Origin of the sequence: uncultured Roseobacter sp. (genome assembly GCF_947495275.1) — a bacterium.
Lineage (GTDB): Bacteria > Pseudomonadota > Alphaproteobacteria > Rhodobacterales > Rhodobacteraceae > Roseobacter.
This window is the reverse complement of sequence record NZ_CANLYL010000002.1, coordinates 288358-346028: the sequence shown is the minus strand read 5'-3', so window position 1 is coordinate 346028 and position 57671 is coordinate 288358. Positions and strand designations below refer to the sequence as shown.

At 58.8% G+C, this 57671-nt stretch carries 54 protein-coding genes and 2 riboswitches (2 of these 56 only partly in view); of the genes, 37 read left to right on the top strand and 17 right to left on the bottom strand.

Annotation, left to right across the window (positions count from 1 at the left end):
- The 8 genes from Q0802_RS04925 to Q0802_RS04890 form a co-directional block, all read left to right on the top strand.
- Positions 1–18, top strand: the final stretch of a protein-coding gene (locus tag Q0802_RS04925; RefSeq protein WP_298914423.1) for an IclR family transcriptional regulator. It extends 741 nt beyond the left edge of the window; 18 of the gene's 759 nt are visible here — the last part of the coding sequence; the start codon falls outside the window, past its left edge; it ends in the stop codon at positions 16–18.
- A gap of 84 nt (positions 19–102) precedes the next feature.
- A complete protein-coding gene (locus Q0802_RS04920; RefSeq protein WP_298914420.1) occupies positions 103–1503 on the top strand; it encodes a selenium-binding protein SBP56-related protein in 1401 nt (466 codons plus the stop codon).
- A gap of 3 nt (positions 1504–1506) precedes the next feature.
- The gene (locus tag Q0802_RS04915; RefSeq protein ID WP_298914417.1) at positions 1507–2175 is read left to right on the top strand and encodes a hypothetical protein; all 669 of its coding nucleotides are present in this window, start codon (positions 1507–1509) and stop codon (positions 2173–2175) included.
- Between the two features lie 243 nt (positions 2176–2418).
- Positions 2419–3321 (top strand): metal ABC transporter substrate-binding protein, encoded by a 903-nt coding sequence (locus Q0802_RS04910; RefSeq protein WP_298914414.1) that lies wholly within the window; start codon positions 2419–2421, stop codon positions 3319–3321.
- A gap of 78 nt (positions 3322–3399) precedes the next feature.
- Positions 3400–4299: a manganese/iron ABC transporter ATP-binding protein gene (locus tag Q0802_RS04905; RefSeq protein WP_298914410.1), complete on the top strand. Its 900-nt coding sequence runs from the start codon at positions 3400–3402 to the stop codon at positions 4297–4299.
- The gene (locus tag Q0802_RS04900) at positions 4296–5180 is read left to right on the top strand and encodes a metal ABC transporter permease (protein WP_298914409.1); all 885 of its coding nucleotides are present in this window, start codon (positions 4296–4298) and stop codon (positions 5178–5180) included. Before Q0802_RS04905 ends, Q0802_RS04900 begins: the two co-directional genes overlap by 4 nt.
- A 5-nt stretch (positions 5181–5185) precedes the next feature.
- Positions 5186–6037, top strand: coding sequence for a metal ABC transporter permease (locus tag Q0802_RS04895; protein ID WP_298915276.1), 852 nt, complete (start codon positions 5186–5188; stop codon positions 6035–6037).
- Between the two features lie 84 nt (positions 6038–6121).
- Complete coding sequence (locus Q0802_RS04890; protein WP_298914406.1) at positions 6122–7303, top strand: phytanoyl-CoA dioxygenase family protein; 1182 nt, start codon at positions 6122–6124, stop codon at positions 7301–7303.
- 34 nt (positions 7304–7337) lie between these two features.
- On the opposite strand, the gene Q0802_RS04885 is transcribed toward Q0802_RS04890, so the two are convergent.
- The 3 genes from Q0802_RS04885 to Q0802_RS04875 all read right to left on the bottom strand — a co-directional run bounded on the left by Q0802_RS04885 (position 7338) and on the right by Q0802_RS04875 (position 10262).
- Positions 7338–8117 (bottom strand): ATP-binding cassette domain-containing protein, encoded by a 780-nt coding sequence (locus tag Q0802_RS04885; RefSeq protein WP_298914403.1) that lies wholly within the window; start codon positions 8115–8117, stop codon positions 7338–7340.
- A gap of 1 nt (position 8118) precedes the next feature.
- The gene (locus Q0802_RS04880; RefSeq protein ID WP_298914400.1) at positions 8119–9231 is read right to left on the bottom strand and encodes an ABC transporter permease; all 1113 of its coding nucleotides are present in this window, start codon (positions 9229–9231) and stop codon (positions 8119–8121) included.
- A gap of 80 nt (positions 9232–9311) precedes the next feature.
- Complete coding sequence (locus tag Q0802_RS04875) at positions 9312–10262, bottom strand: sugar ABC transporter substrate-binding protein (protein WP_298915273.1); 951 nt, start codon at positions 10260–10262, stop codon at positions 9312–9314.
- A gap of 187 nt (positions 10263–10449) precedes the next feature.
- On the opposite strand from Q0802_RS04875, the gene Q0802_RS04870 reads away from it, so the two are divergent.
- Positions 10450–11448 (top strand): LacI family DNA-binding transcriptional regulator, encoded by a 999-nt coding sequence (locus Q0802_RS04870; RefSeq protein ID WP_298914397.1) that lies wholly within the window; start codon positions 10450–10452, stop codon positions 11446–11448.
- Here the strand turns inward: Q0802_RS04870 and Q0802_RS04865 are convergent, their stop codons facing one another.
- The 3 genes from Q0802_RS04865 to Q0802_RS04855 are packed head-to-tail and all read right to left on the bottom strand — an operon-like array spanning position 11449 to position 14637.
- Positions 11449–12606 (bottom strand): Gfo/Idh/MocA family oxidoreductase, encoded by a 1158-nt coding sequence (locus Q0802_RS04865; protein ID WP_298914394.1) that lies wholly within the window; start codon positions 12604–12606, stop codon positions 11449–11451.
- Positions 12607–12618: 12 nt separating this feature from the next.
- A complete protein-coding gene (locus Q0802_RS04860) occupies positions 12619–13512 on the bottom strand; it encodes a TIM barrel protein (protein WP_298914391.1) in 894 nt (297 codons plus the stop codon).
- A gap of 21 nt (positions 13513–13533) precedes the next feature.
- On the bottom strand, positions 13534–14637 hold the full coding sequence (locus tag Q0802_RS04855) for a Gfo/Idh/MocA family oxidoreductase (RefSeq protein ID WP_298914388.1): 1104 nt from the start codon (positions 14635–14637) through the stop codon (positions 13534–13536).
- A gap of 122 nt (positions 14638–14759) precedes the next feature.
- On the opposite strand from Q0802_RS04855, the gene iolD reads away from it, so the two are divergent.
- The 7 genes from iolD to Q0802_RS04820 all read left to right on the top strand — a co-directional run bounded on the left by iolD (position 14760) and on the right by Q0802_RS04820 (position 22369).
- On the top strand, positions 14760–16619 hold the full coding sequence (gene iolD / locus Q0802_RS04850; RefSeq protein ID WP_298914385.1) for a 3D-(3,5/4)-trihydroxycyclohexane-1,2-dione acylhydrolase (decyclizing): 1860 nt from the start codon (positions 14760–14762) through the stop codon (positions 16617–16619).
- Positions 16619–17593 (top strand): 5-dehydro-2-deoxygluconokinase, encoded by a 975-nt coding sequence (gene iolC, locus Q0802_RS04845; protein WP_298914383.1) that lies wholly within the window; start codon positions 16619–16621, stop codon positions 17591–17593. The genes iolD and iolC overlap by 1 nt, the downstream gene beginning before the upstream one ends.
- A 14-nt stretch (positions 17594–17607) precedes the next feature.
- Entirely contained in the window at positions 17608–18450 is an 843-nt protein-coding gene (locus tag Q0802_RS04840) for a 5-deoxy-glucuronate isomerase (RefSeq protein WP_298914380.1), read from the top strand.
- A gap of 131 nt (positions 18451–18581) precedes the next feature.
- Positions 18582–19421: a class II fructose-bisphosphate aldolase gene (locus tag Q0802_RS04835; protein WP_298914377.1), complete on the top strand. Its 840-nt coding sequence runs from the start codon at positions 18582–18584 to the stop codon at positions 19419–19421.
- Complete coding sequence (gene iolG / locus Q0802_RS04830; protein ID WP_298914374.1) at positions 19415–20404, top strand: inositol 2-dehydrogenase; 990 nt, start codon at positions 19415–19417, stop codon at positions 20402–20404. Before Q0802_RS04835 ends, iolG begins: the two co-directional genes overlap by 7 nt.
- Before the next feature lie 202 nt (positions 20405–20606).
- Positions 20607–21509 (top strand): NAD(P)-dependent oxidoreductase, encoded by a 903-nt coding sequence (locus tag Q0802_RS04825; RefSeq protein WP_298914372.1) that lies wholly within the window; start codon positions 20607–20609, stop codon positions 21507–21509.
- Complete coding sequence (locus tag Q0802_RS04820) at positions 21506–22369, top strand: sugar phosphate isomerase/epimerase family protein (protein ID WP_298914369.1); 864 nt, start codon at positions 21506–21508, stop codon at positions 22367–22369. Before Q0802_RS04825 ends, Q0802_RS04820 begins: the two co-directional genes overlap by 4 nt.
- Before the next feature lie 70 nt (positions 22370–22439).
- Here the strand turns inward: Q0802_RS04820 and Q0802_RS04815 are convergent, their stop codons facing one another.
- The 6 genes from Q0802_RS04815 to Q0802_RS04790 all read right to left on the bottom strand — a co-directional run bounded on the left by Q0802_RS04815 (position 22440) and on the right by Q0802_RS04790 (position 25939).
- Positions 22440–23090: a DUF2461 domain-containing protein gene (locus tag Q0802_RS04815; RefSeq protein WP_298914366.1), complete on the bottom strand. Its 651-nt coding sequence runs from the start codon at positions 23088–23090 to the stop codon at positions 22440–22442.
- A 10-nt stretch (positions 23091–23100) separates the two neighbouring features.
- On the bottom strand, positions 23101–23445 hold the full coding sequence (locus tag Q0802_RS04810; RefSeq protein WP_298914364.1) for a TfoX/Sxy family protein: 345 nt from the start codon (positions 23443–23445) through the stop codon (positions 23101–23103).
- Positions 23445–23843: an MAPEG family protein gene (locus Q0802_RS04805; protein ID WP_298914361.1), complete on the bottom strand. Its 399-nt coding sequence runs from the start codon at positions 23841–23843 to the stop codon at positions 23445–23447. The genes Q0802_RS04810 and Q0802_RS04805 overlap by 1 nt, the downstream gene beginning before the upstream one ends.
- A gap of 26 nt (positions 23844–23869) precedes the next feature.
- On the bottom strand, positions 23870–24256 hold the full coding sequence (locus Q0802_RS04800; RefSeq protein ID WP_298914359.1) for a VOC family protein: 387 nt from the start codon (positions 24254–24256) through the stop codon (positions 23870–23872).
- Positions 24257–24327: 71 nt separating this feature from the next.
- Positions 24328–25563, bottom strand: a complete 1236-nt coding sequence (locus Q0802_RS04795; protein ID WP_298914356.1) for an RNA polymerase sigma factor — start codon at positions 25561–25563, stop codon at positions 24328–24330.
- Position 25564: 1 nt separating this feature from the next.
- A complete protein-coding gene (locus tag Q0802_RS04790) occupies positions 25565–25939 on the bottom strand; it encodes a YciI family protein (RefSeq protein WP_298914353.1) in 375 nt (124 codons plus the stop codon).
- Between the two features lie 164 nt (positions 25940–26103).
- A riboswitch (cobalamin riboswitch) is annotated at positions 26104–26311 on the top strand.
- 94 nt (positions 26312–26405) lie between these two features.
- Here Q0802_RS04790 and Q0802_RS04785 point away from each other — a divergent pair.
- From Q0802_RS04785 to cobJ, 7 genes are read left to right on the top strand one after another with little or no spacing between them, the layout of a single operon-like run.
- Complete coding sequence (locus Q0802_RS04785) at positions 26406–26795, top strand: DUF1636 domain-containing protein (protein ID WP_298914350.1); 390 nt, start codon at positions 26406–26408, stop codon at positions 26793–26795.
- Positions 26788–27846 carry a cobalamin biosynthesis protein CobW gene (gene cobW, locus Q0802_RS04780; RefSeq protein ID WP_298914347.1) on the top strand — a complete coding sequence of 353 codons (1059 nt, stop codon included), beginning with the start codon at positions 26788–26790 and terminating at the stop codon, positions 27844–27846. Before Q0802_RS04785 ends, cobW begins: the two co-directional genes overlap by 8 nt.
- A 6-nt stretch (positions 27847–27852) precedes the next feature.
- The gene (gene cobN, locus Q0802_RS04775) at positions 27853–31143 is read left to right on the top strand and encodes a cobaltochelatase subunit CobN (protein WP_298914344.1); all 3291 of its coding nucleotides are present in this window, start codon (positions 27853–27855) and stop codon (positions 31141–31143) included.
- Positions 31140–32276, top strand: a complete 1137-nt coding sequence (gene cobG / locus Q0802_RS04770) for a precorrin-3B synthase (protein ID WP_298914343.1) — start codon at positions 31140–31142, stop codon at positions 32274–32276. Before cobN ends, cobG begins: the two co-directional genes overlap by 4 nt.
- Complete coding sequence (locus tag Q0802_RS04765; RefSeq protein ID WP_298914340.1) at positions 32273–32902, top strand: precorrin-8X methylmutase; 630 nt, start codon at positions 32273–32275, stop codon at positions 32900–32902. Before cobG ends, Q0802_RS04765 begins: the two co-directional genes overlap by 4 nt.
- The gene (locus Q0802_RS04760; RefSeq protein ID WP_298914337.1) at positions 32899–33627 is read left to right on the top strand and encodes a precorrin-2 C(20)-methyltransferase; all 729 of its coding nucleotides are present in this window, start codon (positions 32899–32901) and stop codon (positions 33625–33627) included. Before Q0802_RS04765 ends, Q0802_RS04760 begins: the two co-directional genes overlap by 4 nt.
- The gene (cobJ, locus tag Q0802_RS04755) at positions 33624–34376 is read left to right on the top strand and encodes a precorrin-3B C(17)-methyltransferase (protein ID WP_298914334.1); all 753 of its coding nucleotides are present in this window, start codon (positions 33624–33626) and stop codon (positions 34374–34376) included. The genes Q0802_RS04760 and cobJ overlap by 4 nt, the downstream gene beginning before the upstream one ends.
- Here the strand turns inward: cobJ and Q0802_RS04750 are convergent.
- A complete protein-coding gene (locus Q0802_RS04750; protein ID WP_298914331.1) occupies positions 34349–35104 on the bottom strand; it encodes a cobalt-precorrin-6A reductase in 756 nt (251 codons plus the stop codon). The genes cobJ and Q0802_RS04750 overlap by 28 nt on opposite strands.
- Here Q0802_RS04750 and cbiT point away from each other — a divergent pair.
- The 9 genes from cbiT to Q0802_RS04705 all read left to right on the top strand — a co-directional run bounded on the left by cbiT (position 35103) and on the right by Q0802_RS04705 (position 45975).
- Complete coding sequence (gene cbiT / locus Q0802_RS04745) at positions 35103–36302, top strand: precorrin-6Y C5,15-methyltransferase (decarboxylating) subunit CbiT (protein ID WP_298914329.1); 1200 nt, start codon at positions 35103–35105, stop codon at positions 36300–36302. The genes Q0802_RS04750 and cbiT overlap by 2 nt on opposite strands.
- Positions 36299–36667, top strand: coding sequence for a cobalamin biosynthesis protein (locus Q0802_RS04740; RefSeq protein ID WP_298914325.1), 369 nt, complete (start codon positions 36299–36301; stop codon positions 36665–36667). Before cbiT ends, Q0802_RS04740 begins: the two co-directional genes overlap by 4 nt.
- Positions 36664–37458, top strand: coding sequence for a precorrin-4 C(11)-methyltransferase (gene cobM, locus Q0802_RS04735; RefSeq protein ID WP_298914322.1), 795 nt, complete (start codon positions 36664–36666; stop codon positions 37456–37458). The genes Q0802_RS04740 and cobM overlap by 4 nt, the downstream gene beginning before the upstream one ends.
- The gene (locus tag Q0802_RS04730) at positions 37451–38770 is read left to right on the top strand and encodes a cobyrinate a,c-diamide synthase (RefSeq protein WP_298914319.1); all 1320 of its coding nucleotides are present in this window, start codon (positions 37451–37453) and stop codon (positions 38768–38770) included. Before cobM ends, Q0802_RS04730 begins: the two co-directional genes overlap by 8 nt.
- Positions 38767–39486, top strand: a complete 720-nt coding sequence (gene cobA / locus Q0802_RS04725) for a uroporphyrinogen-III C-methyltransferase (protein WP_298914317.1) — start codon at positions 38767–38769, stop codon at positions 39484–39486. The genes Q0802_RS04730 and cobA overlap by 4 nt, the downstream gene beginning before the upstream one ends.
- Before the next feature lie 35 nt (positions 39487–39521).
- Positions 39522–39703: riboswitch (cobalamin riboswitch) on the top strand.
- Between the two features lie 56 nt (positions 39704–39759).
- Complete coding sequence (locus tag Q0802_RS04720) at positions 39760–40437, top strand: energy-coupling factor ABC transporter permease (RefSeq protein ID WP_298914315.1); 678 nt, start codon at positions 39760–39762, stop codon at positions 40435–40437.
- A gap of 65 nt (positions 40438–40502) precedes the next feature.
- Entirely contained in the window at positions 40503–41243 is a 741-nt protein-coding gene (cobF, locus tag Q0802_RS04715) for a precorrin-6A synthase (deacetylating) (RefSeq protein ID WP_298914313.1), read from the top strand.
- 202 nt (positions 41244–41445) lie between these two features.
- Positions 41446–43938, top strand: coding sequence for an EAL domain-containing protein (locus Q0802_RS04710; RefSeq protein ID WP_298914310.1), 2493 nt, complete (start codon positions 41446–41448; stop codon positions 43936–43938).
- 393 nt (positions 43939–44331) lie between these two features.
- Positions 44332–45975: a sulfatase-like hydrolase/transferase gene (locus tag Q0802_RS04705; protein WP_298915269.1), complete on the top strand. Its 1644-nt coding sequence runs from the start codon at positions 44332–44334 to the stop codon at positions 45973–45975.
- 42 nt (positions 45976–46017) lie between these two features.
- Here Q0802_RS04705 and pobA read toward each other — a convergent pair whose 3' ends face one another.
- A complete protein-coding gene (pobA, locus tag Q0802_RS04700; RefSeq protein WP_298914306.1) occupies positions 46018–47187 on the bottom strand; it encodes a 4-hydroxybenzoate 3-monooxygenase in 1170 nt (389 codons plus the stop codon).
- Positions 47188–47306: 119 nt separating this feature from the next.
- Between pobA and pcaC the strand changes: the two genes are divergently transcribed.
- Genes pcaC through pcaG form a run of 3 tightly spaced genes read left to right on the top strand, consistent with a single transcriptional unit; the run spans position 47307 to position 49066 of the window.
- Positions 47307–47717 (top strand): 4-carboxymuconolactone decarboxylase, encoded by a 411-nt coding sequence (gene pcaC / locus Q0802_RS04695; RefSeq protein ID WP_298914303.1) that lies wholly within the window; start codon positions 47307–47309, stop codon positions 47715–47717.
- Positions 47714–48442 carry a protocatechuate 3,4-dioxygenase subunit beta gene (gene pcaH, locus Q0802_RS04690; RefSeq protein ID WP_298914298.1) on the top strand — a complete coding sequence of 243 codons (729 nt, stop codon included), beginning with the start codon at positions 47714–47716 and terminating at the stop codon, positions 48440–48442. The genes pcaC and pcaH overlap by 4 nt, the downstream gene beginning before the upstream one ends.
- 3 nt (positions 48443–48445) lie before the next feature.
- Positions 48446–49066, top strand: a complete 621-nt coding sequence (pcaG, locus tag Q0802_RS04685; protein ID WP_298914294.1) for a protocatechuate 3,4-dioxygenase subunit alpha — start codon at positions 48446–48448, stop codon at positions 49064–49066.
- A gap of 51 nt (positions 49067–49117) precedes the next feature.
- On the opposite strand, the gene Q0802_RS04680 is transcribed toward pcaG, so the two are convergent.
- The 3 genes from Q0802_RS04680 to Q0802_RS04670 all read right to left on the bottom strand — a co-directional run bounded on the left by Q0802_RS04680 (position 49118) and on the right by Q0802_RS04670 (position 53484).
- Positions 49118–50425, bottom strand: a complete 1308-nt coding sequence (locus Q0802_RS04680) for an HlyD family type I secretion periplasmic adaptor subunit (RefSeq protein WP_298914291.1) — start codon at positions 50423–50425, stop codon at positions 49118–49120.
- Complete coding sequence (locus tag Q0802_RS04675) at positions 50425–52155, bottom strand: type I secretion system permease/ATPase (RefSeq protein ID WP_298914289.1); 1731 nt, start codon at positions 52153–52155, stop codon at positions 50425–50427. The genes Q0802_RS04680 and Q0802_RS04675 overlap by 1 nt, the downstream gene beginning before the upstream one ends.
- A gap of 93 nt (positions 52156–52248) precedes the next feature.
- A complete protein-coding gene (locus Q0802_RS04670; protein WP_298914287.1) occupies positions 52249–53484 on the bottom strand; it encodes a CAP domain-containing protein in 1236 nt (411 codons plus the stop codon).
- A gap of 652 nt (positions 53485–54136) precedes the next feature.
- Between Q0802_RS04670 and Q0802_RS04665 the strand changes: the two genes are divergently transcribed.
- Entirely contained in the window at positions 54137–55114 is a 978-nt protein-coding gene (locus tag Q0802_RS04665; RefSeq protein WP_298914286.1) for a LysR family transcriptional regulator, read from the top strand.
- Between the two features lie 449 nt (positions 55115–55563).
- Positions 55564–57671 carry the 5' portion of a CHRD domain-containing protein gene (locus Q0802_RS04660; protein WP_298914285.1) on the top strand. The gene runs 1090 nt beyond the window's last position, so only the first 2108 of its 3198 coding nucleotides appear in the window; its start codon is at positions 55564–55566; its stop codon lies off the right edge, out of view.

The window sequence follows — 57671 nt, the reverse complement described above, 5'->3', positions numbered from 1 at the left end:
AATGTCGCGGAGGTGTAACCCCATTCACAATTTCAGGCTCATCTGGGCTCAATAAAAAAAGACCGCAAAAGCGGATGACATTTTCCACAAGGGAGGAAAGAAATGAACTTACGACCTGATCCGACATTTCACGCATCGCCAAAGCTTGCGATGCAGGCACCTGTCGAAAACTATGCCTTCACGGTCATGCTCAGCCCCGATGGCTCGCAGTCTGACGGTATCGCGGTCATCGACCTCAAACCCGATTCTGAAACTTACGGCCAGATCGTTCACCAGGTTATCGTGCCCAACAAAGGCGACGAATTTCACCACTTTGGGTGGAATGCCTGTTCCTCTTCGCTGTCCCCGCTATCCGGTCACGCGTTTCTGGAAAGGCGCTACCTGATTGTGCCCGGCATCAGATCTTCGCGCATCTATGTGATTGATGTCAAAGAACCGCTGAAAGCGCACATCCACAAGACGATCGAACCCGAAGAACTGTTTGCTAAGACCGGCTATTCGCGCCCGCATACGATCCATTGTGGCCCCGAAGGCATCTATGTGTCTTGCCTGGGTGGCGGGGGCGCGGATGGCACCGACGGCCCACCAGGCATTTTCATCATGGATTGCGAGACCTTCGACATCATCGGTCGCTACGAGATGGATCGCGGTAAGCAGGACAAGCACTATGATTTCTGGTGGAACCTGCCGCAGGACTACATGGTCAGTTCAGAATGGGGCCTGCCGCCACAGTTCGAAAATGGTATCGTGCCGGAGGATCTACTCTCCAATAAATACGGCCATTCCATCCATTTCTGGGATCTGCGGGCGCGCAAGAATATCCAGACCATGGATTTTGGCGAAAACTACCAGATGGCGCTGGAAATCAGGCCCGCTCACGACCCAACCAAATCCTATGGGTTCTGCGGCGTGGTGGTGGATACCACCAACCTGCAAGGGGCCATTTTCACCTGGTGGCGGGATGAAAACGGGACATGGCAATCGAAAAAGACCATCACCATCGACCCGCGCCCCGAAAAGCCGGAAAACCTGCCCCCGCTCCTGCAAGGGTTTGAGGCTGTTCCCCCGCTGGTCACTGACATCGACCTCAGCCTTGATGACAAATACCTCTATGTGGCTTGCTGGGGCCTCGGCGAGATGCATCAATATGATGTCAGCGATCCGATGAATCCGGTGCTTGCGGGCAAGGTCGAAGTGGGCGGCATCGCGCGCGGCACCAAACACCCCAACGGAAAGGATTTTGCTTACGGTCCCCAGATGGTTGAGATCAGCCGGGACGGCAAGCGGGTCTACTGGACCAACTCGCTCTATTCCACCTGGGATGATCAATTCTACCCGAATGACGCAGGCGGGCAGATGGTCATGGCGCGGGTTGGCGAGAATGGTGGGTTTGAGCTCGACAAGGATTTCTACATCGATTTCCCGGAAGGGCTCCGGTCGCATCAGATCCGTCTGGAAGGCGGCGATTGCTCCACCGACAGTTTCTGCTACCCGTCGGTCTAGCAGGTGTCTGACCTGAACACCGTGGCGGCCCTTTGGTGGGCCGTCATTTTTTCGGGCCTCTATCACGGGCTCAATCCCGGTATGGGATGGCCGTTGGCCGTTTCCGCGGCCCTGATGGAGCGCAGGCATCAGGCCCTTCCCAAGGCCTTTGCCCTGCTGGCCACGGGCCACTTTCTGGCGATGATCGGTATACTGCTGCCATTCTCACTCATGTTTTTTCTGGTCGAACTTGAGCTCGAAATCCGTGTTGGCGCGGGGTTGATCGTCGTTGCGATGGGCATTTACTTGCTGATCAACCGGCGTCACCCCAAGTATCTTGCGCGCATCCACCCCGCCCGCCTGACGCTCTGGTCATTTCTGGCCGCAATGGCGCATGGCGCGGGCTTGATGCTGGTGCCCATCTTTTTGGGTATCTGTGCAATCGGGGCCGAAGAAACTGGCCATCTTGCGGCTCAGGCCTTGATGGGAGCCAATGTGATGACCGCCTTTAATGTCGCCGCGGTTCATACACTTTCCATGACCGTTGCAGGCAGTGTGATCGCAACCATCATCTACTTTTGGCTGGGTTTGAAATTCCTGTCGAAAACCTGGTTCAACCTCGATCTGGTTTGGGCGCTTAGTCTTATCGCGGTCGGTCTGTTCGGTCTCTACTCAGCATATTTTGGTCATTGAAAGGCCCCTAAGAGGGCGAAACGCCAAAGCCGTGGGCCTGATCATGTGCAGGTCAATCGCTGCTCCACGCGTCTGACTTTCAAGATCATACAATCCTCAAAGAGGTTGGATTTCTATCAAAACCGGCTCCTGAAAACGCATTTCACGGAAATTTTAATTGCGAATAATTCGCAATTACATTGACAGTTGCGAGTGATTTGCATTTACAGAGATAAGCCGAACCATTCCTTGAGGGAGTTCCCTATGTTGCCGAAACTGATGCAGGCCATGTCCGCAACGGTTGTCACCATGTTGCTTGCGACACATGCCATGGCAGATGGCAAGATGAAGGTGGTGACGACCTTCACTGTTCTGGCTGATATGGCGGCCAATGTTGCCGGTGACGCAGCAGAAGTCGTTTCAATCACAAAACCCGGTGCCGAGATCCATGGCTATGAACCGACGCCCCAAGACATCGTTCGGGCCTATGATGCCGATCTCATTTTGTGGAATGGCATGAACCTTGAACTCTGGTTTGAACAATTTCTGACCAATCTGAAGGATGTTCCGGCGGCAACGCTGACAGAGGGGATTGATCCAATCCCGATCGCCAAAGGAAGTTATGAGGGAAAACCGAACCCACACGCATGGATGGGGCTTGATAACGCCCTGATCTATATTGATAATATCGTCTCCGCATTCATTGCCCAGGACCCAAAAAACGAGGCCATCTATGTTGCGAACGCCGCGCGCTACAAGGAAGAACTGCGCGCGACAATTGAACCTTTGCGCGCATCTATCGCCGCCATTCCAGCTGACAAACGCTGGCTGGTAACCTGCGAAGGCGCCTTCAGCTACCTCGCACGTGATTTCGGCATGAACGAGCTATACCTTTGGCCGATGAATGCCGATCAGGTTGGCACGCCGCAGCAGGTCCGTGCCGTTATTGATGGCGTCCGGGAAAACGAAATCCCGGTGGTCTTTTGTGAAAGCACGGTAAACACAGCGCCTGCCGAACAGGTCGCGCGCGAAACAGGTGTGGCATACGGGGGGGTCCTCTACGTCGATTCCCTGAGCGAAGCAGGCGGAGAGGTGCCAACCTATCTTGACCTCTTGCGCGTTACATCAAGCACCATAGCGACAGGGCTGTCATTGGCCACGAACTGATGCGTTGCAGGTTTCGCCAAGCGGCCTGGTTGGGTGGGACAAAAACGGGAGACCCCTCTCCCAAATGAGGACGAAAAGATGCGCGATGATCATATAGTGCCTGAAAGCGCGCCGCCGGAAAAGCAGTCCGGCGAGGGCCTGAAAGCGCGAGATGTCACGGTCACATATCGCAATGGCCACACCGCTTTGTGGAATGCCAGTTTCGAAATCCCGCGCGGCACGGTTACGGCGCTGGTGGGCGTGAACGGAGCCGGAAAATCCACCCTCTTCAAGGCGATCATGGGCTTTGTTCCGGCCTCTCGCGGAGAGATCAGCATTCTCGGTCACCAAGTGCGGGACGCCCTGAGCCAAAACCTCGTTGCCTATGTGCCCCAATCCGAAGAGGTCGACTGGGCGTTTCCGGTGCTCGTGGAAGACGTTGTGATGATGGGCCGCTATGGTCATATGGGTTTCCTGCGCCGGCCCAAACCGGCCGATCACGCCGCGGTCGATCAGGCCCTGGCGCGGGTCAACATGCAGGATTTCCGCCATCGTCAGATTGGCGAGCTATCGGGTGGTCAGCGCAAACGGGTGTTTCTGGCGCGGGCTCTGGCGCAGGACGGTCAGGTGATCTTGCTGGATGAACCTTTTACCGGTGTCGACGTGAAAACCGAAGAACAGATTGTGGCCCTCCTGCGTGAACTTCGCGCTGAGGGCCGCGTCATGCTGGTCTCCACCCATAACCTGGGGTCCGTGCCCGAATTCTGCGACCGGACTGTTCTGGTCAAGGGTACGGTTCTGAGCTACGGCCCCACCGAAACCACCTTCACCCGAGAAAACCTCGAAGCCGCCTTTGGTGGCGTGCTGCGTCATTTCACCCTCGGCGGCGATACGCTGCACGACGACGAGGACGCCCGCGAAGTCACAATCTTCACCGATGACGAGCGGCCCTTCGTGCAATATGGCGACAAGACCCAGCGCACGGATCAGCAATCATGATCGGCACGTTGCTTGAACCCTTCGCCTATGGATACATGACCAATGCCATGTGGGTCTCTGCCCTTGTAGGTGGGGTCTGTGCCTTTCTGTCCTCATACCTGATGCTCAAGGGCTGGTCGCTGATCGGCGATGCCCTGTCCCATTCGGTGGTTCCCGGTGTGGCCGGTGCCTATATCCTTGGCCTGCCCTTCGCGCTTGGGGCTTTCATCGCGGGCGGGCTAGCCGCCGGCGCGATGTTGTTTCTGTCCGAACGCTCCGGCCTCAAGGTCGATGTGATCATCGGGCTGATCTTCACATCTTTTTTCGGACTGGGCCTCTTCATCATCTCGATCAACCCCACTTCCGTATCCATCCAGACCATCACCATGGGCAACATTCTGGCGATCACACCTGAGGACACGCTGCAACTGGCGATCATCGGATTTGTGTCCCTCGCGATCCTCTTTGCCAAGTGGAGAGACCTGATGGTCACATTCTTTGATGAGAGCCACGCACGCACCATCGGGTTGCGCCCGCGCCTGTTGAAAGCGATCTTCTTTATCCTGCTGTCAGCGTCAGTTGTCGCCGCCATGCAAACCGTGGGCGCGTTTCTTGTGATCGCCATGGTCGTCACGCCCGGTGCGACGGCCTATTTGCTCTGTGACCGGTTCCCCAGGCTGATCGTTACATCCGTGATCATCGGTTCGGTCACCAGCTTTGCCGGTGCCTACATCAGTTACTTCCTTGACGGCGCCACCGGCGGCATCATCGTCACCCTGCAAACGCTCATCTTCCTTTTGGCCTTTGTATTTGCGCCCAAACACGGGCTGCTTGCCGCACGACACCGGGCCAAAAGCGCGCTCCGACCGGGGCCAGATGCGTCGACTCAGGAGGCCCTGTAATGGACATGGACACCCTTTTGCTGCCCTTCCGCTTTGAGTTCATGCAAAACGCTTTTCTGATCTCGATCATCGTCTCTGTTCCCACGGCACTCCTGTCGTGTTTCCTGGTGATGAAGGGGTGGGCGTTGATGGGCGACGCGGTCAGCCATGCGGTCCTGCCGGGCATTGTTCTGGCTTATATCCTGGGCATCCCCCTGATCATCGGGGCCTTCGCGGCGGGCATGACCTGCGCCATCGCAACGGGGTATCTTTCCAACAACAGCCGGGTAAAACAGGATACTGTCATGGGTGTTGTCTTCTCGGGCATGTTCGGAATCGGGATCGTGCTCTATGTCTCTGTCGAGACCAACGCCCATCTTGATCACATCCTTTTCGGCAACATGCTGGGTGTCGAGGCGCATGAACTCTGGACCGCCGGGATCATTTCAGCGAGCGTTGGGCTGATGCTGGCCTTGAAGTGGAAAGACTGGCTGCTGCACAGTTTCGATCCTGCTCAGGCGCAAGCCTCCGGTCTCTGGGTCACCTGGTTGCACTACGGCCTTCTTGCCGCCCTCTCCCTGACCATTGTTGCGACCTTGTCGGCAGCGGGCCTGATCCTGGCGATCGGATTGCTGATTGCGCCTGGCGCCATCGCCTTCCTGATCGTACGCCAGTTCTCCACGATGCTATGGGTCTCAGTGTTGGTCTGCATGGTCTCGATGCTGCTGGGCACCTATGCCAGCTTCTTTCTCGACAGCGCCCCCGCACCAACCATTGTTCTGATCCTGACCGGGTTGTTTATCCTGGCCTTTTTGCGACGGCAGATGGTGACCCGGCGTATGTCCATGAAGCGGGTCGAGAGCTCTTCGCACAGCTGATCCACCAGGCACCAAAGCCTGCCCAGAAACCGGTTCTGGAATGTCATGCCGGTCCGCGATACCCTGTTTCAGGGAGGCACCGAAATGAAAGATCACACCAACCTGCCAAGCGGCTATTATGCGGCCGATGCATGCGATCTAAGCGCATTCCTCGACGCGCTGGACCGTGAAACGCGCAGCGAGGACGTCGCTTTTGCGGCGGACATTCAGAACAACGTCCCCCTTTATGACGCCTCCCGCATTCGTCCGCAGGTGGAAGACCCGGCGCGCCGCCGCGATCTCATGAGAGAATGGGCCTGGGTGCTGATGTCCGGGCCCGGCGTTGTCGCGTTGAAGGGGGCATATGCGGACACCTCTGTGCTGGACGAGGCGACAGTCGTTTATGAACGGATCATCGCGGAAGAAAAAGCCGCCAAAGGATCGGGGGGCGATCACTTCGCCGCTGCGGGGGCCAATGATCGCGTCTGGAACGCCCAGCAAAAACTCTGTGAGCAGGCACCGGACGTCTATCTTCGGTACTTCGCGAATACGATGATTGACGCGGTGAGCGAAGCGTGGCTGGGTCCGAACTATCAAATGACCGCTCAGGTTAATCTGGTGCATCCGGGCGGCGGTGCCCAACAGGCCCACCGGGACTATCATCTGGGTTTTCAAACCGAAGAAATCAGCGCCAGCTACCCCGCACATGTGCATGCTTTGTCGCCCGTTCTGACATTGCAGGGGGCAATTGCCCATTGTGACATGCCCCTCGAAAGCGGCCCGACCAAGCTGCTGCCGTTCTCCCAGACCTATCTGCCGGGATATGCTGCCTGGCGGCGCAGTGATTTCCGAGACGTGTTCGAAGAACGCTACATCCAACTCCCCCTGTCAAAGGGGGATGTCGTGTTCTTCAACCCTGCGCTTTTCCACGCAGCCGGGGCAAACACCAGCAAGGACATCGGTCGCATGGCCAATCTCCTGCAAGTGTCTTCGGCCTTCGGGCGGGCCATGGAAACTCTTGACCGGAGAGGGATGTGCAAAACGCTCTATCCTTTCGCGGTGCGGGCGCAGCGAACCGGCACCTTGAATAATGCAGAGATGTCGGCGGCTCTGGCGGCGACGGCGGAAGGGTATTCCTTCCCCACGAACCTCGACCGCGACCCACCGATAGGGGGTTTGGCACCCGAGACGCAGAAAGCACTCTTCCTTCGCGCCCTGTCAGAAAATATGTCAGAATCCGACTTTTCGGATCACCTTGATGCGATGGCGGCACGCCAGTCGGCCTGACGCCATCCCGGGGGAGGGTCTGTCTCTTGCGCGGCTAGACCGTCCCGCCAAGGCTCCCTTCCAGAGTGGCCATTTCCTGCCCCCCGGCCATCATGTCCTGCAACTCTTCCGGTGTGATCTCTCCGCGCTCCGCCGTGCCGAGAGTTTTGCCCCTGTTGAGCACGGTAAAGCGGTCCCCCACCGCCATGGCGTGGCGCACGTTATGGGTGATGAACACCACGGCAATCCCCTGCTTGCGCACCTTGTCTATGGTGGCCAGAACATTGGAGGTCTGGCGCACACCGAGGGCCGAGGTCGGCTCATCGAGGATGAGCACCTTGGCACCGAAATGGACCGCACGCGCAATGGCCACGGTCTGCCGCTCACCACCCGATAACGTGCCCACCGCCTGATCGGGCCCGCGCAGGTTGATGCCCATTGTGCGCATCTCCGCCATGGTGACCCTGTTGGCGTAATCATGATCAAAAAAGTTGATGCCCGCGATCTTCTTCAACGGCTCGTTGCCCATGAAGAAATTCCGACTGACCGACATCAGCGGGATCATCGCGAGGTGCTGGTGGACCGTTGCGATACCGGCCGCAATCGCATCCCGCGGGTCGGCGAAATCAAGCGGCTTGCCTTCGAAAACGATCTCGCCCGCGGTTGGCTTGTGGACGCCGGACATGGTCTTGATGAATGTCGATTTTCCAGCACCGTTGTCACCAAGCAGGCAGTGACATTCGCCAGCAAAAATATCCACGGACACACCGGCGAGCGCAATCACGCTGCCGAAGTGCTTTTCGATGTTTTTCATCTGGATGATTGCATCGGCCATATCAGCGTTCCCCCGTGATGATGCGACGAATGTACGTATTCAGGATCACCGCGAAGAGCAGGATCACCCCCAGGAACACCCGGAAAAGCGAGCTTTCCACCCCGGCAAAGAACAGGCCCTGTTGCACCACGCCGAAAATCAAAGCGCCCAGAGCGGCACCGATGACGGAGCCATATCCGCCGGTCAGCAAGGCCCCACCGATCACAACCGCGATGATGGCTTCGAACTCCTTGAGAAGCCCTCGGTCGGCCCCCGCCGATCCGAATTCCATCACCTGACAGACTGCAAAAACCGTGGCGCAGAAAGCCGTGAACATGAACATCATGATCTTGACCTTGTTCACCGGCACCCCGGAATTGCGCGCGGCTTCGGCGTCGCCACCCGAGGCAAATACCCAGTTGCCAAATCTTGTGCGCGTCAGCAGGATATGGCCAAAAACGATCAGAATAATCGCCCAGACGATCAGCATCGGAATACCGTCAACCACCGGTTCACCCGCGCGCGTACCGCGCTCGAAGACACCGATAATGCCCATATCTCCAAGCCATTGAAAGATGGGCTGACCGATCTTGCCGCCAAAGAATGGTGCCAACCAGTCGCCTTCAGCCGCATCGCGAATGCCGCCAATGATGGTTTTACGTTCGATCGTCTGTGGGATGTAGATTGTAAAACCACGCAGGATAAACAGGAACGCCAGCGTCACGATAAAACTGGGCAGTCCGGTTCGGACCACGATCCAGCCGTTCAGCGCGCCCAAGGCGCAACAGATGGCAAAGGTGATGATGATGGCGATCCACATTGGCCAGGCAAGGACGACGCCGAAAACGGCGATCATCATGCCGGCAAAACCGATCATCGATCCAACGCTGAGGTCGAACTCTCCGCAGATCATCAGCAGGCACGCACCCACGGCGATGATCATGAATTGCGCCGATACGATGGTCCAGTTCATCACGCCCTGGCTGTTGAACATCCCGCTGTCAAAAGCAAAAAGCGCAAAAAGCGTAAACACGGCAAAGGTGCCAACGATGCCGCCAAGTTCAGGGCGGATCAGGGCACGGCGAAATGCCGAAATCTCTTTAATCCGTTCGTCTGTCTGCGTGGTCTCTGCCATAACGTGTCCTTCAGCGTGCAGAAGTTGAAAAAAAGGGCGGCCCTCTTCTTGAGAAAGCCGCCCCTGTTACGGTCGTGAGATCAGCGGTATTCGCCGGCGAACTCTTCAACTTTCGTAAGGGCGTCTTTGGTCACAAAGCCGGGTCCGGAGTTGATGTTGTTGCCAGGCAGAACACCATAGCGGTCCCAGTTGGCCAGGATCACAACGGGCATATACGCCTGAAGGAACGGCTGCTGGTCGATACCCCAGTTGATCGTACCATCCTTGATGCCTTTGACGATTTCCTCACCCAGGTCAAAGGTGCCGAAGTGGATCGCACCGGCCATGCCGTTTTCCTTCAGCGCCGCAATCGTCGGGTCGGCGGAAACTGGGCCAAGCGTCAGGATGCCGTCCACACCGGGATTGGCAGACAGATAGGCCAGAACCTTGTTCTTGATTTCCGACGGGTCGGTGCCGCTGTCCATCATGGCATCGCCCAGATCAATCCCCAGGCCATCGGCGTATCCGCGGCAACGCTCACCAACCGTTGGTTGCTGGATCGCATGGTTCACGCACAGAAACTTGGTCACACCCTCGCCTGCCGCTCTTTGCCCGGCCGCAAACCCTGCGTCATACTCTGGCTGACCAACATACATTAGAGCACCGATTTCGCGCGCCTGCTCCGGTGTGCCGGTGTTCATGATGATGACGTCGATCCCCTGATCGACCGCTGCAGTGATTGGCCCTTTGAGAACGTCAAAATCCGCAAGCGTGGTGATGATACCATCCGGCTGGCTGGCTGCTGCCTGCTCGATAATCCGAGCCATATCCGCGATATCACCGGTCGGCGGGTTGCGATACTCAACCTCCGCACCAACCTGTTCACCGGCCAACGCGATGCCGTTCTTGATCGTGTTCCACCAGCTGTCGCTGTCAGGGGCGTGGCTGACCAGAATGTACTTCTCGCCTTCCGCCGACGCTGTCTGCGCGGTCACAAAGGATGCAGCGGCAATCGCGGTCGCGAGCGCCAGTTTCTTCATCATTGACATTATAAATTCCTCCCAAGGATTCACCGTTCTCATGGCAAAAGAGTGGCTTTGGCCACCTCTCCGACTCGACTTAAGCACATGAAGCACTTCTTTGCAACCGGTTGCAAAATATGCGATCATTTTTCATACTGCTCGAAAGTGACACCTGCGATAAAAGATCAGACATCGCGAAAATCTGGACGACAGCCCTATGGCCATCACATTGAAAGAGGTTGCGAAGCGCGCCGGGGTCTCGCGCTCCGCCGTGTCCAGAACGTTCACAGATGGCGCATCGGTTTCCGAGAAAATGCGGCGCAAGGTCGAAAAGGCCGCCCGCGATCTGGGGTACAGTCCAAATGCACTTGCCTCTTCTTTGACAACCGGACGCACCAAACTCATCGGGCTGGTTTCCAACAACTTTCACAACCCGATCTTCCTGCAGGTTTTTGACCTTTTCACCCGGGGATTGCAGGATCGGGGATTGCGCCCCCTGCTGGTCAACCTCTCGGATGAAACCGATCCGGAGGCATCTGTCCGGATGTTGCGTCAGTATTCCGTGGACGGCGTCGTGGTGGCGTCGTCAACCCTGTCACCCGATTTCGCCAAAGCGTTTCGCGATGCGGGCGTGCCGGTCGTGCACAGTTTCGGGCGTTCCACAAGCGCGCCACAGGTCCATGTCGTGGGGATCGACAACGTGGAATGCGGGCGGATGGCCGCACGGACATTGCTAGCGCGCGGCTACAAGGACATCGCCTTTCTGGGCGGGCCTGAATCCGCCACATCCACGCAGGACAGGTACAAGGGGTTCTTTCAGGAGCTTGCCACCGCGCCGGATATAAATCTGTCCCATTCCTTTGCGGAGCAATATTCGTTTGACGCAGGCCGCAAGGAAATGCTGCGCCTGCTCCGCGATCACCCCGCCGAAGCCTATTTCTGCGGTGATGATGTTTTATCCATTGGCGTGCTTTCGGCCATCAAGGACAGCGGGTTGCGGGTCCCGGAAGACATCGGGATCATCGGGTTGAACGACATGGAAATGGCCCGATGGCAGAATATTGATCTCACCACGATCCATCAACCGATCCGTCAGATTGTCACATCCTCAATCGAACTGATGGTGGCCATGCTGGACGAACCCGACCGCTACCCCGAGGGCAGAGTGTTTCCCTGTTCGATCGTTGAGCGGGGCACATTGCGCCCCGCCCCGTAGCTACCGATACATCGGCGGGCGTGCATCGACCCACGCACCATCGCCTTTCCCGCTTTCCGCCACCGCGAAAACGGCAGCCATGGACCGCAACCCGTCGCTTGCACGTGGATAAAGATCAGCGGCAGGATCCATCGCGCGGCCTTCTTTCTCGGCGCGGATCGCTTCGGCCAGATCGGCGTAGATATTCGCGAAAGCCAGCGGCATACCCTCTGCGTGACCCACCGTGACACGGCTCGTACGATCCGCTTCGGGGCTGAGCCCACCCGCGCCGCGTTCGATGACTTCGAGCCGCCCGTTCAGGGGCATCCAGTAAAGCTGGTTGGGGTGTTCCTGCGACCAGCGCAAGCCGCCCTTTTCGCCGAAGACCTGCAATGTCAGCCCGTGCTGGCGACCCAGCGCCACAGATGACGTCCAGAGCCGCCCGACAGCGCCCCCATCAAAGCGCAGGTTGACCATCGCATCGTCTTCCAACACGCGACTGGCAATACAGCTCACCGTATCCGCCGACAGGCGCGTGGCTTCCTGACCGATCACGAAACTGGCCATGTGCAGAGCATGGATGCCGCAATCCGCAAACTGTGCGGACACGCCCGCCTGCGCCGGATCGTAGCGCCAGCGCACACGCGGATTGTCGGCATCCGCGGCATCTGCATGATGCCCATGGGCAAACTCGGCCTTGACCAGACGGATGCCGCCCAGATCGCCCCGCGCCACCATCGCCTTCATGTGACGCACGAGGCTGTAGCCGGAATAGCCGTAGTTCACCGCGCAAATGCGACCGGAACTTTCCGACAGGCGCACGATCTCCTCACCTTCAGCGACCGTCATCGTCATGGGTTTCTCGCAGAGCACGTGAAAACCCGCTTCCAGAAAGGCTTTGGTGATCTCAAAATGTGTCGCATTGGGCGTGGCCACGGTCACCAGATCAACCCGGTCGTCACGCGCCGCCTCACCCGCCAGCATCTCGCGCCAGTCGCCATAGGCGCGATCTGCATCCAGCCCCAATCGCTGACCATAGGCGCGCCCTTGCTCCGCCCGGTGGTCCAGCGCGCCTGCGGCAAATTCAAAAGCCCCGTCGAGGCCCGCCCCAAGACGGTGTGCCGGGCCAATCTGGCTGCCTTCTCCGCCGCCTATCATGCCCCATTTCAGCTTAGCCATGATGTTTGCCCTCTACTTAAAGCCAATGGATTCAAGGTATTCCCGGTTTGCCCGCGCATCCCCGACAGGATCGGGATCAAGCGTGGGGTCGCAGTCCTGCTCAACCGTGCACCAGCCCTCAAAACCGGCGTCCAGCAGTACCTGGCGCACGGCGGGGAAATCCACGTCCCCCTGCCCCAGATTGCAGAAAATACCCTGCCCGCAGGCATCATAAAACCCGGTCCGTTTGGCGATCACATCGGCTTTGACCACAGGATCAATGTCCTTGAAATGCATATAGGAAATGCGCCCTATATGCCGCTTCATGAAGGCCACCGGATCAAAACCCGCATAGGAATGATGCCCGGTGTCAAAGCAGATTTTGAGTATGCGCTCGTCGACCTCATCCAGCAGGCGCTCCAACTCGGGTTCAAAATCCATGAAGCCCGCCGCATGGGCGTGAATGCCCACCGTCAGCCCATAGTCTTCGGCACCCATCTTGGCGATGGTGGCGATCCGGTCGCGGTAGGCCGCCCATTCCGCCGCATCCATCTGTTCGGCTTCCTGCGCCCGCCCGGCCGTGGGCGCGCGGCGCTCTGAAATGGAATCGATCAGCACCAGATGCTGCGCCCCATGGGCCGACAGCGCCTTGCAGGTGCGCACCGACCCGTCCAGCACATCCTCCCAGGCATCCGGGTCATGAAAGGGCCGGAACACCACGCCGCCGATCAGTTCCAGATCATGCGCGGCCAGCGCCTCCCCCAGCACGGTGGGCTCTTCCGGCATGAAGCCGACTGGGCCAAGCTCAATGCCCTTGTAACCCGCCTCGGCGCAGTCCTTCAGGACGGATTGCCAGGTGGGATTGCGGGCATCGTCCGCAAATTCCACGCCCCATGAACAGGGGGCGTTACCAATACGAAGTGTCATGGGTTTTTGCCTTTCCCAAACTCAGAATTCAGAGATGTCTTTCCAGTTTTTATCGCGCGAGGACGCCATGGCCGCCGCGATCACGCGATTCACCTCCATCCCGTCTTCAAAAGCGGGCCAGATGTTCTGGCCGGTCTCGATGGCGCGCAGAAAATCCCGCGCCTCAATGATGATCTGGTCCTGATAACCGGTGCCATGCCCCGGCCCCTGACAAAAGGGCTCGTAGTCCGGATGCGCAGGCCCTGTGAGAATTTTTGCGAACCCGCGCGTGGCGTCATCACCGTCCATCTTGTAAAGCCAAAGCGCATTCTGATCTTCCTGATCAAAACGGATCGCGCCTTTTGTTCCCGTGATTTCATAGGCATAGCCCATCTTTCGCCCCGTCGCGATGCGGCTGAAATACATCTGCCCCATGGCCCCGTTGGCAAAGCGGCACATCATCTGCGCATGATCATCATTGGTCACAGTCCCGCCCGGACGCGCGGAATGAACGGTTTCCACCTCCGCGATCAGCTTCTCAATTGGCCCCAGCAGTGCCAGTGCCGCGTTGATCATATGCGGCGCAAGATCACCCATGGTCCCGTTGGCATCCCCTTGCGTGCGCCAGGACACAGGGCTCTCCGGATCGGCATAGAAATCTTCGGTATGCTCGCCGCGAAACCAGGTGATATCCCCGATCTCGCCTTGCGCGATCAATTGACGCGCAAACTGGCTCGCCGGTGTCCGGATATAGTTGAAGCCCACCATGTTGGGCACGCCCGCACGCTCCGCCGCCGCGACCATCGCACGGCTGTCTGCCAGCGACGCGCCCAGCGGCTTTTCGCATAACACCGGCTTGCCCAACGCAAAGGCTGCCTCGGCGATCTCGCGGTGCAAGTCCTGCGGTGTTGCGATGACAATGGCCTCAACGCCTGCGTCATTCACCAGCACGCGCCAGTCATCTGTCGCCCGCGCAAACCCGTAAGCTTTGCGGTATTTCTCCGCAGATTCAGGCGTGCTGGCGCAGATCATCTCCAGCCTGGGCCGGAGCTTCGCGTCAAAGACAGCACCCACGGCGGACATGGCGACAGAATGCGCCTTGCCCATGTAGCCACCCCCAAGAATGCCAATGCCAATCTCTGCCACGTCCCGCCACCTTTGCGAATTTCCGTTTGCAACCGGTTGCAAAATTAGTATCGTGGGATTCTGAACTGCGCAAGACGCGAAATGAGCAACCGCTTTAAAATCGCAAAAGGACGGCCACCCATATGACCCAGAAACTGACCACGGCTCAGGCCATTATCAAATGGCTCGACAACCAGTTCATCATGGTGGACGGGGAAGAGATGCGCGTTTGCGGCGGCGGTTTTGGCATCTTCGGACACGGCAATGTCACCTGCCTGGGGGAAGCGCTTTATGGCGTTCGCGACACGCTGCCACTCTATCGCGGGCAGAACGAGCAGAGCATGGGGTTCGCCGCTGCGGGCTATGCCAAACAATGGCTGCGCCAGCGGTTCATGTTCTGCACCGCCTCCGCCGGGCCGGGCACCTCAAATCTGGTGACTTCGGCGGCCCTGGCGCACGCCAACCGGCTCCCCATGCTGCTGCTCTGCGGCGACACTTATGTGACCCGCCTGCCCGATCCAGTCTTGCAGCAGATGGAAAATTTCAACGACCCCACCTTTGGCGTGAACGACGCGTTCAAACCGGTCAGCCGCTATTGGGACCGCATCACCCACCCTGCCCAGATCATCCAGTCGCTGCCCGCCGCCCTCGCGACGCTGCTCGATCCGGGCGATTGCGGGCCTGCCTTCATCGGCTTGCCGCAGGATGTTCAGGGCTGGACCTACGACTACCCGGAGGCGTTTTTTGAAAAGCGTGTGCACCGCATTCGCCGCCAGACGCCCGACGCAGAGGAAATAGCCGATGCCGCCGCCTTGCTGGCAAGCGCGAAACGCCCGATGATCATTGCGGGCGGTGGCGTGCAATACAGTCGCGCGGTGCGTGAGCTGACCGAATTTGCCGAAGCCCGCCAGATACCGGTGGTCGAAACCATTGCCGGGCGCGCCAATCTGCTGGCAGATCACCCGCTGAACATCGGGCCCATCGGCGTGACCGGCTCGGACAGTGCCAATGCCATCGCCGAAGAGGCGGATGTCATCCTGGCCGTCGGCACGCGGCTTCAGGATTTCACCACCGGGTCGTGGACGGCATTCTCGCAGGACGCGCAGTTCGTTTCGATCAATGCGGCACGCCATGACGCGGGCAAACATCGCGCGCTGCCGGTTGTCGGGGACGCCAAACTGGGCCTTGCCGCCTTGGGCGCGTCGCTGGGCACCTATCGCAGCCCCGAAAGCTGGACCAAAAGGGCCCGCGATGAACGCGCCAAATGGGACGCCTATGTCGCCGAAAACATATCCTTTGGTGACAACCGGCCGAATTCCTACGCGCAGGCCATCGGCGTGGTAAATGCGCTTTGCCACAAACGCGACCGCGTGGTGGCAGCCGCAGGCGGCCTGCCTGCGGAGGTGACTGCGAACTGGCGCACGCTGGATTGCGGCACGGTGGACGTCGAGTTTGGCTTTTCCTGCATGGGCTATGAAATCTCTGGCGCCTGGGGCGCGCGGATCGCCCAATCGGAGCGCGAGTCGGACAGGGACACCATCGTCTTTATCGGTGATGGCTCCTATCTGATGATGAATTCGGACATCTATTCATCGGTTCTGACAGGCAAGAAACTGATCATCCTGGTGCTCGACAATGGTGGTTTTGCTGTCATCAACAAGCTGCAAAACAACACCGGCAATGAAAGCTTCAACAACCTGATCGCGGATTGTCCCACCGTGCCGACCCCCTTCGCTGTGGATTTTGAGGCCCATGCCGCCGCCATGGGCGCGCAGGCCGAAACCGTTGCCAACCCGTCCGAACTGGGCGAAGCTTTCAAGCGCGCACAGGCGTCCGACAAAACCTGCGTGATTGTCATGAAAGTCGATGCCTATGAGGGCTGGACGACAGAGGGCCATACCTGGTGGGAATGCGGCACACCGCATATTTCCACGTCCCAAAAGGTGCATGCAGCACATGTCGCGTGGGAAAATGGCCGCGCACGTCAGCGAAAGGGCGTCTGATGCTGCGCGACGCTCTGGCAAAACGGAATTTCGTGGTGGTGGGCCGTGTGGGGATGGATTTTTTCCCCGATCCGCCCGGCACCAGCACGCCCGACGCGCAGGTGATGAAAGTCGGGATGGGCGGATCTTCTGCCAATATCGCCGCAGGCTTGTGCAAATTCGGCTGTCAGGCCGCCCTTGTGACATCGGTCTCGGACGATGCCGTGGGCTGGTACTGCGAAGGGCAACTCGACCACTACGGCGTGGACAGACAGCATGTAAAACGCGTCACCGGGGAATACCGCACCTCACTGGCCGTCTATGAAACGCGCATCGAAAACCACCAGTCGGTGATCTATCGCAACAACGCGGCGGACTTTCAGATGAGTGTCGCGGATGTGGAGGCGGTGGATTACACGCGCTTTGGCGCGCTGATCACCGCAGGCACGGTCTTTGCTGCCGAACCCTCGCGCGCGGCGGCCTTCCGGGCGTTTGAGCTTGCCCGCGCCGCCGGGTTGCCGATCATCTTTGACGTCGATTACCGCCCCTATAGCTGGCCCTCGCCGAAAGTGGCCGAAGAGGTGCTGAGCCGCGCGGGCGAGATGGCCGATATCATCGTCGGCAATGATGAGGAATTCGGCTTCATGGCCGGTCACATCGACAAAGGGCTGGCCAAGGCGCGCGCGCTCGCCACCAGCGCCCAGATCGTCATCTACAAGAAAGGCCCCGAAGGCGCGGTGACCTTTGCAAATGGCGAAGAAATCGCCACCGGCATCTACCCGGCAGAGGCCATCAAACCCACCGGCGCCGGAGACAGCTTCATGGCCGGGTTTCTGGCCGCCCTCTGCGAAGACCGCCCGATGAAAGAAGCCGTTTTGCGCGGCTCCGCCTGTGCCTCCATCGTGGTCGCAAAACCCGGATGCGCGCCCGCCATGCCCGACAGAAGCGAACTGGAACAGTTCCTCGCCACCCATCCCGGCCCAACCGAAGCCTAGAAGGATCCCACCCCATGCATATCGCCCCTCACGACAATCACAACAAGCCCATTGTGGATGCGGATGACCCGACGGTGCCGCTGAATTACTTCAACATCGTGAAGCTGACACAGGATCAGAGCTTTGAATATCAGGTGCCGGGCTATGAAACCTGCATTGTGCCCGCAACCGGAACCGTCGATGTGGACGTGGAAAGTGTGGCCTTCGCGGCTCTGGGCAACCGCGGCGTCGATGTCTGGGATGGCGAGCCGGAAGGGGTCTATGTCCCTGTCGGTGCAAAGGTTCGGATAACCTGCACCAGTGCTGCCACCGAAGTCTTCATCGCGGGGGCCAGATACGACAAGGTGCTGACGCCATTTGATGTGCGGGTGGCCGAACTGGACAAGGTTCAATACGGCTCCGATGACACGAAAACCCACCGCAAGATCAAGCATATCCTTGGCCAGAAGCAACACGATAAGGTCGGACGGCTTCTGGTCTCGGAACTGTTCACGGTTGGTCAGGGCGGCTGGTCCGGCTTTCCCGCCCACAAGCACGACACCGATAACCTGCCGCATGAAACCCGTCATGATGAGACCTACAACTTCCGCTTTCGCCCCAACCACGGCTCGGGCGTGCAGATCCTGCAACGTGAAGAAGGCAAACCAGGCGACGCCTACCAGCTCATGGATGGCTCCACGATCTGCATCGACAAGGGCTATCACCCCTGTGCGGTGATGCCGGGCTATGAGATGTATTATTTCACCATCCTCGGAGGGCTCAGCCAGCGCAGCCTGGTGCAATATTTCCAGCCCACCCATGCCTACCAGATCGAAACGATCCCCGGCATCAAGGATATGGTGGCGAAGTTCAAGTGAGGCGAAGGCTCGGACCGCTTTGAAACAACGCCCCGCCCGGCGGCTTCGCCGGACAGCCCCCGACCGCCCCCCGGGGCGGGGGCTTCACTCTCACCCGCGGCCGGGGACCGCCCTCAGCGAAATATGAGCCCATGCCCCTTGTCACCCTCTCAGATGTCCTGCAACCCGCCCTGAAAGAAGGCCATGCCATCGCCGGTCTGGTCACGCTCGGCTGGGAGGACATGCGCGCCTATGTGGCCGCCGCCGAGGCTGAAGCCGTGCCGGTAATCCTTCAGGCCGGTCCTTCCTGCCGCGCCCACACACCGCTGCCGGTCTTGGGCAAAATGTTCCGCCATCTGGCCGAAAATGCGTCCGTCCCCGTGGTCGCGCATCTCGATCACGGCTACACGGCGGACGAATGCCGCGAAGCGCTGGACAGCGGGTTTACCTCGCTGATGTTTGACGGATCGCGCCTGCCTCTGGATCAGAACATCGCCGAAACCGCCGCCATCGCCGCGATGGCCCACAAGGCGGGCATCTCCTGTGAAGGGGAAATCGGCTTTGTCGGCTATTCAGGTGGCGAAAACTCCGCAGGCAGCGACCCGCAGGAGGCCGCGCGTTTTGCCGTCGAAACCGGCGTTGATGCCATGGCCATTTCGGTCGGCAATGTGCATTTGCAGGAAAACAAGGAAGGCGGACTGGACGAGGCCCGCATCCGCGCGATTGAGGCGGTCACGGATGTGCCTTTGGTCATTCACGGCGGCTCAGGCGTGCCTCTGGATCAGCGCACGCGCCTTGCACGCGGCTCCGGCATCTGCAAATTCAACATCGGAACGGAATTGCGCATGGCCTTTGGCGATGCCCTGCGCGCCGCCGTTAACAGGGACCCCGACCGGTTTGACCGGGTCACGATCCTGAAAGACACACATGACCCGCTGGTCGCGGCCACACGGCGCGTGCTGCGCGGGTTCAAGGGAGAAAGCCAATGCTGAACATCGGGCTTCTGGGTTGTGGCCGTATTGGCGCTGTGCACGCCCGGTCGATCAAACAACACCCCGACGCGCAGGTGACCACCCTGTCAGATGCCATACCGGCGGCGGCGCAGGCGCTGGCAGAGACCAGTGGCGCTGCCGTTCTGGACAGCGACGCGCTGATCAACAGCGCAGATGTGGACGCGGTGATCATCGGCACCCCGACCGACACCCATTACGATCTGATCCACAAGGCAGCGGCGGCAGGCAAGGCGATCTTCTGTGAAAAACCCATTGACATGTCCGCCGCGCGCATCCGCGACTGCATCCGCGCGGTCACGGCAGCGGGCGTCCCTTTCATGACCGCCTTCAACCGCCGGTTTGACCCCAGTTTTGCCAATCTGCAAGCGCGCCTTGCGCAGGGAGAGATCGGCGATGCCGAGATCATCACCATCCTGTCGCGCGATCCCGCGCCGCCGCCCATCGGCTACATCAAAAGCTCGGGCGGGATTTTTCGCGACATGATGATCCATGATCTCGATATGGCGCGTTTTCTTCTGGGCGAAGAGCCCGTGCAGGTCTTTGCCGTGGGCAGCGCTCTTGTCGATCCCGAGATTGGCGCGGCGGGGGATGTGGATACCGCCGCCGTTACGCTCACCACCGCATCGGGGAAAATCTGCCAGATCAGCAATTCGCGGCGGGCCACCTACGGGTACGACCAGCGGATCGAGGTGCATGGCTCCGGCGGCATGCTGCGTGCGGCAAATGTGCATGAAAACACCGTGGAGGTCGCCACAGGATCGGGTTTTCAGACCGCCCCCACCATGCATTTCTTTCTGGAGCGCTACGAGCTGGCCTACGCGCGCGAGATCGCCCATTTCGTTGAGGCGCTGCGTCAGGGCACGCCTCCAGGCCCGGGCATTGACGACGGCCTCAAGGCACAGCTTTTGGCAGACGCGGCCACCCGGTCCTGGCAAGACGGCACGGTGGTCACATTGGGCTGATCCATCCGGCTCAAAATCGCCGGTGACGCCCTTGTCATCTTGCGAAATGAGGTGTTAGCCTGAACCTACCTAACCGGGCAGCGGGGTGTCTTCCGGACCCGCCCGACGTCACTCAGACGCGTGAAATCCCCGCGGAACCGACCTTTCGTTGTGAAAGGTTTTTTTCGAACGCGCCATGGGGCGCTGAAAGGGAGAGTGACTTATGCAGAACATTGGTATTATCGGCATTGGCGATATGGGAAGTGGTATCGCCAAAAACCTGATTGCAAACGGGTATTCGGTGACGGGGCTTGATCATCTTGCCGCGCGCATGACCGCCTTCACCGGCATGGGCGGTATACCTGCGGACAGTCCGGCCGCGGTGGCCAAAGCGTCGCAGGCGGTCTTTGTCATGGTCATGACCGGCGATCAGGCCAAATCGGTCATTCTGGGCGCGGACGGTCTTGTCGCGCATTTGCCGCAGGGGGGTGCCGTCATTCTCAGCGCCACGATCAAGCCGCGAGAGGCGCGCGAGATCGGGCAGGCCATGGCCGGATCGGGCATTCATCTCATCGACACGCCCGTGTCCGGCGGCTTTCCCGGCGCGCAGAGCGGCACGCTCACGATGATGGCCGCGGCACCGGATGCGGTGCTGGATCAGTTCAAACCGGTGATGAAGGCGGTCTCGGCCAATATTCACCGGGTGGGAACCGAACCCGGCGACGGTCAGACCGTCAAAGCCTGCCTGCAATCGCTGATCGGTGCGCAGTTTTCGGCCACATTTGAAGCCGCAGCACTTGCCGCCAAGGCCGGTGTGCCCGGGCAGGTGCTGCTTGACGTTTTCTCGACCTCCTCGGCAGGCTGCGGCGTTGTCAACAACGCTTTGGAAAAGATCATCGACCGTCAGTTCGAAGGCACCGGCAGCCACATCAACACCATGCACAAGGATCTGACCATCTCCATGGGTCTGGGCGAAGAACTGGGCGTGCCGCTGCACACTGCCGCCTCGGCCATGCAGATATTTCACGCCGGACGCACCAGATATCCTGATGGTGACAACTGGGTCTGTACCCGGGTGATCGAAGAGATCATCGGGGCTGAACTGCACCGGAAGACCGACACATGAAACTGGGTGTGATTTGCGACGGCATCAGCCGGGATCTGCCCCATGCCGTTGATGTCATGGATGAATTCGACCTCGAATATGCAGAACTGCAATTTGTCGGCGACACGGAGGTGGGCGATCATTCGCCCGCCGAGATCAGACAGATCGACAGGCTGCTTCGCGACCGTGGCAAACCGGTCTCCTGCCTCTCGCGGCACATCTTTGCAGGCATGGACGCACAAAACCGGCCCGGCGATGCGCTGCACACCAAACATATGGATGCGCTCAAGCGGGTCATCGAAATGGCGCATGTTGTGGGATCGCCGCTGGTGCGGATCATGACCCAGCGCAAGGAACAGATCCTCTGGGGCAAAAACGGCGCCGAGAAATGGAACGTCGCCCATGGCGCCTGGGACAGCATGGCCCCGATGATCGCACCCGCTGTGGACCTTGCGCGCGCCGAAGGGGTGACGCTGGTGGTGGAGACTGGCAATGGCACGATGGTCAACTCGAACTATACCGCGCGCCGGTTGATCGACGAATTGGATGCAAGGGATGCGCTCAAGGTGCTCTGGGATCCGGGCAACAACTGCTGGTGTCATGAACGCGCCTTCCCCGAAGGCTACGCCGAAGTCAAAGACGGCTATTTGGGGCATATCCATATCAAGGATGTTCTGGTCGACACGCCGCGTGCGACACTAGAGGTCCGCAGAATGGGGGACGGGCAGCTGGGCCCGCTTTTTGGTGACATCGCCGAAGCGCTCAGGACGGACGGGTATGACGGTGTGGTCTCTTTCGAGAGCGTCTATCATCCCGGCAACGGAGATTTCGAGGCCGGTTTCAGAGAGTGCATCGGCGAATTCAAGCGGTTGTACGGCTAATCCCGTTCGCGCATGAGAAGCGATGGTGGCGGGCATTGTTCCGACTGTCCGCCACTCACCAAGCCACGGCTCACGATCGCAGAAACCGAAAAATCGGCAACAAGCCTTCGAACTCTTTGATCGTTCGTTCAATCAAATCGGGGCCGATGGCAAACTCAGGATTCAAATCTTTCCACCCGGAAAACCCCTTTCTGCGCAGCGCCTCGACATGGGGGTGATCCTTGTCAAATCCGGGTGGCACGCGCTTGAGCTCCGGTTCTGAAATCCGGATACCCTTTGCCGAAAGATTCGTGGAAAGTTCGATCAGCGCTGCCCCTTTGGGTCCGGCCATATCGGCTCGAAACCTCTCCAGAACCGCCTTGTCGAACTGGAACACACCGCACCCCAGCGCGAGTTTCCCGCTATCCAGCCCAAAAAACCACATAGGCGCATTGTTCCCGCCGTTTTCTGGGGAAAACGACAGATGAATGTACGGATTATAGGGGGATTTATCCTTGGAAAACCGAACATCACGATAAATCCGGTAGGTTTTTGAACTGTGCGGAACCTGTGTCAACTTCTGCAAACCCATGGCCAGCGCTGTACAAAACCGCTCTGTCGGCGCTTTGACCTGCGCCTCGTAGTCATATTTGTGATCCGCAAACCACTGCCTGTCGTTGTTCGCCTTGAGGTCCGTCAGAAACTGTAAGGTCTCTTTCGGAAAATGATCAAACCTGGTCATCCTTTGTCCTTCAATTCTTGGCAGGTAAAGCTGAGGCATGCTCAAGACACATTGCCAACCAACGGTTCAGTGCCGCCTCATCGCAGGCCGCGTCTTGAACAGAAATGAACCCGCCCAACCGCCTCTTGCCATGGATCACCGGCTCGGCGCCGGGGATCTGCAACGCTTCCGCCTCCAGAGCCTTGCCCACCCGGAACATGAACCGCCCGATGCCATTTTTGTCACGACGCGCGCCGGACAGCATGTTGCCATTGAGAAAAAAGCAATTGCCGCCCATCATCTGCATTTCCGAAATACCCACATGCGCCTTTAGGGCAAGGCGCATGCGACCGGTCAGCTCCGCATCATAAGGCATCAGAAAATGCCAAATGATTTCAAGAGGATTGCCCCTGACAGAACGACCATGGCGATCGACGTCAAAAGCGCTCCGAGGAGGCGGCCGGCCCCGGTGGCCGTTCCACGGAAAGCGGCAAAATGCAGCACCCGCGCAGCCAGCAGGACGCTTCCGGACCCCACCAGCACCCAATGTGGCGCACCGGCGATTTCCGCCCCGGCGAGTGCCAGCAGCGCCAAAGGGACGTATTCAACGAAATTCCCATGCGCCCGGATACGTTTGAGCAGTTCCTCGTCGTCTCCATGCAAAAGCATGATCCCGGTTTTTGCGCGTCTCAAGCCAACGAAGACCGACAGCGCCACGCTCATCAGAACGAAAACGGCGACGAACATCAGGGTGATTTGCGGTGTCTCAGGCATTTGCGTCTCTCCCGTCTAACGGCGCGTCATTGGGCCATGCTCTCATAGGTGATCAGCGCGAACTTGGCGCCATGCGGGTCCGTCAATGTCGCCATACGGCCGACACCGGGCATGTCCATGGCAGGTGCTGTTACCTTGGCCCCTTTGGCTTCTGCCCTTGCGACGCTTGCGTCCACATCGGCAACGGTGAAGTAGATCGTCCAGCTGCCCTGCTCTTCAGGCATGGGGGAAAAACCGCCAATGGCCGTGTCACCCACCGAAGCCGTGGCGTAGCTTGATCCGTCCTGCATCGGCATTTCCTGGATCGTCCAGCCCAATACGTCCTTGTAGAAGGTCTTGGCCTCACCCTGGTTCGGGCCGGAATGTCCGATCCACCCGGAATTCCCGACGGCGGTCATTTCAAGAATACTCATTTCAGTGCTCCCTTGATGGTCACCTTCTTTGCGAAGGAGATGTTCCAAGGACGCGCGCGCCAGAACAATTCCTACAGCATCGCGATATTTTTTTTACAGAGAGAGATTTTCTCGTTTATGGCAACGCGCTCGGGCTCGGTTGGCCCCAACGTCAACGCGATTTTCAGAGCAGTAATGGCTGCGTCGAAATCACCTGATTGTTCCAGCAGCCCACCGCGCATCGTGTGATACCACCGGTACCCGGCAAGCTCGTCTGCCAGGGGGGTCATCTGCTGCAATGCGTGGACCGGCCCACGGGTTTTGGCCATTGCCGCGATCAGGTTCAACCGCACCACCGGCGTTGGCTGCATTGCAAAGAGGGCCGCGTAATGTGCCTCGATGCTACGCCAGTTGGTGGCATCCGCGGTTTTTGCCAGCGCGTGTTCCGCCGCGATAGCCGCTTGAATCCGGTAGGGCCCGGAATGTCCGAGCCGTTCTGATTTCTGCAGCAAGGCCAGGGCTTCGGAAATGGCGGAGGCATCCCACAGGCTCCGGTCCTGATCTTCCAGTGCCACAAGTCTGCCGCTGCTGTCTTGTCGCGCATCGCGGCGCGCGTGTTGAAAAAGCAGCAGCGACAGGAGCGCCATTTGCTCGCCCATGCCGCTGAACAAATCCGCCAGCAACCGCGCCAGACGAATGGCCTCTTCACACAAGGTCAGTTTCATTTGCGTGACACTATTGGAGGTAGACCAGCCTTCGTTGAACATCAGATAGACCATCAGGGAAACTTCCGCCAAACGCTTGCTCCGCTCGTGAAGACTGGGCGTTTCAAAGGGAACCGGGTTTGTTGCAATCTTCTTTTTGGCCCGCGTCAGCCGTTGTTCCATCGCCTTCGGGCCAATCAGAAACGCCCGCGCAATCTCTGCCACGCTCAACCCGCCCACGATCCGCAGGGCCAGGGCAATTTGATCCTGTCGCGGCAAGGCCGGGTGGCAGCAGATGAAAAGCAGGCGCAGGACGTCATCGCGCACTTCATCCGGATCGGGCAGGTTTTCTTGGGGCATTTCGGGCACCGCGAAATTGGTTTTCAGCAGGGTTTGCCGCCTTTGTCGTTTTCGAACCCGGTCCAGCCCTGCGTTCCGCGCAGCGGTGAGCAACCATGCCAGAGGATCCCGTGGGGCGCCCTTGTCCTGCCATTCTGTCAAAGCCTTCAGACAGGCCTCAGAGAAGGCTTCTTCGGCGACATCAATGTCGCGAAAGTAGCGCGTCAATGCCGCAAGCGCGCGCGGTCTGTTGTTCGTGAATGTCGCTTCAAGCCACTCGGACATCTCATCCTTCCGTGGAGATCACGCCTCCGGCCCAGGCAATCGGGCGTATTTCCAGCCGGGCGATGGGAGAAGAGATCATCTCTGCAAAGCGGAGCGCCTCTTTCAGGTCTGCAAATTCTGCCGCGTAAAAGCCCAGGAACCCCTCTTTGGTCTCCGCGAAAGGGCCATCGACAATCAGCGGGGCCTGTCCCGTGGCTGCCGGAGGCTCTAACGTGACGGCCGTGGATGTCGGCATCAGTTTGATCGACAGGAACTCACCGCGCTCGGCCAAGGCCTCCTGCAACGCCGCGTGCCCTGCGAGCACCTCTTTCTTTTTGTCCTCGCTCAGTGTCTCAAACACCCCCGGTTCACCGTAGATTGCAATTGCATACATCATGAGATCGCCTCCCCTGTTGATTTCCAATGGTGCGAGGACGCGCGGGAAAATGCAAATCCGACAGATATCCCGCGTTTCTGAACTTCCAATTTTTGCAAATCCGGGAGCGCTCCTAATTTCGCGCCTTGAAAGGGCGTGCCACTTGACATTGGACACGGTTCCGACGCAACTGCCTTACTGTTGGTGCTTGTCTGACAAGTGAAAAGGGAATGCGCAGTCGAAGCTTTCGGTGAAGCGCAGCCGCCCCCGCGACCGTGAACGGAAAAGATGTGCCATAAACCACTGGAGCCTGGCTCCGGGAAGGGGTGCACATCACAGGCCTTGCGCCGAAATCCGTGAGCCGGGAGACCTGCCAATGGGACGTGAAGAAACCGGACGGGGTGTTCCGGTGTCGAGATCAGACCTGAACGTTTCAGGCCCCTCTCGCCATCAGACCCGCGCGCCATGAGGAATGGAACCGAAGGTCATGAGCACGGATGCACCCGATGCGCGCACCGAACTGCTGGTCTGCATAAAATGCAGGCGCGGGCAGGACATCCCCGAGGACGACCGCCGCCCCGGGCAACGTCTCTATGACAGTCTGGCCGAGCGTGCCCTGCCCGATGGCGTGCGCCTGAGACCGGTTGAATGCCTGCAAAACTGCGATCATGGCTGCACGATTGCCCTGCGCGGCGGGCAGCGATGGACCTATATCTACGGAAATATCGACGAAGTGTCGCATCCGGACCTGCTGCTGGACGGTGCCGCACGCTACAACGCCACGCAGGATGGGTTGATCCCATGGCGCGAGCGTCCCGACCATTTCAAACGCAACTGCGTTGCCCGCGTCCCCCCACTGGAGAACGAACATGACTGATCTTGCCAAACTTCCCGTCACCGTGATCACCGGGTTTCTCGGCTCCGGCAAAACCACCCTTGTGCGTCAGTTGATGCAGAACCCCGGCGGCAAACGTCTGGCCATTGTGGTCAATGAATTCGGCGATGTGGGTGTGGATGGCGACATCCTGAAAAGCTGCGCGATCCCCGATTGTCCGGCGGAAAACATCATGGAACTGGCCAATGGCTGCATCTGCTGCACCGTGGCAGACGATTTCATCCCCACCATCGAGGCTTTGATGGCGCTCGATCCGCGCCCCGATCACATCCTGATTGAGACCTCTGGGCTGGCGCTGCCAAAACCACTGCTCAAGGCTTTCGACTGGCCCGATATCCGCTCGAAAATCACCGTCGACGGCGTGATCGCTCTGGCCGATGCCGAGGCCGTGGCTGCAGGACGGTTTGCCCCGGATGTGGCGGCTGTGGACGCCCAGCGCGCAGCGGACGAAAGCATTGATCACGAAACGCCCCTGTCGGAGGTTTTCGAGGATCAGATTTCCTGCGCCGACATCATCCTGCTGACCAAACCCGATCTGGCCGGACCCGACGGCGTGGCAAAGGCCAAGGCGATCATCGCCGCCGAAGCCCCCCGCGCGCTGCCCGTGGTCGAAGTGGCCGAAGGTATCGTGGACCCGCGCGTGATCCTCGGGCTGGAGGCTGCGGCAGAGGATGACATGGACGCGCGCCCCAGCCATCACGACGGGCATGACGATCACGAACATGATGATTTCGAAAGCATCGTGGTCGATATCCCCGAACAGGCAGATCCTGCCGATCTGGTGCGCGCGGTTGAAACGCTGGCCAATGATCACAACATCCTGCGCGTCAAGGGCTACGCGGCGGTCAGCGGCAAACCCATGCGTCTGCTGGTGCAGGCCGTGGGCGCGCGTGTGCGTCATCAATACGACCGTCCATGGCAGCCCGGCGAGGCGCGTCAGGGCCGTCTGGTCGTGATCGCTGAACATGACGACATCAACGCCGACACGATCCGCGCCGTTCTGGGCGCGCGGGCCGTCGAGGCCGCCGAGTAAGCTGCCATGCACGTCGTTTTCCGCGAAAGCCACGGGTTGGAGGAAACCGAGACGCCGACGGATTTGGGCCAGAGCCCTGCCGATCTGGTGGTCTTGTCGTTTTCCGACAGTGACCTTGGCGCTTTTGCGGAAGGCTGGCGGCGCGGCGGCGGGCCGGAGGGGCGCTTGCCCAGCCTGCGGTTGGCCAATCTGGTGGCCCTCAAACACCCCCTGTCGGTCGACACCTATGTGGCGCAGACGCTGGAGGGGGCAAAGGGCATTCTGATCCGGCTCATCGGCGGCGTGCCTTACTGGTCCTACGGGTTGCAGCAGGTCCGCGCACTGGCCCAGCGCCGCGGCATCGCGCTGGCCGTTCTGCCAGCGGACGGGCGCGTCGATACCCGGCTGGACGCATTCGCCACCCTGCCGGTCTCCACCCTGCGCCGGTTGAGCCATCTGTGCGATACCGGCGGCATCGTCGCGGCACAGGCAGCCCTTGCACAGCTTGCACTCGCCGCAGGGCTTTATGCCGGACCGGTCAAAGGCGCCAAGACCCTGCCAACCGTCGGCGCCTGGACACCGGCGCACGGTGTGACCTGCCCCGCCTTTGCGCAAAAACCAGATCAAAAACCGCGCATCCTTGTGACCTTCTACCGCTCCTATCTGGTGGCCGCCGATCTGGCCCCGGTCGAGGCGCTGTTCGCGGCGTTCGAGGCGCGCGGCTATGAGCCGCTTGGCCTTTTTGCGCCCTCGCTCAAGGCCCCGCAGGCGGCGGGCTGGCTCCGCCGTCAGGTTGCGCACCTGGCACCGGCGGCGATTGTGAATGCCACCGCTTTCAGCGGCAAGGGCGAGGACGGGACATCGCCGCTGGACGCCGCAGACGTGCCGGTGTTTCAGGTGGCGCTCGCCACATCCACGCGCAAGGCCTGGGCCGAAGCGGAACGGGGTCTGTCCCCGGCGGATCTGGCCATGCATGTGGTGCTGCCGGAAGTGGACGGGCGGATCATGGGCGGTGTCGTCTCCTTCAAGGAGCCGGGTGTGCGGGATGCCCATCTGGAATACGCGCGCTTTGCCCATGCGGCGGAAACCGAGCGGGTCGAAGCGGTTGCGGCCCGCGTGCACGGCTGGCTGGAACTGGCGCGCAAACCCGCAGGTGACCGCCATGTCGCCCTGCTGCTCTCCACCTATCCGGGCAAGGACTGGAACATGGGCCACGCCGTGGGCCTAGATGCCCCGGCCTCCGCACAGGCGATTTTGGCGGATCTGCGCGGGCATGGATATGACATACCATCTGTGCACGGATGTCATACGCAAATCATACAAGGGGTTTGCCGCTGGGATCTGGCCTCCTATCGCATCGCACTGGCCCGCCTGCCGGAGGTTTTGCGCCGCGATCTTGAGACCGTCTGGGGCCCGCCCGAAGACGACCCGATGGTCTGCGACGGCGCGTTTGAGTTCCCGGTCAGCCAAGTGGGAAAGGCCCTGATCGCGCTGCAACCGGAACGCGGCAGGGCGGCCCAGCGGGTCGATGACTACCACGATCTGTCGCGCACCCCGCGCCACCGCTATGTGGCCTTCTATCTCTGGCTTCAAAGCCGCGTGGATGCGCTGGTTCACATCGGCGCACATGGCACGCTGGAATGGCTTCCCGGAAAATCCGTCGCGTTATCAGCTACTTGCTGGCCGGAGGTATTGACCGGCGCGCTGCCGGTCATCTATCCGTTCATCGTCAACGATCCCGGCGAGGCGGCACAGGCCAAAAGGCGCATCGGCGCGGTCACGCTGGGCCATATCCCGCCGCCCCTGCGCCCCAGCGACACCCCTGAACGGCTGGTCCGACTGGAGGCGCTGCTGGATGAGTTTTCCAATGCCGACGGGCTGGACCCGCGCCGCCGCGACCGGTTGCAGGACGATATCCGTGCTGAGGCGCAAGCCCTTGGTGTAGAACAGGATTTAGGGCTGGAGCAGGCCAGTTGCAGTGCCGAGGCCATCACCCGTATCGACCGCTTTGTCTGCGACATCAAGGAAAGCCAGTTCGGCGAAGGGTTGCACATCTGGGGCAGATCTCCGCCCGGTAAGACAGGCTTTGATACGCAGACATCGGCGCAGTCTGAACGCAGCGCCCTGCTGGCGGCGCTGGACGGGCAGCGGATCGCGGCCGGTCCCTCCGGCTCCCCCTATCGCGGCCGCACGGATGTGCTGCCCACGGGCCGCAACCTCTACACCACCGATCCGCGCGCCGTACCCACACGCGCGGCCCATGCTCAGGGGGTCCGGCTGGCGGAAGAGCTGGTGCGGCGGCATTTACAGGATTCGGGCGACTGGCCCCGGGGGCTGATTGTCGATCTTTGGGGCTCGGCCACCATGCGCACGGCTGGCGAGGATTTTGCCATGGCGCTGCACCTGCTGGGGGTGCGGCCTGTCTGGGATGCAGGATCGGAGCGCGTCTCCGGCGTTGAGGTGTTGCCAATCACCGAATTGGACCGCCCGCGCCTCGACGTAACTTTGCGTGTCTCCGGGCTGTTCCGCGATGTGTTTCCAACCCTGTCCTCGCTATTTTCTCAAGCAATACGGGCACTTGCGGCGCGCGATGAGGCCCCTGACTGGAACCCGTATGTGGAAGGGTCCGATCTTGCCCGCGTCTTCGGTCCGGCCCCGGGCAGCTTTGGCGTGGGCATGACAGATGCCGCCCAGACTTTCACAGAAGCAGGCCGCAAAGCTGCCGGGGAGGCTTGGCTGCGCGCCAGTGCCTGGGCGCTAGAGGGCGATGACGCTCAGCGAAATGAGGCCGGAATTCGCAGGCGCGTCGCACAAGCCGACAGTTTCGTGCACGCGCAGGATCTGCCGGAAACCGATCTGTTGCTGGCCGCGGACTATGCCGCACATGAGGCCGGGTTTGCGGCAGCACAGGCGATCACGGGGGGCAAGGCCGCCCTTTATCATCTGGATAACACGGACCCCACCCGCCCCCGTGCGCGCGCCCTGCCGGAAGAGATCGCGCGTGTCGTTCAGGCCCGCGCCGCGAACCCCGCTTGGATCAACGGCATGCGCAATCACGGCTTCCGAGGTGCCGCGGAAATTGCCGCAACGCTCGATCACATGGCCGCTTTCGCCCATCTGGCCGGGGCGGTTTCCCCGCATCTTTTTGACCTCTACCATGATGCCACAATCGGGCACGCGGATACCGATCAATTCCTGCAAGACGCCAACCCCGAGGCCCGCGAAGCCATGGTGCAGCGGTTTGCCGAATTACATGCCGCAGGCTTGTGGCAAACGCGCCGGAATTCGATCCTTGCCAGCCTCGAGGCCGCTCAGTGACCGGGCGCCCATCGGTCAAGGGCTGGTGCCCCGGCGCTTTCCGCCCCATGCAATCGGGCGACGGGTTGATCGTGCGCGTGCGCCCGTTTTTGGCACGCTTGACCGCTGCGCAAATGCTTGGGCTGTGTGACCTCGCAGACACATATGGAAACGGCTTTATTGATCTGACCAATCGCGCAAACCTGCAAATTCGCGGTGTCGCGGATGGCGGTTTCGACACTGTGCTGGACGGGTTGAACGCGTTGGGGCTTTTGGATGAAACCCCGGAACTGGAAGCGCGCAGAAATATCATTGTCTCGCCCTTTTGGGAAAATGACGGCGAGACCGCCCGCGTCGCGCGCGCGCTTTTGCAGGCGCTTCCAGACCTGCCAGAGCTGCCCGCCAAATTCGGTTTTGCGGTCGATCTGGAACCGGAGCGCGTATTGCAAAACGCTTCAGCCGACATTCGGATCGAGCGATATGACCAAGGCAGTCTGGTGCGCGCTGACGGGGCGATCAAAGGATTGCCCGTGGCCAGAGGAGAGGAGATCGCAGCCGTTCTGGAACTGGCCGAGTGGTTTGTGGCCAACCGCACAGCCGACAACCGACGCATGGCGCATGTTCTGTCGCACAGGTCATTGCCGGAAAGCTGGCAGCTTTGCGCGCCGAGAGCCGCGTCCCCGCAACCCCAACCCGGTCAGCACCCGCCAGGAACGCTGGTGGGCGCGGCTTTTGGTCAAATGCATGTCGAAACGCTGGCCCGGTTGATACAGCAAAACGGCGTGCCAGCCATCCGCCTGACGCCTTGGCGCTTGCTTCTGCTGGAAGGTGTTCAGGCAAGAAACCTCGATGGTTTTGTCACCCACCCCGACGATCCCTTGTTGAAGATCGACGCCTGCCCCGGCGCACCTTTCTGTGCCAGCGCAACGGTGAAAACACGTGAACTCGCGCGCCGTCTCGCGCCCAGCATCAGCGGCAGCCTGCATATATCGGGCTGCGCCAAGGGATGTGCAAGAAAATCCGCCGCAGATACGGTTTTTGTCGGCAATTCCGGTGGATTTGACCTTGTTCGCAATGGGCATGCGTGGGATGCCCCGGAAAAATCAGGGCTGCGGCCCGACGACACTCTGGCAGAATTGGCGAGCCATCCATGAGTTATAGCTACGAAACAGACGGGGCGGCGATCTATCAGCAGTCTTTCGCGACGATCCGGGCCGAAGCAAACCTCGGGCGTTTCACAAAAGATGAAGAACAAATCGCCGTGCGCATGATCCATGCAGCCGGTCTGGTGGGGCTGGAAGACGACATCCGGTTTTCCCCGGGTTTTGCGGATACCGCACGGGCGGCGTTGCAGGCGGGTGCACCGATCTTATGTGACGCGCGTATGGTCAGCGAAGGTGTGACGCGCCCGCGCCTGCCTGCAAACAACGAGGTCATTTGCACCCTGCATGATGACGGTGTCCGCGATCTGGCTGCGAAAATGCAAAACACCCGATCCGCCGCGGCCCTTGAATTGTGGCGGCCACATCTGAGCGGCGCATTGGTCGCCATCGGCAACGCGCCGACGGCACTGTTTCACCTGCTCAACATGCTGCAGGATCCCGCCTGCCCACGCCCTGCCGCCATCATCGGATGCCCGGTCGGCTTTGTGGGTGCGATGGAAAGCAAAGAGGCGCTTTGGACCGATCAACCGGTGCCCTGTTGCATCGTTCAAGGACGGTTGGGCGGCAGTGCGATTACCGTGGCCGCCATCAATGCCATCGCGAGCCGCGCGGAATGAGTTCGGGGACCCTTCACGGTGTGGGTCTGGGCCCGGGCGATCCCGATCTGATGAGCGTGCGCGCGGACAGGTTGCTACGTGACGCGCGCCACGTGGCGTTTTTTCGCAAAGCAGGCAGGTCCGGGCAAGCACGCCGCATTGTCAACGGGATGCTGCGCGCTGATGTGGTTGAATTTCCGATGGAATACCCGGTCACCACGGAAATCCCGGTGACCGATCCAGGCTATAACGCTGCCTTGTCCGATTTCTATTCTGACTGCACACGGCACTTGCGCGGCTTGCTTGATGGCGGCGAGGACGTCGTGGTGCTTTGTGAAGGAGACCCCTTCTTTTTCGGCTCTTTCATGCATCTCTATACACGGCTGAAAAACCATGTGCCGGTTCAGGTTGTGCCTGCCATCAGCGGCATGTCAGCGGCCTGGACAGCCACGGGGCAACCGGTCACCTGGGGTGACGACATCCTGACCGTTCTGATGGGCACCCTGCCCGGCGACATTCTGGCCGAACGCATGGCGCAAAGTGACGCGGTCGTGGTGATGAAAATAGGCAGGCACTTTGACAAGGTGAAATCGGCGCTGAAGCAGGCCGGAAAATTCGACGACGCCTGGCTCGTTGAATATGCCAGCATGCCCAATCAATCCGTGCAGAAACTGGCAGAGGCCGGTGACAGGATCACGCCTTACTTCTCCATCATCGTGGTGCACGGTCAGGGACGCCGACCATGAGCGGCTGGCTGGTCATTGCAGGGCTTGGGCCGGGCCGTGATGATCTGATCACGCCGGAGGTTAGCAAAGCGCTGGCTGAGGCCACGGATATTGTCGGCTACATTCCTTATGTCGCCCGCGTGACACAGCGTGCTGGTCTGGAGTTGCATGCAAGCGATAACCGGGTCGAGATTGACCGGTCTCGCCATGCGTTGGAAATGGCGGCGGCGGGACGGCGTGTGGTTGTGGTCTCTTCGGGCGACCCGGGCGTTTTCGCCATGGCTGCCGCTGTTTTTGAGGCGGTTGAGGCAGGACCGGACCAGTGGCGCGATCTGGAGATCACCGTGGCACCGGGCATCACCGCCATGCTGGCTGCGGCGGCACAGGCCGGTGCGCCACTGGGGCATGATTTTTGCGCCATCAACCTTAGCGATAATCTGAAACCCTGGGCCGTGATCGAAAAGCGTTTGCGGTTGGCCGTTGAAGCCGATTTCGCCATGGCCTTTTACAATCCGCGCTCGAAATCGCGCCCCGAAGGCTTTGCGAAAACGCTGGACATCCTGAAAGCCGCCTGTGGCGATGCCCGCCCGGTGATCTTTGCGCGCGCCGTCACAACACCTGACGAAGATATACGCGTTGTTCCGCTGCCGGAGGCACAACCGGAAATGGCCGATATGCGCACGATGGTTATCGTGGGGTCTTCGGCCACGCGGATCATCGAGCGAAAGGGAGCGCCCATCGTCTACACCCCCAGATCGGTGACCCCGTGATGCAGCCAGTGCAAAACCGCCTCGGGGCTATGAACCTCCAGACGTCGCGGAACCGGCGGTCGGTCGATCATGATGACCGGCACAGCCAATCTGCGCGCTGCGGCGATTTTGGCGTAAGCACCTGTGCCACCGGAATTTTTGGACACAACCCGCGAAATCCGATGCTCCCGCATCAGCGCAAGGTCACTGTCACTATCGAAGGGTCCACGATCCACAAGAACATGGTGGTCCGGGAAGGGCGGCGGCTCCTGCGGTGGATCAACAAGCCGCAGAAGATAGAAATGCTGCGGGTTCGGCGCGAAATCAGCCAGATGCATGCGCCCGATGGCCAGCATCACCCGCTCCGGCGGGCCATGAAGGGTGGCAACCGCCTCGGGAATATCGCGCACATGGGTCCAGCTATCTCCGACCACGCTGCACCAGGGTGCACGGGTCAAAGCCGTAAGCGGGATGTCGGTGCGCGCGCAGGCCTCAACCGCATTGAAACTCATTTGTGCGGCGAAAGGATGGGTTGCATCGACCACATGGGTTATCTTTTCGGACCGCAGAAAGGCCACAAGACCGTCCACCCCGCCAAACCCGCCCACCCGCTGGGGCAGCGGTTGACGGACGGGTCGCGCAACGCGCCCGGCAAAGGAAACGGTGCCGCGAACGCCCTGTGCCGCCAGCACGCAACACAGCGCGGTAGCTTCGGTTGTGCCGCCGAGAACAAGCAGGTTTGGTGCCATGTCTGAGGCTCCTTGGGTGACCATAATCGGTTTGGGCGAAGATGGCCTCAATGGCCTGCCACCTGCAAGCCAATCCGCCCTGAGCGCTGCAGAAATCGTGATGGGTCCGCCCCGCCACCTTGCGCTGCTGGGCAGCTTGCCATGCCAAACCATTGAATGGCCCGTACCTTTTGCCGATGGCATTGATATGTTGCTGGGGTTGCGCGGTCGGCAGGTCGTGGTTCTGGCCTCTGGCGATCCGTTCTGGTTCGGGGCTGGCGCGACTCTTGCCCGCCATCTGGCGGATGGTGAATGGATCAGCCTGCCCGCGCCGTCGACCTTTTCCCAGGTGGCGAACCGCATGGGATGGTCGCTTGAAAAGACACCCTGCTTTGGCCTGCATGCAGCACCTTTAACACGTTTGCGCCCGTCACTGGCGCAAGGCGCAAAAATGATCGTGCTGCTGCGTGACGGGCCCGCCGTTGAAGCATTATGTTCATATTTGGCGCACGAGACCTTTGGTGCTGCCACCCTGACCGTTTTCGAAGCGCTCGGCGGTCCGAGGGAATGCGTGACCACTTTCAAAGCCGATGCGGGGGTGCCGAAACCCTTCACCCACCCGGTATGCGTCGCTGTTGACATCGCAGGCGAGGGTCAGGCGATGCCTCTGGCCAGCGGCCGTGCGGATGAGTGGTTTGAAAGTGATGGTCAGATGACCAAACGCCCGGTGCGCGCCATGACCCTCTCTGCGCTGGCGCCGCGCCCGTTTGAGCATCTTTGGGACATTGGCGGCGGGTCCGGTTCGATTGCGATTGAATGGCTGCTGAGCCACATATCGCTTCGGGCAACCTGCGTTGAACCACGCGCGGACCGCGCAGCGCGCATCAAAAGCAACGCGGAACGATTGGGTGTGGACCGGTTGAAAACCATCACGGGACACGCGCCCGAGGCCCTCAAAAACCTGCAAGACCCGCAGGCAGTTTTTATTGGCGGCGGGTTGAGCCATGAACTGCTAGACTGGTTGCAATCGAACCTGTCGTCCGGCACGCGTCTCGTGGCAAATGCCGTGACGCTGGAAAGCGAAGCTTTGGTGCTGGGCGCGCAGACTCGGCTGGGGGGTGAACTGCTCCGGCTGGATTTGTCCCGGTCCGAACCCTTGGGTCCGCGACGCGGCTGGAAAGCCAGCTACCCCATCGTACAATGGAGCGTGACCCTATGATTGTTGCCGGATTTGGATTTCGCAAAGACGCCTCCCTGGGCAGTCTGACCGATGCATTTGAACGCGCCTGCGTGGACGTGATGCCCGAATGTATCGCCGCACCCGATGACAAAGCCATAAGGCAAGTGTTTCGCCTCTTTTCCGAGGAGATCGGCGTGCCTGTCAGGAGCATCCCCGCAGATCTTCTGGAACAACAATCCACCGTGACCCAATCGCTGAAATCCATCGTGGAGCGCAACATCGGATCCGTGGCCGAAGCCGCCGCTCTGGCCGCTGCCGGACCTGGGGCGCAATTGATGACCGCAAGACATATCTCCGCAGACAAACTGGCGACCTGTGCGCTCGCCGTGAAAGAGAAATCATGACCGTTCACTTCATTGGCGCCGGACCCGGCGCACCGGACCTGCTGACCCTGCGCGGGCGAGACATCATCGCCGCCTGCCCTGTGTGCCTTTACGCCGGGTCCCTTGTGCCCGAAGCGATTCTGCAACACTGCCCGGAGGGCGCGGAGATTGTGAACACCGCCGCGATGAGCCTTGATGACATCATCGAAGCGATGCGCGCAGCCCATGCCAACGGCAAGGATGTGGCGCGTCTGCATTCGGGCGATCTCTCGGTCTGGTCGGCCATGGGCGAACAGATGCGCAGGTTGCGGGGTGCGGGCATCCCGGTCTCCGTAACCCCTGGTGTGCCTTCCTTTGCGGCGGCGGCGGCAGCACTTGGGTCCGAACTCACGTTGCCGGGTCTGGCGCAATCGGTGGTTCTGACCCGCACTCCTGGGCGTGCGTCGTCGATGCCTGCCGGGGAGACGCTGACGAATTTCGCCGCAACCGGGGCAACGCTGGCGATCCACCTGTCGGTGCAGAACCTGACCCGTGTGATCGCCGATCTGTCGCCCGCCTATGGTCCTGAGTGTCCCGTTGCCGTGGTCTACCGGGCAAGCTGGCCTGACGAACAGATCATCAAGGGCACGCTCTCGGATATCGCTAGCAAGATGGATGACGGTATATCCCGCACCGCACTGATCCTAGTGGGTCCGGCAATTGGTGGTGAAGGATTTGACGAAAGCTGCCTTTATGCGGCCGATTACGACCGGCGATACCGGCCCCAATCGGCGCAAAGTCCCTGGGCAAGCTGGAGCCACGGCGATGACTGATATGCCCGGCATCATGATTTCCGCGCCGTCTTCAGGCACCGGCAAAACAACCGTCATGCTGGGCCTTCTGCGGGCCTTGGCCGATGACGGATTGCACGTGCAGCCTTTCAAATCGGGGCCGGACTACATTGATCCGGCCTTTCATCACGCGGCCAGCGGGCGCGCGTCCTTCAACCTCGACACCTGGGCCATGGGCGAGGATCTGCTTGGGGCGATCTGCGATCAGGCAAAAGGGGCCGAGATTTGTGTCGCCGAAGGGTCGATGGGTCTTTATGACGGTGTCGCCACGCGCGGACAAAGCGGTTTTGGCAGCAGTGCGGAGACCGCGCAGCGTTTGGGCTGGCCGGTCGTGCTGATCGTGGATGTCAGCGGGCAGGCGCAATCAGCTGCAGCCACGGCACTCGGGTTTCAGGCCTACAACCCTGATGTTCCCTTTGCCGGTGTAATCCTGAACCGTTGTGCCTCGCCGCGTCATGAACGGCTGGCGCGTCGTGGTATGGAACAGGCGGGCATCACCGTTCTGGGCGTTCTGCCCCGGCGCGGCGATCTGACCTTGCCGGAACGCCACCTCGGTCTGATACAGGCGGTCGAGCACCCCGATCTTGACGCGGCAATTGCCGGATATGCGGATTTTCTGAGAGAGCACGTGGATATTGCAGCGATCAAGGCTGCCGCAAGAGGGCAAATACCCGCACACGCGCGCGCACGCCTCCCGAAGCCACCGGCACAGCGGATTGCGCTGGCTCGGGACGCCGCTTTTTCCTTCACCTATCCGCATTTGCTCGAAGGTTGGCGCGCCCATGGTGCCGAAATCCTGCCGTTCTCGCCACTTGCCAATGAAGCTCCCGATGCAGAGGCGGATCTTGTCTGGTTGCCGGGTGGATACCCGGAACTGCATGGTGGCACTCTGGCTGCGGCGGAAACCTTCAAATCCGGCCTTGCGAAACACGCTGAAACCCGACCCGTTCACGGCGAATGCGGCGGCTATATGGCTCTGGGTGAAGCGCTGATCGACAAAGAGGGCACGCGCCATCAAATGGCCGGATTGCTGGGTCTGGTCACCAGCTACGAAAAACGTAAGTTCCACCTTGGATACCGGCGCGCGGTTCTCGAAGCACCCTTGCCCGGCCACGAGCCGGGTGCGGCCCTGCGCGGTCATGAATTCCACTATTCCACCATCCTCGAACAACCTGATGCGCCCCTCGCGCGTGTGGCCGATGCGGATGGTAATGCCGTTCCCGAGACAGGCTCGCATCGCGGCCATGTCACGGGCACGTTTTTCCACCTGATCACGGCTGAGGAAGCCCAATGACCGGTTTTGTGAGTTTCGTCGGTTCCGGCCCCGGGGATCCGGAATTGCTGACCCTCAAGGCGGTGGACCGGCTGAAACGCGCGGATGCGGTGCTTTTTGATGATCTGTCCTCCGGTCCGATCCTCAGCCACGCCCGCTCCGGCGCTGATCTGGTCGGTGTCGGCAAACGCGCGGGCAGACCCTCGCCGAAACAGCATCACGTCAGCCGTCTTCTGGTGGAATATGCGCAGATGGATCAACGGGTCGTGCGCCTGAAATCCGGCGATAGCGGTCTCTTTGGCCGTCTCGAAGAAGAGCTTGTCGCGCTGCGCGAGGCAGGCATTCCTTACGAGATCATCCCCGGCATCCCGTCGGCCTGCGCCGCGGCCGCCGCCGCGGGCATCCCCCTGACGCGTCGCCTGACCGCGCGTCGCGTGCAGTTTGTGACCGGCCACGATGTGAGCGGGCAATTGCCTGAGGACCTTGATCTGCGCGCGCTGGCGGACCCTTCTGCCTCCACGGTGGTTTTCATGGGCAAGCGCACTTTTCCCAAATTGCTCGATGCGCTCACCGACAAGGGGCTGCCCGCCGATACACCCGCGATTCTCGCCGAGAGCGTCAGCGGACCCGATCAGACGATCATACGCACCACAGTTTCCGAATTGGCGCGAAATCTGGCGCAGGAAATCAGCGATAAACCCGCCCTGATCCTCTATGGGCCGTTTGCCGAGAGTTGAAAGTCGTTTTTTTGCTTGTTCGGGCGCGATCATCGGGGATAGGACTAAAGGACGGTGCTACATTCTGTGGCTGAAAAGGGAATTGGGTGAAAGGCCCGGACTGCCCCCGCAACTGTAAGCGGCAAGCGCAACGGATGACCCACTGGCCAAAGGCTGGGAAGGACCCGCGCGCAGTGACCCGCAAGTCAGGAGACCTGCCGTTCCGAAAGATAATCCCCCCGTGTTCGCACGGACCAAGCGCTGCCGGAGGGGCAGCAGAGAAAGGACGCAAACATGCATATCGAACCGGGTGTCGTAGACGGGGCCAAAATGGCTTTTGCCTATGCAACAGCAGCAGGTGCCGCCGGATATACGGCCAAACTGGCGCTGAGCGATCTTGCCAAGAGCAACATCGGCTCGTTCGCGGCGCGCACCGCCATGGCCACCATCGGCACATTTATCTTCTTTGAGGTTCTGCCGCATTTCCCGGTTGGCGTCTCCGAAGTGCACTTCATCCTGGGAACAACGCTGTTTTTGCTAATGGGTGCCGCACCTGCCGCCCTGGGCCTTGCCTTGGGCCTGTTGATCCAGGGCACGTTCTTCGCGCCCAGCGATATGCCGATGTTCTTCGTCAATGTGACCACCCTGCTTGTCCCGCTCTTTGCCATGCACGCAGTGGCCAGCCGGTTCGTCCCCGAAGACAAAGCCTATGTCGATCTGGCCTATTCGGACGTTTTGAAGCTGTCCGGCCTTTATCAGGGTGGCGTTGTGGCATGGGTCGCCTTCTGGGCGTTCTACGGTCAGGGCATCGGTGCCGAAACATTCCAGTCCGTGTTGACCTTCGGTCTCGCTTACATGCTTGTCGTGCTGATTGAACCCATCGCTGACCTGGCGGTTCTGGCAGGCGCGAAGACACTGCGTTCCAAATCCATATCCGGTCTGTTCACGCAGCGCCTCTACACCGCAGCCTGATCGTCACGTAAATCACGGTCCCGGATCCCCAGGCGGGGTCCGGGATTTTCTTTGGGAAATTCAGAGTGATCGACACCCTTTGGCTCATCGGTATTGGCACTGGTTCCCCGGCCCACGTCACCGGGGAAGGCATGGCCGCTATTCGCGATGCGTCGGTCATCCTGATGCCGCACAAAGGACAGGGGAAAGACGATCTGGCCGAGTTGCGTCACCGGATTATCAAAGCCAGTGGCTCAGAGGCCGTGATTGTGCCGTTTGACTATCCGCTTCGGGATGAAACCCTGCCTTATCTGGAACGGGTCGAAAGTTGGCATGATGAAATTGCGAAGAGATGGCACGCAGCCTCAGACAAAAACACACCACCGGGGCCCGTCGCATTGCTGGTCTGGGGCGATCCGTCGCTCTATGACAGCACGTTACGCATAGCCCAGAGACTAGTCCCGAAACCAGAAATCCGCGTTTTCCCCGGCATTACATCTATTCAGGCCCTCACCGCAGCGCATGCGATACCCCTGAATGATATCAATGGACCCATCCACATCACAACGGGCAGGCGCCTGCGCGACGAAGGCTGGCCCGAAGGCGTCGAGCGGGTCGTTGTCATGCTGGATGGTGAAGCGGGATTCCAGCAGTTCCAATCAGAAGACATGATGATCTGGTGGGGCGCTTATCTAGGCATGCAAGAACAAATTCTGGATCGCGGGCATATTTCTGAAGCCGCCGAAAGGATTGTCGCCACCCGCGAGGAAGCGCGCGCACGGCACGGCTGGATTATGGATACCTATTTGCTAAGCCGAAATGCCTGAAAACAAGCTCACTTGGCGCCCTCTGACAGGGATGCGTCGGTGATCGCACCTCTACACATCTTTCGGCAGGCGCATCCGCAAAGAACTTCTGATTGACAGCCAGAATTGGCGCAAAAGAACAAAACAGTTAGACTTTTAAGTGATAACTGGACCTTAAATCCCACGCCTTATGACCTCATGCAGGTCCGTGAAAAGGGGCGTGATGCATCATAGATCGAACATCAGTCCGGGTTTGGCCATAAGCCCGCTTGTCGATGCGTTGACCGTCCCGGCGTTTTATGTTGGGGCGGATTTCCATGTTGTTTGCACAAATCATCTGTTCCGATCTCTTTTTGCAGGCAATGCGCCAGCACCCCTTCAGGGGGCAGATGCGCGCAGCCTGCTGACAGCATCGTCACCTGACGAGGTCTCGGAAATAGTGGCTCAGATGCAGGCCTGCGACGGGCTGCCGATCCACACATGTATCAATGCTGGCGACACATCACATCACTTTTCAATAACCCCCTTGCAAGACGGTCATGACAACTCGACCGGTTTTCTATTTCAGCAGGCGCATACGCCGTCAAACATGCAGCAGCCCGATGCCCCGGACGCAGAGGAAGCGCCGTGGAAATTCGCTTTGGCCTGCGCAAACCAAGGTGTCTGGGACCATGATTTCGAGCGTGGACGGCATCGCTTGTCCCCGGAATGGCGCGCGCTCCGCGGCCTTGAAGTGGATGAAGCCGCTCCCGAGACAACCGAAGATTGGCTAAAGACCATTCACCCACAGGACCTGGACCACATCAAAGAAGAGCTGCAACGTCTGGAGTCCGGGGAAACCGATATCATCAACTACAAATTCCGGCAGCGCCATACTGAAGGGCATTGGATTTGCATCCTGAGCTGTGGCCGCGTGGTGCGCCGCGATGCGCAGGGGCAGCCTGCACGAATTGTCGGCACTGATACAGACATCACCGATATCAAGACGGTGCAGATGGAATGGCTCAGGATGGCCGAGCGTCTGGATGTTGCAATGGAAGCGGCCGAGATGGGACGTTGGGAGTTTCACGTGAACACCAACGAAGCTTTCTGGGACGACAGGTTGCTTAAGATGTTCAGTATCACGGACGGCAAAAACAGGCGTGATGGCGACGACTGGGCCAATTTCATCCATCCGGATGATCGCGAAGCTACCCTTGCATATGCTGAAGAGTGTCTTGAGCGGCAGGTAGACGTTGCTTATGACTACCGGCATTTAGCGCCCGACGGATCAATTCGCTACATCCGTAGTCGTGGTAAATATGTGGACGATGTGCAGACCGGCCCGCGTTACTATGGGGTGAATTTTGACGTCACAAACGACCATGAGCGAGCCCAGGAGCTGGAGCAGGCACGGCTGAGACTTGAGCATGAGAGCAGGCATGATGCGTTGACCGGTCTGGCAAATCGCCGGCACCTTGATCAGATTTATACTGAACACAGCAAAAAAGCTCACAAACATCCATCGAAAATGGCTGTGCTGCACTTCGATATCGATCACTTTAAGCAGATCAATGACACATTGGGACATGATGCGGGCGACGCCACGTTGAAGCATGCCGCCGATATACTGCAACGCAATACGCCGGATTCCGCTCTTGTATCCCGCGTGGGCGGCGACGAATTCGTCGCATTCTTCATTGATGCACCCCCTAAGGATATCCTGACGGATATTGCAGAAAAGATCATCGCCGATATGTCAGCGCCTTATTATTACGGCGTACAGCAATGCAACATTGGCACAAGCATTGGCATTGCAGTCTCACCCGTACATCAGGACGCAAACAGCAATCTGTTCATTGACGCAGATCTTGCCTTGTATGAGGCCAAGAAAGCCGGGCGGGGTCGGTACCGGTTCTACAACAGCAAGATGAAGGAAGAGGCGCGTCGGCGCAAAAACTCTTTCGACGCCCTGCTGGCCGGGTTCGATCAGGGTGAAATCACCTGCCATTACCAGCCCCAATTCGATGCAAAAACACTTGAGCTCACGGGTATGGAAGCGCTGGTCAGGTGGGAAAGCGCCGATTTTGGTTTGATAATGCCAAATGAGTTCCTCCAGACGGCGGAAGATATGGGGCTGCTTGCACAATTTGATGAACTCGTGTTGCACCAAGCGCTGCGTGACATGGAAAGCTGGGAAGCGCGTGGTTTGGACATTCCCAAGGTTTCAGTGAACGTGTCTTCACACCGGCTGAATGATCCCGGTCTTGCCGACAGACTTGGGAAGCTGGATCTGCCAACGGGACGGCTCTCGTTCGAATTACTGGAATCTGCCTTCCTGGACGCCCAAAATGACGTTATCGACCGAAACCTCTCGCTGATAGGCGAGCTTGGCATCGAGGTCGAAATTGATGATTTTGGGAGCGGTCACGCTTCAATTGCAAGCCTGCTTCAAATCGCGCCAAAAAGATTGAAGGTCGACCGCACGCTGGTGCAGCCAATCGTCGGCTCCAAGCGTCAGCAAAAACTTGTGAGAACAATTATCGACATAGGCAAAATGCTGAACATTGATGTCATCGCCGAGGGTGTCGAGACCACCGCCCACGTCGCCATACTACAGAAACTCGGTTGTTGCTATCTGCAAGGCTATGGACTGGCACATCCGATGAGTGCGGATGCGGTTACCGATTTCGTGACAGATCTGCGCAGTAGCAATGGTCGCATGATGATCGGATAGGCAAACGCGAAGCTGAAATTGTTCGTGGCCCTAAGACGCCCCATCGCAGAGCACTGTCCGTGTGTTTGATCCGAAGACGACGGTTACCAGAGATGCTTGGTTCACACCCATAGCAGTTGAATTTTGCAACCCTGCCATCGAGCTGCTCTGAAGTCGAGCTCTGCGGCGGACCGGAATGACACAATCCGAATAGTAAAAACGGTCGAATTTTGCAAAGCACTCGATGATTTGGAGCAGTGCGCGCCTTCCTGCGCGCCATGGATCAAAATCAATTTCATCCCGTCAACACATTGGGTGGCACCTCCGCCGCGTTCCGCTAGGATAGATAAACGCTGAGCGAAATCTAAAGGAAGGTTATAAATGACTGACGCTGCGCGAACGTCAAAACCGGCGATGAATATCCTGTTCGTGATGTACGACCAGCTTCGGTTTGATTATCTGTCTTGCGCGGGTCACCCACATTTGCAGACGCCAAATTTTGATCGTGTGGCCCGCATGGGTGTGCGGTTTACAAACGCCTTTGTCCAATCTCCGATCTGTGGGGCCTCTCGCATGAGCTTCTACACCGGACGCTACACTTCCTCGCACGGTGCGCAGTGGAACGGATTTCCCTTGCGGGTCGGCGAACATACCTTGGGAGACCATCTACGCCGCGAAGGGATGGAGTGTGTCCTCATCGGCAAAACCCATATGAAAGCTGATCTGGAGGGTATGGAACGGCTTGGCATAGACCAGACGGATATCATCGGAGTGCGCCAATCAGAATGTGGATTTGACGCCTGGGTACGCGATGACGGGCTTTGGGCCGAAGGTCCAGACGGGTTCTATGACGAGAAGAGATCACCCTACAACGAATACCTGAAAGCAAAGGGATATCCTTCCGAAAACCCGTGGGCACATTTCGCAAATGCAGGCATTGGGACGCAGGGTGATATGGCATCAGGCTGGATGTTCACCAATGCCGACCGACCCGCAAACATCCGCGAAGAAGACAGCGAAACCCCTTGGCTCACACGTGAAGCCATCAAATATGTCGACCAGGCTCAGGATGGCTGGTGCGCGCATCTAAGCTACATCAAGCCACATTGGCCCTACATCGTGCCCGCGCCCTATCACGGCATGTATGGGCCGGATCACGTGGTGCCTGCGTTGCGGCACGAGGATGAACGCATCAATCCGCATCCTGTCTACGAGGCCTACATCAACGGTAAAGTCGCCCGGGCGTTTCAACAAGAAAGCGTGCGCAACAAGGTCATTCCCGCCTACATGGGGCTGGTCAAGCAATGCGATGATCAACTGGGTGTCCTGCTGGATCATCTGGAAAGTACGGGAAAATTGCAAAATACAATGATCGTTCTGACCTCTGATCATGGAGATTATCTGGGCGATCACTGGATGGGCGAAAAGGAGCTTTTTCACCAGCAAAGCGTGAAGATACCGCTGATCATCTATGATCCACGCTCTGAGGCAGAGCCCACGCGGGGCACGACATGTGACGCCTTGGTGGAAAGCATCGATCTTGCACCGACCTTCGTCGATTTCGCCGGAGGGAAGATGCCGGATCACATTCTTGAAGGCCGTGCGCTGACGCCCTGGCTTCATGGCCAATCCCCCGATTGGCGCACATTCGCCATTAGCGAGTATGACTACTCAGGGACATCCCACTGCCAGGCGCTTGGTCTGGAACCACGGGATGCGCGTCTCTTCATGGTGTTTGATGGACGCTACAAGCTGATCCATGCCGAAGGCGGCTTTCGCCCCATGCTGTTCGATCTGGAGACAGATCCCGCAGAGTTTCACGATCTTGCCAAAACCGATCTACATGCCGAAGCTGTTGAAAAACTCTACGATGATCTTGCCCAATGGGGGCGTCGAATGGCGCAACGTGTGACGATTTCTGACGAACAGATTAAAGCGGGGCGCGGCGCATCGGGCCGTAAAGGAATACTGCCTTTCCTCATCGACGGCTCTGAAGTGCCTGAGGAGCTGACAGCCGGATATCGCGGACCTGCGCGCAAGAATTACCTGAAGGATTAAGCGATACCGCCACGGTTCCGCGTCTGCAAGGCGATCATCTGCTCAATAGGGTAGCCCTACATAGTTCTCGGCGAAAACGGCCTGCGCATTTGGGTTATCTCTCAAAAAAGCGACCTCAGCTTGCTGCATTCTGAAATCAAAAGCGTTTTGATCTGGAAATCTGTGCAGGAGACTGGTCATCCACCAGCTGAACCGTTCTGCTTTCCAGACACGTTCGAGCGCTTTTGCAGAATATGCGTCGATCGCTGCTGTCTCGCCGGATTGATAGAACTGCACCAAACCCTGAGACAGGTAGTGGACATCACTCGCCGCTGTATTCAATCCTTTTGCGCCGGTCGGCGGGACAATGTGGGCCGCGTCACCGCATAGGAACAACCGTCCCCATTGCATCGGCTCACAGACAAACGAACGCAAGGGTGCAATCGATTTTTCAATGCAGGGGCCCGTGATCAGCACGTCGGCGTGTTCTTCCGGAATGCGCCGTTTCAGGGCGTCCCAAAAAGCGTTATCCGACCAGTTTTCAGGGCTGTCCGAAAGATCGCACTGAACATAGTAGCGACTGAGCTGTGCATTGCGCATGGAGCACAGGGCAAAACCAACATCGGAGCTGGCATAGATCAATTCGTGATGAACGGGCGGGGTTTCAGACAGAACGCCCAGCCAGCCAAAGGGGTAGATTTTCTCATATTCATGTCGAACCGTCTTGGGAATGCTCTGGCGGCTGACCCCGTGGAAGCCGTCGCACCCGGCGATATAATCGCAATCCAGCCGGTGCATTGATCCATTGATTTCATAAGTAACATGGGGCGCGGTTGTATCAGCGTCTTTGATTTCGACCTTGTTGACGCCAAAAACCAAATTCCCACTCATGGCTTCGCGCGCCTCATAGAGGTCGCGCGTCAATTCAGTTTGACCGTAGATCATCACGCTCTTGCTGGTGTGGGCCTGAAAATCGATGTTGATTTGCGTATCCCCATAAGAAATGACGGTGCCGCGATGGAGAATACCTTCTGCGTCCATCCGCTCGGAGACACCTGCAGTGCGCATCTGATCAACCAGCCCTGCCTCCAGAACACCGGCGCGAATGCGGCCCAGAACATACTCTTTCGTCTTGCGTTCCAGAACGACGGTATCGATCCCCTGCCGGTGCAGAAGCTGGCTCAGGAGCAACCCAGACGGCCCTCCTCCGATGATGGCAACCTGTGTTCGCATTCCGGCTCCTCCCGCCAGGGCACATTGAAATACCGGCCCTGAGAAGTAAAACGGGAATTTGATCATATGAATTTGTCTCTGGCTTTGGTTTACTCAGGCTAAATCGGGAGAGTCAGGACTTGAGCAATCGATCAGAGACCGGAATGTCCGTGCGCCGCAAAATTCTTGGCGATGCGCACGTCGACGCGGCTGAAGCCGCCAAAACCGAATTGGATGGGCCCTTTCAGGATTTGATTACGGAGGCCGCCTGGGGCACCGTCTGGGCGTCTGATGCAATCTCGCCGCGCGAGCGCTCGATGATCACGCTGGCACTGTTGGCGGCGACCGGAAACTTCGACGAAATCCCCATGCATATTCGGGCGACGGCCAATACCGGCGCTTCCATCGTCGATGTTCAGGAAGCCTTTCAGCATGTGGCCATCTACGCCGGGGTGCCGCGCGCCAATCACGCGCTGAAACTCGCGAAAGCGACCTTTGCGGAAATGGACGCCACGAAGGCAGCGCCCGGTGGGAAAGATCCAAAAAAATGACGTACAAAGGTGATTTTTACCAAAGAGACTGGCGTTGGCAGCCATCGGCCCTGACGCCTGACTACAAGACCTCCGTTACGCGGTCCCCGCAGTTTCCGTTGATCAGCCTTGAGAACTCCCCATCCGAGTTAACCGGACCGGTCTTTGGTCAGGACGATATCGCCGTCGGCGACAACGACCTGCTGACAAACTACGCCCGCCCGGGAGAAAGCCCGATCGGTGAACGGATCATCCTGCATGGCCGGGTTTTGGATGAGAACCACCGGCCTGTCGTGGGCACGCTTGTTGAAGCCTGGCAGGCGAATGCCGGAGGCCGGTACCGACACAAAAAAGACAGCTATCTTGCCCCCGTTGATCCCAATTTCGGAGGGTGCGGCCGAACGCTCACCGACACCGAAGGGTACTATTCCTTTCGCACGGTCAAACCCGGTGCCTATCCCTGGCGAAATTGGGTAAACAGCTGGCGACCGGCCCACATTCACCTGTCGATCTTTGGCAGTGCCTTCGCGCAGCGTCTGGTCACCCAGCTTTATTTCGAAGGGGATCCGTTGATCGAGAAATGCCCGATCGTCAATACAATCCCCGATGAAGCAGCGCGTGCACAGCTGGTCGCAAAGCTGGACATGAATGCCTCGATGCCTCTGGATGCGCTTGCCTATAAATTCGACATTGTGCTCAGGGGGCGGCGATCAACCTATTTCGAGACTCGTCCGGAGGGGAACTAAACCATGACCCGGGACCTGAATTACCTCAAGGAGACCCCGTCGCAAACGGCCGGCCCCTATGTACATATCGGTCTGGCGCCCGGCGCTGCCGGATTTGATATCTATGCGCATGAGCTGGGCCAGGACATCGCTGGACCGAACGCCGCCGGAGAACGCATTCGAGTTGAAGGCGCGATCATTGATGCTGCGGGCAGTCCGATCAAAGATGCCCTGTTTGAAGCCTGGCAAGCCAATGCGAAGGGCATTTATGCGCATCCCGAGCAAGAGGCAGAGGTCGAAGAGGGTTTCCGGGGATGGGGGCGCGTTATCACCGATTTTGAGACGGGCCTCTGGCGCTTTGATACCATCAAACCCGGGGCGGTCTGCGGACACGGCGGGCAACAGATGGCCCCCCATATCAACCTCTGGATTGTCGCACGTGGCATCAACGTCGGGCTCAACACCCGCATCTATTTTTCAGATGAAGCAGAGGCAAATCTCAAAGATCCGGTGCTCGGTCTGATAGAATGGCCGGAACGGCGACAAACACTGATCGCGATGCGCGACGAGAGCGGTGAAAAGCCGGTCTACAGGTTCGACATTCGTCTGCATGGCAAGGATGAGACGGTTTTCTTTGACATTTGAAAACCGCCTCTGACCTCGGACGCCAGTTACCTCCGAGGGGCGCGACCCCTCCTAAGCCTCACGAAAGGCGCGTGTCAGGTAATCCATCAGCGGCTTGACCAGAAAACTAAGCGGCGTCCTCTCTTCTGATTTGATAAACAGCTGAACCGGCATGCCCGGCAGCAGTTCCTGCCCTTGCAACTGGCTCATTTCCTGTGGGTCGGGCTTCACCCTGGCCTGATAGTAGCTGGCACCGGTTGCCTCATCGGCAAAGACATCCGCAGACAAATTGGATACCTGACCCGAAATCGCGGGCGTCGTTCGCTGGCTGAAGGCTGTGAATCGCAAAGAAGCTTCCTGTCCCACAAAAACCTGGTCGATATTGCGCGACGGGATGCGTGCCGAAACGACCAAGGGCTGATCCTGTGGCACCACGAACATGATTGGCGCCGCTGGCTGGATCACCGATTGGAGCGCAAAAACGGTTGTCCCATAGACAATGCCGCTGACGGGCGTGCGGATATCCAACCGAGACAGGGTTTCGCGCAGCGACAAGGCACGCTCGGTCAATTCGACCTCCTGCGGCTGCAGGTCGCGCAGCATCGTTATCGCTTCTTCACGCCGGGTCGTCTTCAGCCTGAGTTTTTGAATGTTCAGCGCGGCGATCTCCCCGTTCAACTGCGCCTTGCGCGCCGACAAGCGCCCGAGTTCTCCCGTGATGCCCGCTGCATCTCGCCTCAACGTCGTCACGCGCGACGCCTGCATCAACCCTTTTTCCAGCAGCTGTTCCGCACTGATCTTCTCATCATTCACTAACTTTTGCTGTTCGGCTAAAGCGGTCAATTGAGCTTCGGTGCCGATGATCTCATTGCCAATCTGCGAGACTTGCTCAGCCAGTTGTTCCAGTTCTTTTTCAAGAGAAACCGCGCGCGCGCGAAACAGATTGGTCTGCCCCTCAATAAGGGCGGAAACTTCGGAAGAGGCTTCGGACAAAGCCAGTAATACGGGCCCAAACGTGATATCATCACTGTCATCTCGTTCAGCTTGAAGGCGCGCCTTGCGTACAAGGATTTCGTGCAACTGAATCTCAACAACCGTCAGTTCCGAGCGCAAAAGACGCCCGTCCAGACGGATCAAAACATCGCCAGCCTCCACGTAGTCATCATCTTTGACAAGAATCTCCCCGACAACACCACCATCGGGATGCTGAATAACCTGCCGGTTGGATTCAACTTCGACCATACCTTCAGCAACCACAGCAGCAGCGATCTCGGTATTGGTACTCCAGGCGCCAACTACACCGACCAGCAGAAGCAGCGCAGAGAACCCAATCATCAACGGGGCCTTTGCGTGCCATCTTGTCTTCACGTCATTTTCCATTACTTCGCTCCTGCCATGGCGACGACCTGCGCCCCATCTCTAGTTCTGCTCAACATGTTTTTGATGACCTCATCGCGGGGTCCCGATGCGCGAACCCGACCCTCGTCCAATACGATCAGCCGGTCGCATTCTGACAGCGCAGCCGTCCGGTGGGTCATCAGAATGACGGCCTTGTCGTTATTGCGAAAGTCTCGAATGGTCTGATTGAGTGCCGCAGATCCGTCGGAATCCAAGGCAGAATTCGGCTCATCAAGAACCAGTAGCAGCGGATCGTTGTAAAGCGCCCTTGCGAGTGCCACCCGTTGTTTTTGGCCACCGGAAATCTGCGCCTCATTTTCTGACACGCGGGTGTCATATCCGTTCGGTAGCGAAAGTATGAACTCATGTGCATTGGCGCGTTTGGCCGCTTCGACAACTTTGCTGTCATCCGGGCTCACAGACATGCGCGCGATGTTCTGTGCAATCGTGCCGTCAAAGAGGGTCAGATCCTGTGGCAGATACCCAACATAGCTGCCAAAGCTGTCAGGATCATAGTGACCAATCTCCGCACCACCCAAACGGACGGTACCTGTGGCAAGTGGCGAAAGTCCGAGCAATGTTTCCGCGAGGGTTGATTTGCCGGCACCGCTACGCCCGATCACACCCAAGACCTCACCGGGTCCGACCGCGAAACTGATATGTTGCAATATCGGTCTGCGGCTGCCTGAGGCCATCACCGATACCTTTGACATAGATATTTCGGCCTTGGGCCGCGGCAGTTTCAGCATCTGCGGGTCCGGTGGAATTCTTGACAAAAGCGTTGAAAGGGAATTCCAAGCCTCATGCGCGCGCTGCAGCAAATACCATTGCGACAACAGCTTTTCGATTGGCGCCAGGGCGCGCCCCAGCAGAATAGAACTTGCGATCATCGCCCCACCTGTGAGGTCGCCTCGAAGGGTCAGAAAAGCACCTGCGGCCAGAATGGCGGATTGCAGAAACAACCTGAATGTCTTGGTTGTTGACGTCATAACGCCAGACTGGTCCGCATTCTGGATGCTCTGCTCCAGCGCCTGATCACTCAGCTTTTTCCAGTGGTCGACGGTTGCGTCGCGCATGCCCAATGCGCGTACCAAACCGCTGTGCTCACAGGACTTGTCGGCAAAACGCTGTGCGGTAAGACCTGCGGATTGGGCTTTCGTGGATTTGTCTCTGGTCAGGAAATTATGCACCATGGTCAGCACGATGAGCACCCCTGCACCAGCAACCGCGATCCATCCCAGCAATGGGTGAAAGACGAATATCACCAAGATAAAAAGGGGCGACCAGGGGATGTCAAAAAGCGCCAGCATCACAGGAGAAGACAAAACGTTTTGAACTTGCGTCAGGTCTCGTAAACCAGCCTTTGACACCTTTCCAGGGGGAGCGGATTGCGAAAGCTTCAGGACCGCTCTGAACACCCGCGCATCCAAAACCGCCTGAAAACGGGCGGAGAATCTGGTCAGCAACCGGCCTCTGGCAAAATCGAGAACACCGAAAAACACATATAGCACTGCAACAAGCGAAAAGAGAGCCACGAGGGTTTCTTCGGACCCGGATGCAAGCACGCGGTCGTAAACCTGTAGCATGAAAAGAGGGCCGGTCAGCATGAGCAAGTTCACAAAAATGCTGAACAAAAATGTTGACGCCAGGAGGCTGGAGCCGGTTTTGCGAGCGCGGCGCAGTTCTGCCGCGCCATGGTTCAATTGTTTCACGATTTATCTCGATTATCTAAAGACGGAAAAGAGGTCTCTTGTTGAAGGGTCGTCTGGGGGAAAGCACGTGGTGCCTCCCCCCAGAGCAAGGCATTACGCCATTTCAGAGCATTGGAAGCCATCAAGCTCCCAATCGATTTGCGTTAGCATTTCGCTGACTTGCGCAAGGAATGCATCGACATCAAAGGTCACACAGGGGGCATCGTCGTCCATGCCTTCGTCCCCGTTGTCCTCGTCCATCGCGACATCGTCTGGCGTTTCGGTATCGTCTGTGTCTTCGTCGACGCCGTAAAAGTTGAAGTCGATGTTGAAGTCACCGAAGTTCACGAAGATGATCCCATTGCCGTCACAGGCGGCCATATCATCGTCAGCCGGAACGTCGCTATCGTCGTCATCGGCTGGCGTGTCATCATCCTCTGCCATATCGACGGGATCGTCATCTTCGTCCGGTGTCTCGTCATCTGTGGTGTCAACGGGTTCCTCACCGTCATCCGGCGTGTCATCGTCTTCCGCAGTATCGACCGGCTCTTCATCATCATCAGGCGTCTCGTCATCTGCCGTATCAACCGGCTCCTCACCGTCATCCGGTGTCTCGTCGTCTTCAGCAGTATCTACAGGATCATCCTCATCGTCCGACGGCGTATCCGCAGGATCGTCCGCATCAACCGGATCGTCGTCATCTTCGGCAGTATCGACGGGCTCTTCATCGTCGTCGTCAGCCGGATCATCCACCGTATCCACCGGAGTGTCGTCACCACTGTCATCGGGTTCTTCCATATCAACGGGGTCGTCCGTCCCGTCATCAGTCACCGGCTCATCAACATCCGTGACAACAGGTGGGTCAGTATCATCCGTTGGAGCAGGATCTGCTGGATCCTCTGCATCAGTGGTTGCGAAGTTCTGCGTGACCATCACTGAATCGTAAGTGCTGCCCGAGGTGAAATCTCCGCGCTCAATACCTATCCCGATCTCTTCAAAGTCAGGGTTCAGGATATTGGCCCGATGCCCGGGGCTGCGCATCAGGCTGTCATGAATCTGTTCGACATCATCCTCCAGACCAGGGTCACCGCGCTCACTTTGCCATCCGATGTTTTCACCTGAACGCCAGGATCCTTCGAACTCAAAGCCAGCATTCTCCATCCGGGCTGTTGGGCTGGAGCCCCCCTCCCCGGTGTGCGAGAAACGGTTTGAATCGAGCATCCATGCGCTGTGATCTTCGGATGCATCGTTCAATCTGTCGTCAAATGTCAGTGGTTGGACCCCTGCCGCGGCCCGTTCTTCGTTGATCAAGTTAAGCATGAGTTGCTCGAGTGCATTTGCTTGAGACATGATTTCTTCCTTCGTTTACCGTAAATTTTGGTGCCCCCTTTGACAGGGGCAACCGGTTCGACATTCGCGCTCATTGACCAGACTGCCGACATGCTTGATCAGGGCATGTCTCGACCGGACCCGGACACAACATGCGCCCAGAGCGTTACAGCAGCTCCAAAAACAGGGAACTGGTTTTGGGCCGTATTCATGATTTCATACGGCTCATGCCCTTCGCGGTGATACGTCCTCGACTGGCAGGGGAGACCTAGTTCGTGCTGTCAGCAAGGGTCAAGCGACCCCGCCCGAAACCCTGAGGACAAGCTTCAATTCGCCGGATCACAGAGCTCGTCGGCATGTTATTGCGACCCTATTTCCAAGGCGGCAGGATCGTGCCGGATCACCGTTCCTTTTTCGGTACGATGTCGCTGGCATTTGCGCCGCTCCAGACTGTGATGAACGCACAAGATTCAAAGCCGTCCGTTGCAATCCCCCTCGCGCTCCTTCACTTACCTGCGAGGTGACAGGCCGCAGACTTGCGCAACGATATCTGCCGCGGCCAGTATGCACGGGTATTTGATCGGTTTTGCGGTTTTATAAGTGACGGCAGCTTTCGCGGCTTCAGGCGTGTCATATGCCCCCGGCCATAGTTCACAGTTAGGATATAAGTCCGATGAACCTGCGAGATTTAATGTATGTGATTGCCGTAGCGGATCACCGTAATTTCACCCGCGCGGCGGAAATCGTAAACGTAAGCCAGCCAGCACTATCCAATCAGATCAAGAAACTGGAAGCCGAACTGGGCCTCGATATCTTCAAACGTGGAAATCGAGATGTACATCTGACCGAGTTCGGATCGGAGTTTCTGGCTGCCGCCCGGCAGATCAACGGGCTGGTCGAGCGGATCGACGATGTAGCTCAGCAGCACAGAAATGTGGATACCATGCCGCTAAGGTTGGGGATGACACCAACGCTCGCTGCATATTTGTCGCGCTACTTTCGTGATATGTTTGCCCATCTCTACCCCGACATGCGGGTCATCATTGTCGAAGAATACCCTGCCCAATTGGCGCATATGGTCGAAAGCAAGGCCATTGATGTGGCATTCATTGCGCGCAAGAGCCACACAACCCTCTATGAAGCATCAAAAAAACCGATGGATTTCGCATCGCTTTGGCTGGAGCCCTTGTATCTCGGTGTACGTAAGGGGCATTTTCTCAGCAAACATTCGAGCATTTGGGCGCATGAGGTCCCCGCGGATCTGCTGGTTCGATTTGACACCTCCTTCGGGTACGATCTGGAAAAGGATTTGCCGCAACCTTCCACCGATGTGACGGAGCTCGTCGGCATTGATGTTCGAACAGCGCGCTTCGAAACGGTTTGCCGGCATGTCGCCGAAAGTGACGCCTGCACGATGATAAATGCCATCGCCGCGATGCAGTTCCGGAGTGACAACTTCGGCCTCGACTTTATTCCCTTCAACGACGAAGGGAACATCCGCGAGCTTGGCGCAATCACACGGCCAGAGTACCCCCGCACTGCGGTCATTGACGCTATGCGCAGTCATATTCAAGAGGCCCCTCCCCCGGGGACGGTTGCATCGCAACCGAAAGAAGGCGCGCTAAAGGCAGCCATCAAACTGCCCCTTTAGGAAGTGCGTTAACTTGCGGAGAGGGTTCCGCCCGTTACTCGAACTTTTCGTTCCCGAAACCTGCCGTCGCAACTGCGGGCGGCGAAACTTCTTTTGTGCAGCCACAGCGATATCTTTGCTCGACATAGTTTGATCAGCCTTGATCCAAGCCTCCTTCTGAAAGCCAAAAGTCGAATTTCAGGTCAAAAAATTGGCTCAACACAGCTGACATTAATGTCAGCAAGCGACATCGAATAGTTTCACAGGTGATACAGGATTATCCTAACTAATTGATAAAATTATATAAAATAATTTCAGAGATCACGGGCGCTGTGAGTATTTGGTGGGCTTATGGCACTCATTCAGACCGTGAATTTCTCAGGCCAACACCGGCTTCATAAGAAATAGGGCACGGACAATTTGCCTCCTGGCAGCTGTCCGCAACCGAAAAACAATTATGGAGTCTCCCCATGCTTTCCGAACTACTCGCTGGTCTGCGCGCCCGTCTTTTGACGACGTCGACGCTGGCACAAGAAACGGTCCGAGACGGACAAACCCTGACAAACGGTTTCTTTCAGAGCACCGTTGTCGACAACACGCCGGCGTTCTTGCTGGACAATGATTTTGCCCGTTTGCTGAACTTTGGTGAAATCGAAACGAACAATGCCGAAGCTGCGGTAGCTGTTGAAGGTGAGGATGCACAGGTCTTCAACTTTCGTTCCGGCAGCATCGAAGCCAATTCCGGTGCGGATGCGCTGGCAAGCGGTATCCTGGTATCCGGCAGTGCCACCATTCGAAACTTTGGTGAGATCGCGGGAGAGTTCAACGGCGTTCGCTTCGCTGGGCCAAATAGCTCCGGTCAGCTGGACAACTTCAGAGGTGGCGTGATCTCCTCTGACAGCCGGGCGGTGGATATTCAAGGTGAAGGTATCGACGTTCGCAATTTTGGCGACATCATCGGCACGGGTGATCAGCGCAATGGTACGATCTATACCAACAGCACTGCCGAAGACGTCTCGATCAGCAACTTTGCAGGCGGCACCATTGACGCAGGCGACGGCAATCAGGGCGCGGGTGTGTCCTTGCAGGTTGGCGACGAAGTAGGTGACGTCGTATCAACATCCATCTTCAACGGTTTTGGATCGACCATTCAGGGCCGCGGGCAGGCTGCGGCCAACACCGGTCTTGCGGGCGATGGTATTCGCGTCGATGACGGGGCCGAAGGTGCGATCCTTGATACCGATATCGTTAACAGCGGTCTGGTATCTTCTGAAAGCGATCAGGGCACGGCAGCGGGTATCCGAATTGCTGATGGCGTTGGCGCGGACGGCCGCATTCTCAACACCCAAACCGGGACGATCGAAGGGGTCCGCAACGGTCTTTATGTCGGCAATGCCGAACATGATCTGGATATTCTTAACCTTGGCACGATCCAATCCGGCAGCCGGGCGGTCAACATCGACGGGTCAGGCGTTGATCTCGTCAATGGCGGTGACATTCTGGGCACCGGCGATCAGCGCAACGGCACAATCTATGCGGATGATACGGCAAGCGGCTTCTCGATCCAGAACCTTGCAAACGGCACCGTTGATGCCGGTGAAGGCAATCAGGGCGCAGGTATCTCCCTGTCGCTGGCGGCTGAGGGCAACGGCGACGTTGAGATTACCAACGCGGGCGACATTTCCGGGCGTGGTCAGGCTTCGGCCGCTGCCGGTACCGCAGGTGATGGTATCCGCCTCGAAGGTGTGCGGTCTGACGCCGGATTTGGCCCCGCGTTCTTTGAGGGGTCGATCACCAACTCGGGTTCGGTGACTTCCGAAAGCGCGCAAGGCACCACCGGTGCGTTCCGGGCTGTGAACAATGTCAACTTCCAGGGTGAGTTGGTCAACGAAGCAGGCGGTACCTTCGCCGGTGTCCAAAACGGTGTCTACTTCGGTACGGGCGACCATTCCGGGGGGTCCTTCATCAACCGCGGAACGGTCTCCTCTGACAGCCGCGCGTTGAACATCGATGGCGAAGGCCTCGACGTTGTCAACGAAGGCTCCATCCTTGGTACGGGTAATCAGCGCAATGGCACAGTCTATGCAGATGGTACCGCTGACAACTACAGCTTCACCAACTCCGGCCTCGTCGATGCTGGCCTAGGTAACAATGGCTCAGGCGTTGCTCTGCAAACCGGCGACGTGGATGGCGATATTGTCTCCGCGGCCGTTATCAACGATGGCACGTTCCAGGGCCGTGGTGACGCGGTTGAAGGCAATCAGGTTGGTGACGGTCTGCGTCTGTTCAGCAATCAGGAAGATGCAGGCTTTGCCGGTCTGGTGCAGAACAACGGCCTTATCGCCGGTTCTGAAGACAGCGATGCTGCTGCAGGTATCCGGGTTGATGGCGGTCTTGAACTGCTGGGTGCGATCATCAACGAAGGTGAGATTCGCGGCAACGTCAATGCCATTGACGCGACCGATGCGGGTACAGTCACTTTCGTCAACGACGACGATGGTGTGGTCAACGGCAACGTGCTCCTGGGTGCAGGTGATGACGTTGTGGTCGACCTTGGCCAGATCAATGGCACCATCGA

Excerpts from the sequence above, each read along its gene's own strand:
- iolG (WP_298914374.1), top strand. The coding sequence starts at position 19,415 with ATGCTGAACATCGGGCTTCTGGGTTGTGGCCGTATTGGCGCTGTGCAC.
- Q0802_RS04760 (WP_298914337.1), top strand. The coding sequence starts at position 32,899 with ATGAGTTCGGGGACCCTTCACGGTGTGGGTCTGGGCCCGGGCGATCCC.
- Q0802_RS04870 (WP_298914397.1), top strand. The coding sequence starts at position 10,450 with ATGGCCATCACATTGAAAGAGGTTGCGAAGCGCGCCGGGGTCTCGCGC.
- Q0802_RS04890 (WP_298914406.1), top strand. The coding sequence starts at position 6,122 with ATGAAAGATCACACCAACCTGCCAAGCGGCTATTATGCGGCCGATGCA.
- Q0802_RS04790 (WP_298914353.1), bottom strand. The coding sequence starts at position 25,939 with ATGATGTATGCAATTGCAATCTACGGTGAACCGGGGGTGTTTGAGACA.
- Q0802_RS04865 (WP_298914394.1), bottom strand. The coding sequence starts at position 12,606 with ATGGCTAAGCTGAAATGGGGCATGATAGGCGGCGGAGAAGGCAGCCAG.
- Q0802_RS04815 (WP_298914366.1), bottom strand. The coding sequence starts at position 23,090 with ATGACCAGGTTTGATCATTTTCCGAAAGAGACCTTACAGTTTCTGACG.
- Q0802_RS04920 (WP_298914420.1), top strand. The coding sequence starts at position 103 with ATGAACTTACGACCTGATCCGACATTTCACGCATCGCCAAAGCTTGCG.
- cobM (WP_298914322.1), top strand. The coding sequence starts at position 36,664 with ATGACCGTTCACTTCATTGGCGCCGGACCCGGCGCACCGGACCTGCTG.
- Q0802_RS04785 (WP_298914350.1), top strand. The coding sequence starts at position 26,406 with ATGAGCACGGATGCACCCGATGCGCGCACCGAACTGCTGGTCTGCATA.
- Q0802_RS04795 (WP_298914356.1), bottom strand. The coding sequence starts at position 25,563 with ATGTCCGAGTGGCTTGAAGCGACATTCACGAACAACAGACCGCGCGCG.
- pcaG (WP_298914294.1), top strand. The coding sequence starts at position 48,446 with ATGACCCGGGACCTGAATTACCTCAAGGAGACCCCGTCGCAAACGGCC.
- Q0802_RS04820 (WP_298914369.1), top strand. The coding sequence starts at position 21,506 with ATGAAACTGGGTGTGATTTGCGACGGCATCAGCCGGGATCTGCCCCAT.
- cobW (WP_298914347.1), top strand. The coding sequence starts at position 26,788 with ATGACTGATCTTGCCAAACTTCCCGTCACCGTGATCACCGGGTTTCTC.
- Q0802_RS04840 (WP_298914380.1), top strand. The coding sequence starts at position 17,608 with ATGCATATCGCCCCTCACGACAATCACAACAAGCCCATTGTGGATGCG.
- Q0802_RS04740 (WP_298914325.1), top strand. The coding sequence starts at position 36,299 with ATGATTGTTGCCGGATTTGGATTTCGCAAAGACGCCTCCCTGGGCAGT.
- iolC (WP_298914383.1), top strand. The coding sequence starts at position 16,619 with ATGCTGCGCGACGCTCTGGCAAAACGGAATTTCGTGGTGGTGGGCCGT.
- Q0802_RS04765 (WP_298914340.1), top strand. The coding sequence starts at position 32,273 with ATGAGTTATAGCTACGAAACAGACGGGGCGGCGATCTATCAGCAGTCT.
- Q0802_RS04880 (WP_298914400.1), bottom strand. The coding sequence starts at position 9,231 with ATGGCAGAGACCACGCAGACAGACGAACGGATTAAAGAGATTTCGGCA.
- Q0802_RS04885 (WP_298914403.1), bottom strand. The coding sequence starts at position 8,117 with ATGGCCGATGCAATCATCCAGATGAAAAACATCGAAAAGCACTTCGGC.
- pobA (WP_298914306.1), bottom strand. The coding sequence starts at position 47,187 with ATGCGAACACAGGTTGCCATCATCGGAGGAGGGCCGTCTGGGTTGCTC.
- Q0802_RS04860 (WP_298914391.1), bottom strand. The coding sequence starts at position 13,512 with ATGACACTTCGTATTGGTAACGCCCCCTGTTCATGGGGCGTGGAATTT.
- cobN (WP_298914344.1), top strand. The coding sequence starts at position 27,853 with ATGCACGTCGTTTTCCGCGAAAGCCACGGGTTGGAGGAAACCGAGACG.
- Q0802_RS04665 (WP_298914286.1), top strand. The coding sequence starts at position 54,137 with ATGAACCTGCGAGATTTAATGTATGTGATTGCCGTAGCGGATCACCGT.
- Q0802_RS04670 (WP_298914287.1), bottom strand. The coding sequence starts at position 53,484 with ATGTCTCAAGCAAATGCACTCGAGCAACTCATGCTTAACTTGATCAAC.
- Q0802_RS04710 (WP_298914310.1), top strand. The coding sequence starts at position 41,446 with ATGCATCATAGATCGAACATCAGTCCGGGTTTGGCCATAAGCCCGCTT.
- pcaH (WP_298914298.1), top strand. The coding sequence starts at position 47,714 with ATGACGTACAAAGGTGATTTTTACCAAAGAGACTGGCGTTGGCAGCCA.
- Q0802_RS04835 (WP_298914377.1), top strand. The coding sequence starts at position 18,582 with ATGCCCCTTGTCACCCTCTCAGATGTCCTGCAACCCGCCCTGAAAGAA.
- cobJ (WP_298914334.1), top strand. The coding sequence starts at position 33,624 with ATGAGCGGCTGGCTGGTCATTGCAGGGCTTGGGCCGGGCCGTGATGAT.
- Q0802_RS04720 (WP_298914315.1), top strand. The coding sequence starts at position 39,760 with ATGCATATCGAACCGGGTGTCGTAGACGGGGCCAAAATGGCTTTTGCC.
- Q0802_RS04750 (WP_298914331.1), bottom strand. The coding sequence starts at position 35,104 with ATGGCACCAAACCTGCTTGTTCTCGGCGGCACAACCGAAGCTACCGCG.
- Q0802_RS04825 (WP_298914372.1), top strand. The coding sequence starts at position 20,607 with ATGCAGAACATTGGTATTATCGGCATTGGCGATATGGGAAGTGGTATC.
- Q0802_RS04680 (WP_298914291.1), bottom strand. The coding sequence starts at position 50,425 with ATGGAAAATGACGTGAAGACAAGATGGCACGCAAAGGCCCCGTTGATG.
- Q0802_RS04905 (WP_298914410.1), top strand. The coding sequence starts at position 3,400 with ATGCGCGATGATCATATAGTGCCTGAAAGCGCGCCGCCGGAAAAGCAG.
- cobA (WP_298914317.1), top strand. The coding sequence starts at position 38,767 with ATGACCGGTTTTGTGAGTTTCGTCGGTTCCGGCCCCGGGGATCCGGAA.
- Q0802_RS04810 (WP_298914364.1), bottom strand. The coding sequence starts at position 23,445 with ATGCCTTATGATGCGGAGCTGACCGGTCGCATGCGCCTTGCCCTAAAG.
- Q0802_RS04705 (WP_298915269.1), top strand. The coding sequence starts at position 44,332 with ATGAATATCCTGTTCGTGATGTACGACCAGCTTCGGTTTGATTATCTG.
- Q0802_RS04910 (WP_298914414.1), top strand. The coding sequence starts at position 2,419 with ATGTTGCCGAAACTGATGCAGGCCATGTCCGCAACGGTTGTCACCATG.
- cbiT (WP_298914329.1), top strand. The coding sequence starts at position 35,103 with ATGTCTGAGGCTCCTTGGGTGACCATAATCGGTTTGGGCGAAGATGGC.
- iolD (WP_298914385.1), top strand. The coding sequence starts at position 14,760 with ATGACCCAGAAACTGACCACGGCTCAGGCCATTATCAAATGGCTCGAC.
- Q0802_RS04805 (WP_298914361.1), bottom strand. The coding sequence starts at position 23,843 with ATGCCTGAGACACCGCAAATCACCCTGATGTTCGTCGCCGTTTTCGTT.
- Q0802_RS04800 (WP_298914359.1), bottom strand. The coding sequence starts at position 24,256 with ATGAGTATTCTTGAAATGACCGCCGTCGGGAATTCCGGGTGGATCGGA.
- Q0802_RS04730 (WP_298914319.1), top strand. The coding sequence starts at position 37,451 with ATGACTGATATGCCCGGCATCATGATTTCCGCGCCGTCTTCAGGCACC.
- Q0802_RS04900 (WP_298914409.1), top strand. The coding sequence starts at position 4,296 with ATGATCGGCACGTTGCTTGAACCCTTCGCCTATGGATACATGACCAAT.
- Q0802_RS04895 (WP_298915276.1), top strand. The coding sequence starts at position 5,186 with ATGGACACCCTTTTGCTGCCCTTCCGCTTTGAGTTCATGCAAAACGCT.